This is a genomic window from Bacteroides muris (ex Afrizal et al. 2022), from assembly GCF_004793475.1.
Lineage (GTDB): Bacteria > Bacteroidota > Bacteroidia > Bacteroidales > Bacteroidaceae > Bacteroides > Bacteroides muris.
On record NZ_SRYZ01000003.1, the window covers coordinates 57,672 to 115,342 of the forward strand.

A 57,671-nucleotide genomic window follows, 5' to 3' on the forward strand; every position below is an offset into this window, starting at 1 on the left:
CAATCACGATACCCTGGCGCGACAGTTGGAACCCGCATACCCAATGGGAAGGACAAGGTGACTTCTCAGCCGGAAAGGGTACTTTCCTGCTGAACGGCAAACCGTTTGTCATCAAAGCCGCAGAACTGCACTATCCACGTATCCCCAAAGCCTATTGGGACCAACGCATCAAGCTATGCAAGGCACTGGGCATGAACACTATCTGCCTTTATGTATTCTGGAACTCCCACGAGTCTCAGCCGGGAGTGTTCGACTTCAGCGGACAAAATGACCTGGCAGAGTTCTGCCGCCTATGCCAGCAAAATAACATGTATGTCATCCTGCGTCCGGGACCGTACGTCTGCGCCGAATGGGAAATGGGAGGACTGCCCTGGTGGTTGCTCAAGAAGAAGGACATACGCCTGCGCGAATCCGACCCCTACTTCATGGAACGTGTAGATATCTTTGAAAAAGCCGTTGCCGGGCAGGTAGCCGGTATGACCATACAGAACGGAGGTCCCATCATCATGGTACAAGTAGAAAACGAATACGGCTCCTATGGGGAGGACAAAGGTTACGTATCGCAAATCCGCGACATTGTACGCGCCAATTACCCCGGCGTAGCACTGTTCCAATGCGACTGGGCGTCCAACTTCACCAAGAACGGACTCCACGACCTAGCATGGACCATGAACTTCGGTACGGGAGCCAACATCGACCAACAGTTTGCACCGCTGAAGAAGCTCCGTCCCGACAGCCCGCTGATGTGCTCCGAGTTCTGGAGCGGCTGGTTCGACAAGTGGGGAGCCAACCACGAAACCCGTCTGGCTGCCGACATGATTGCCGGTATTGACGAAATGTTATCCAAAGGCATCTCCTTCAGCCTCTACATGACCCACGGAGGAACCAACTGGGGACACTGGGCAGGAGCAAACTCGCCGGGATTCGCCCCCGACGTTACCTCTTATGACTACGATGCCCCTATCAGTGAATCTGGACAGACCACTCCCAAATACTGGGAATTACGGAAAACATTATCCAAATACATGGATGGTGAGAAGCAGACTAAAGTTCCAGCTTTAATCAAGCCCATACGCATTCCAGCTTTCCAATTTACTGAAATGGCTCCTTTGTTCGACAACCTTCCTGCTGCCAAGAAAGACCGCAACATCCGCACCATGGAGGAATATGACCAGGGATTCGGAAGCATCCTCTACCGTACCACATTGCCCGAAATGAAAATCCCGTCCTTGCTTACCGTAAACGATGTGCACGACTACGCCCAAGTTTTCCTGGACGGCAAATACATCGGCAAACTGGACCGACGCAACGGTGAAAAGCAACTGGAATTCCCCGCCTGCCCCAAAGGTGCACGCCTCGACATTCTGGTAGAAGCCATGGGCCGCATCAACTTTGGACGTGCCATCAAGGACTTCAAGGGTATCACCCAAAGCGTAGAACTTACCGTAAATATCGACGGCCGTCCTTTTACCTGTAACCTGAAAGATTGGGAAGTCTATAATCTCAAAGATACATACGATTTTTATAAGAACATGAAGTTCCAGCCCATTGGCTCACTGAAAGATGAATCAGGACAACGCATTCCGGGTTGCTACCGTGCCACCTTCAAGGTGAACAAGCCCAGCGACACATTCCTTAACTTCGAGACTTGGGGCAAAGGATTTGTCTATGTCAACGGACACGCCATGGGACGCATTTGGGAAATCGGCCCACAACAGACCCTCTACATCCCGGGATGCTGGTTGAAGCAAGGCGAGAATGAAGTGATTGTCTTCGACATCATCGGTCCCAAAGAAGCCAAGTCCGAAGGTCTGAGCGAACCATTGCTAGACCAATTACTTGTCACCAAATCGCTGACACACCGAAATGAGGGCGAAAACCTTGACTTGTCCGGTGAGCAGCCCGTTCTCTCCGGCAGCTTCAATCCCGGCAACGGCTGGCAGGAACGCAAATTTGCCCAGCCCGTCACCGGACGCTATATCTGCCTGGAAGCCTTGAACTCACAAGACGGAAAAGACTTGGCTTGTATCGCCGAAATGTATCTGCTGGATGAGAATGGAGAACGTTTGTCACGAGAGCCCTGGATTGTCAACTATGCCGACAGCGAAGACGTATCCCACGTCAACTGTTCTGCTGACAAGCTCTTCGACCTCCAGGAATCAACCTACTGGAGCACAACAAAAGGTACTCCATACTCACATGCAGTTGTGATTGATTTGGGCAGCACCCGTACACTGACCGGCATACAGTATCTTCCCAGAATGGAGAGCGAAGTACCGGGTGGAATCAAAGACTTCAAAGTCTACGTAAAGACACAAAGCTTCAAATATTGATTTCGATTATATTATAAAGCAGAACTCCTGCCATGAATCATATCTTGTAAAAAAGTAAGATGAGGTATCTCATATTCATCACATCTTCCCGGAATCCGGAAATATCCCGGGAAGATGTGAATATAGCGTCCCGAATGAGCAAATGAATGTATTCGAAAGGATATTGCAGAGACATGAAGTGCCGTCCCGCAAGTCACGGTTCGGCACACTATATCATGTGATGGAGTACGAGAATCAGCCCTGTTGATAATAAGTAAGTATCAGTTCATGCACAATCTTGAAGATTATATGCACACCGTCCCAACATGGGCAATCTTTTACTCAAAAACATTCTTTTCCACTTCTACTCCATCTTGCAGAAAGACCACTTCATATCCGGACTTTTCATCAAAAGAAGCTGATGCAGGCTTTAACGACAAATTTACGGTTTCATAAGGCTGTAATGCACCTGCTTGCACTCGCCCTAAACAGTTTCTGCCAGATCTCACCTCAACTTCAACAGCCTTAGACGCTGACAAACCAAAATTCTGTACCTCCAGTCGTAACTCTCCTTTTCCTTTGTCGTACACAGGACGCCGGGCAGAAAGTAAAGCTAGTTGGTAGTCTACATAAGGCAGACGTGCATAACCATAAAGCATATTACCTGCCTTATCTTTACCTATCATCTTCGGAGCAAACTCTTCAGCGGTAATTCCGCTTCCTTTGCCGGAGAAAACAACAATCAAATCTTTGCCTGAGACACATGTCTTCAAAGGTTTGCAGCCTCGCCCGAAGTTCACCTCCTTATAAGAGCCAAAACGCAGCGACTGTACATCCACTTCGGTTTGAGGATTAAATCCCTCTTCCTCAGCAATTCTCACTTTTATGGTACGCGTAGAGGAAGTCACCTCTTTCTCATTCAAGACAGAAAGTAACATACCTTTGTTCAGCGGAATACAGATATTCTTGGAACTGTGCCTATCACCGGGCAAATCTTCCCATTTTATTGTATCTATAACAGCAAAGTTCATCTGAGTCGCCCGTCCGTGTTCATCTTGGAAAACTTTAGGACGTTCGTACTTAAACCAAGATTCCACCTCACCGTCTTTGTGAAAAGAAATACCCGGCACATAAGCCTCGCCCGGTTCAATAATCCAATGAACCCCGTCTTTTGAACGCTGATAGAAAGCTATTCGTCCCAACCAATCGTTCACTATCAAATGATACTGAAGGTCATCCCGCCATACCACCGGGTCTTCAAACCGACCTTCCACAGGAGGATAAACCCTTTTATCCGTCAACTGGTAATAAGTAGAAAGACCATCTTTACTAATCCAAACGCCTCCTCCACGACACACCGCCAAGTAGGAACCATCCTGCCTGTGGGCAAAGGTAAGGTTTGAAAGCCCTTCTATAATCTTGCGGTCACGCGCATCAAAATCAAACTGTCCGTATGTCCAAACAGAACTGTCTTCTTTATCAGCTATATAGTAGCCGTCTATCACATAAACCACTACACGTCCGTCTTCCAGCCGGAAGGCTTCGGGATTGTGTCCCTTGCCCACCGAATTGCGTATTTTAAAGGGACCGGTAGAATTATCACTCACAGCATGATAAACCGTCGAGCTGGGCCAGAACATGTGTCCTCTGGGAGATTCCTCCGGCCAGCCGCATACATACAGATGATATTTGCCATCGGCACTCTGCAAGATATTCCCTCCCCAAAAGGATGTTCCGGGAAGTTCAATTCCATTATCCACGTAGCGGTTCAGCACACTGTCTGCTCCCCAGATGCCCTGAGCTGAAACACCTTCAGGCATAGGTTGAAACCGGTCCATAAAACGTCCGCCCTTTACCAATTGCTTCCATTCGGCAGGACGTTCACGTTCCGTTATCTGCGCACAAAGCGATACGGACAAAAGGCTTGCCCCAATCAATGTCAATAGTTTCTTCATTTTACACATTTATTTGAAGTTCAACAATTTAAATACAGATACAATAATTTATCATTTTCTATAACTCAAACAATATCCGAAATACCTTTCCCGGATTTGCCGCCAACTCCCTCATGACATCCAACACCTTTTCAGGCTCTACAAATCTGCCGGCAACTCATTCCGTGAGCCACGAGTATCCTGTTCTTTCTGTACAAATAGCTTTGTTTGAAACGTAACCTCACTCTTAACATATCCTATGCAGACCATACGTCCCGCAAATCCGACTTCATCCGCTGCCATCACATATGTTACAGAACTGCCTACAGCCTCAATCACAACATCAGCACCCGATTCCCGGATGAATTCCAACATCTGCTGATAATTGCTCCGGCAGGAATAATTTTGTTCCAAAGTGCGAACAGGCAAGCCATCCACCATCGTATCTTGCCGCAACAACAAATAGGCATGCGCATCTATGATTGTATAATCCATAGCCAGCCCTTTCTTATGAATTTGCCCAGCTCACACGTCGCTGGTCACCAACAATATCCTGCACCTCGTGTACCAACTGCCAATCAATCGGTTCCTCAATAAAAGCAACATTGCTTTTTACATTCTGAGGATTTGCCGTACTGAATAATGTAGTAGCTATACGCGGATTGCTCACGGAGAACTGCATAGCCAGTTTTTCTATCGGATAATTCTTCGCCCTGCAATGCAGCATCGCCTTGCGGCATGCTTCTACCAGCAGAGCCGGAGCAGGATGCCATGCCGGAACACCCCGTTCGGTCAGCAAACCCATAGAAAGCGGAGAGGCATTGATACCCCCTATCCCTTTGGACTCGAAATAATCAAGGAAATCCACCAACTTATCGTCGCATAAGCAGTAATGGCAGAAGTTCAGAACAGACTCCACCGTCCCCTCCGGTGTATGATCTATTACCCATTTCAGATTTTCCAGTTGCAGGTCTGTGATTCCGACATGACCCACCACTCCTTTCTCACGCAGTTCCACCAAGGCAGGCAGGGTTTCACTGACCACCTGATTTAAATCGGCAAATTCAATGTCATGTACATTGATTAAATCAATGAAATCAATATGCAATCTTTCCATACTTTCATAGACACTTTCTACAACACGTTTGGCAGAATAGTCCCACGTATTCATCCCATCCTTTCCATAACGTCTCACCTTGGTGGAAAGATAATAGCTGTTACGGAGAATATCCTTCAAAGCCTTTCCCAAAATGATTTCAGCTTTGTAATGACCATAATAAGGAGAGACATCTATAAAATTCATCCCTGACTCAATAGCAATAAACACCGACTCAATACCTTCTTTTTCTTTAATATCATGAAAAACCCCTCCCAAAGAAGAAGCTCCGAAACTGAGTGACGACACTTTCATTCCGGTTTTTCCAATTTCATGGTATTGCATATTTCTAAAATTTAAGTTGTTTTTCCGTATACCGCAAAAGTAAGACGAAAACAACCTTGCCGGAAGACATAATAATCAAAAAAAACACGCAACGGTTTACGTAAAAAAAACGGGCAGTGCGTTCTGTCGTTAAAAGGAAATATAGTTTCTTTGCAAGTGAATCATAGAAACGCCTGACTGACCATGATAAAACCAAAGCCTATCTCACTGAAGGATATTGCCGAAGTACTGGGAGTATCCGTACCTACTGTATCCAGAGCCTTAAAAAACAGTCCTGAAATCAGCCTTGAGCTTTGCGCAAAAGCCCAAAAACTAGCAAAAGAAATGAACTATCGTCCCAACCCGTTCGCACTAAGCTTGCGGAAAAACGCACCACGCACTATCGGCGTGATAGTACCAGACATCGTAACCCATTTCTTCGCCTCCATTCTGAACGGCATAGAGAACACAGCCATTGCAAACGGATACTTCATCATCATCACAACCTCGCATGAGTCATACGAATATGAGAAAAGGAACATCCAGAACCTAGTAAACATGCGGGTGGAAGGAATCATTGCCTGCCTATCCCAGGAGACAACAGACTATTCCCATTTTTCTGCCTTGAAAGACATCAACATGCCACTCATACTGTTCGACCGTGTCTGCCTCACGGAACAATTTTCTTCAGTAGTGGCAGATGGAGCCTACTCCGCACTCATGGCCACCCAACATTTGCTGGACAATGGCAGCAGACGGGTGGCATTCATAGGAGGAGCCAACCATCTGGATATTGTAAAAAAAAAGAAAGCATGGTTATCTGGAGACATTACGCAACAACCGCATTCCCATTGAAAAGGAACTTGTCGTATGCAGAAAAATAGATTTTGAAGAAGGAAAAATTGCCACGGAAACACTGCTTTCACTCCCCAATCCTCCCGATGCGATTTTGGCCATGAACGACACACTGGCTTTTGCAGCCATGGAAGTCATCAAGAGCCACGGGCTGCGTATTCCGGAAGACATCGCCATTATAGGATATACGGACGAACAACATGCCAACTATGTAGAACCGAAACTGTCTGCCATATCCCATCAAACATACAAAATGGGGGAAAGCGCCTGCCTACTTCTGATAGAACAGATAAAGGGCGAAAAGACAGTCAAGCAAGTGATTCTACCTACACACCTGCAGATAAGAGAAAGCAGTATTAAAACAACTTGTTCTTCTAAATGACTTTCTCTTTAAGCATTGCCCAATAACTCTTCGACAATCCTTTATGAAGTAAAAGAACAATTCCGCATCCTTACGTAATGGTTTACGTGAAAAAACAAATCAGCCATACATATATTTAGTAGAAAAGGCATTTTCTTTGTAGGTAACAATAAAAGAGATGTCATGATAAATTTTGAAAAAATCCTATTACTGTTGTGCATTTTCCTTTTCGGATACGCTGATGTACAAGGGAAAGCAACCGGATATACAGGCGGAAGCGCCTCCATCACTTATAAACCCAAGTTTTCCACTGCCGTTTTTTTTGAGTTGCCGAATTCCGGACGTGAGGTCTTCTCCATGAATCCTGCCTGGCGTTTCTATAAAGGAGACGTTGCAGAGGCTGAAACAGCGGACTTTGACGACAGCAGCTGGACAGTAGTTTCTTTGCCCAACGGCATTGAATATCTGCCCACGGAAGCCAGCGGCTGCGTTAATTATCAGGGAGAGGTATGGTATCGCAAGCATTTTACTCCGGCTGACACTTTAAAAGGGAAAAAGCTTTTCCTTCATTTTGAAGCTATTATGGGGAAAAGCAGGATATTTGTCAACGGGCAATTGATGACCGAACATTTCGGGGGATATTTGCCGATAGTGATTGACATGACTGAAGTCTTGAAATGGGGAGAAGATAATGTGATAGCCGTATGGGCAGATAACAGTAACAATCCGGCCTATCCTCTGGGAAAAGCGCAGGAAATGCTTGACTTTACTTATTTCGGGGCATCTATCGTGATTGCTGGCTGATAGCGCATAACCCAGTCTTCATTACCGACCCGAGCTTTGAGGATGAAATAGCCGGTGGAGGATTGTGCGTGGCTTATGATAAAGTATCGGAGGCTTCGGCCGAAGTATTGCTGAAAGCACAAGTACGGAATGATGGCCGTAAAGACTTTACGGGTATGGTGGAGTATGAACTGTTACGGCCGGACGGCAGGCAAGCAGTTTCGATGACGAATAAGATACAAGTACATGCAGGTAAGGCTGTTGTTTCGCATAATAAGATGTTTGTAGAAAATCCGTTGTTGTGGAGCCCGGAAAATCCGGTTTTATATAATCTGAACGTACGTATCAGTGACTGTGAAGGGAATGTAGTGGACGGATATTGCCGTCGTATCGGTATTCGTAGTGTGGAGTTTAAGGGCAAGGAAGGTTTTTGGTTGAATGGCAAGCCTTATGAAAGCCCGCTGATAGGTGCCAACCGCCATCAGGATTTTGCAGTGGTAGGTAATGCAGTTCCCAACAGTATCCATTGGCGTGATGCCAAGAAACTGCGTGATGCCGGAATGAAAGTAATTCGTAATGCTCATTGTCCTCAAGACCCGGCTTTCATGGATGCGTGCGACGAACTTGGCTTGTTTGTCATAGTCAATACTCCGGGCTGGCAGTTCTAGAATGATGCTCCCGAATTTGCACAACATGTATATCGTGACATTCGCAATTTGGTGCGTCGTGACCGTAATCATGCTTGTGTATGGTTATGGGAACCAGTCCTCAATGAGACTTGGTATCCGGAGGAGTTTGCCAAAAAGACCAGGGATATTGTAGCCCAAGAATACCCTTATCCATATTGTTATTCCGGTTGCGACCGTGAAGCACGCGGGCATGAACATTTTCCGGTATTATTTACCCACCCGTACTTCGACGGCAAGATGTGGCATGTTGAAAAAGCAGATTCTACCATCACTTATTTTACCCGCGAATGGGGCGACAATGTGGATGACTGGGGTTCTCATAACTCCCCCAGCCGTGTAGCGCGTAACTGGGGGGGAGCAACCTATGCTTGTACAGGCGCTGCATTATGCCAATCCCCATTATGTCTATACTTCTTACGACGCTCTGTGTCGTACTCCCCGTCAGCATATGGGAGGCTGCCTCTGGCATTCGTTCGACCATCAGCGTGGATATCATCCCGATCCGTTCTATGGTGGGCTGATGGACGTGTTCCGCCAACCTAAATATGCTTACTATATGTTCAAAGCACAACGCTCTCCAAAGAAGCAGGAACAGTTGTTCGAAACAGGGCCTATGGTATATATTGCTCATGAAATGACTCCATTTTCCGGTAAGGATGTAACTGTTTATTCTAACTGCGAGGAAGTGAGGCTTACTTTTCTGAGAAATGGAAAATCGTTTACTTATATCAAGCCTGCAATACCCCGAGGTATGCCTTCACCAATCATAACATTTCGTGATGTGTACGATTTTATGGAGGATAAGGCACTGGCCCGGGAACAGAAACAGTCCGAAGTTTGGTTGCGGGCCGAATGATTGATTGATGGAAAGGTCGTTGCTACACATGAAAGGTTTCCGGCGCGACGTCCGGAAAAGTTGTTGCTATGGGTAGATGACGAGAATGTGGCTTTGAAGGCTGACGCTTCTGACTTTGTAACTATAGTAGCTGCCGTAGCTGATGGGAATGGGACGATTAAAAGGCTGAATAATTATTATGTGAAATTTCATGTAGAAGGCGAGGGACGTATTTTGGGAAATGCGGGTGTGCTGGCTAATCCGGCTCCGATAAAGTGGGGAACTGCACCGGCACTGATACAGTCGACATTGAAGCCGGGTAAAATAAAAGTGTCGGCAAGTGTCTTGTTTGAAGGTTCGCAAATGCCGGTCAGTGCCGTATTGGAGCTGGAGAGTGTGGCGGCAGAACATCCGTTAGTATATTCAGAAAAAGAAGCGGCACTCATTCCAGCCTCTTCCACCACCGGATTGGAAGAAGGAACTGCCAAATCGGATGCAGAGTTGAAACAAGAACAATTACTGAAGAAGTTGAATGCAAAAAGGCTGAAAGAGGTAGAAAAGCAGCAAGAGGACTTCGGGGAAAAGAAATAACTTTCTTCTTGTTTAGAATAAAAAGCAGGAGTCTACTCTACAATCATGAACAATGCGTCAAAAGCACATGAGTACTTTCACAATGTTATAATATTAGATGCGGATTACGCATATTATGCGGATTTTACGGTATTGAATCCGCATAATATGCGTAATCCGCGCCTAAAAACAAGCGTTAAGAAGGGGTGACACAACCACTCCAGATTATCCAAATAAAAATCCTGATTTCACCTCGGTTTCCAATTGTTTTTCCACTCTATGACAGGTATTCCCGCTTTGTCAAATTCAACAGGTAGCCAAATATAGCGGGAATACATCAAGCTATCCGGTTTCCACACATCCGCCATGAAAATGAATTTGTCTTCTGATACAGGAAACACAAAAGTGCCTTGTCCGCCAAATGTCTTTTCAGCTCCCGGCCCGATAAACGGATGCGGATGTTGCGTCCACGGTCCCCAGATGGAAGGAGCCGAAAACATACGAGCTTCATTAGGATCCCAACCAGTACAGCCGGATGTTATCATCCAATAGATATTGTCGTGTTTAAAAATAGCCGGTGCTTCATTGTGACCGCCCGGAAAGAGACGGATATATTTTCCTGTGTAGCCTTGATAATCATCCGTCAGCTCGGCAATCTGCAAAGTAAGATTCTCTTCGGACGAATAGATATGATAAGCCTTTCCATCATCATCCGCAAACAAGGTCATATCGCGGGACATTTGTCCGTCCTTCAAGTCACGATGTACAAAAAGCCCTTTCTCGACTGCTTTTCTCCACTCCGGAGTCCACCATTCCTTATATTTATCCCAATCCCATTTCATATTTCTGTCCGACAGAGACATATTCATCGGAAATATTCCGGAATTAACACGCATGGAACGGACAAAGCGATAAGGCCCCGCAGGAGTATCGCTTACCGCCATACCAACACGGGCCGCTTCATACCCCCTACCCTTCAATTCAAGATGAAACCACAGAACAAATTTTCCGGTCTTCTTATTGTATATCACCTTAGGACGCTCCATAATACAACCTTTCCCTATCTCATTTTCCGCTTCGGGTGATACAGACAAGGCAACTCCCTCGTGCTTCCAGCTACATAAATCTGTGGATGAATAGCAATTCACCCCTACTTCGGTGATGAATCCTTTGGCCGGACGGTGCTCGCCAAACCAATAATATTTGCCACCGTAGGCCAATATCCCCCCACCGTGCGCATTGATATACTCGCCGTCAATGTCTTTCCAATTATTCTGAGCCTTGCCGACCGTTGCCAGCAAGACAAACAAACCCAATAAGATTAATACTCTTTTCATACTGATTCATATTATATAAATAGAGGACAGAACCGCTACTTATCCGTAGCAGATTCCATCCTCTTAAAAAGTCAAATACCTATTGAAAACGTTTTTCGCCTTATCTCTCTGCCGGCTGGTCTGCTGTAACAGGCCAGAACGGATTCTGATAAATCACTGAAGTTGAGGGATCGCCCGGCGTAGAGGCAGTAAGTTGCAACTGCTTCACCATGATGGGTTGCAAGTAGTGAGCCATCTTCCAGGTGCAGCCTTCATACCCTGGTTGAGCAGCATAGCGCTCGAACGGACGAAGGTATTCACTACGCTCCTTGGAGGAGACGTTCGAATTTTCAGAACCATCGCCAATCAAGGTTGACTTGCCGTCCTTTCCAATGTACCATTCCTCCATCGGCGTATTCCACAAGTGCATACCTTCGATATGGTATGGGTTCTCCATCAATTGGTCCATCGCACGCCAACGACGCAAGTCCATATAGCGGAGACCTTCGGCCATAAATTCGCAACGACGCTCGCGACGAATATTATAGAGGGTTTTGTCAACAAGCTTTCCGGCAGTATAAGCTCCCCAGTCGTTTTCTGCCTCCTTGCTCATATCTGTCAAGGCTATGGTCTTGTTGAAATCTTCGTCCACCCCTGCACGACGACGCAAAGCTTTCCAATAATTCTGTGCGGTAGCGTCCAAGTTTCCGTTCAACAGATAGCTCGCCTCCATATAGTTGAGTAAAGCCTCAGTAGCACGGAATACCACAGCTGCGGTATAACCACCACCATTGGCGTAATACTTACGATTGAACGAACCGCCTTTGCGAACCACATAACCGGTAACGTAACCACGTTCGCTATCACTGTTGGTAATGCCGGGATAAGGCTCTTCCATAAACACCTCCGTACCTTCGTTATTGTCAACCTCAAACAAGATGTTCTTCTGTCCGGGTTCTTTCAAAAATACACTGAGGCGGGGATCACGGTTCACACGGACATCACCTATCTCCTTGTCACCCATATAGTAGCCGTCTCCATCGGCATACGTTCCGTGCGTATAGACCGGTGTTCCATCCTGCATCAAGAAGTTCTGCACCAATCCACGAGTCAGGCCGATACGATAGTTACCACGGCAGGCAGCCGCATTGATGTTGTGTGTTTCAACACCACGGGCATATTGACGCCACATCAGTACTTCGGGTACATTGCTCAAATCCTCCTGCGCATACATATCGAGTATGGGGTTGGCAGGGTCGGTGGCCGATTGCGGCACAAGACCAGTGTTTTGGGTAAGTTGGTTCACATACTTGTCACCCACTTCCTTGGCAGCTTCGGCAGCCTTCTTCAAGAAGAACTCTATTTCCTTTTCTATGCTTCCCTCGGGATAAGCATATCCGCTGTGCAAGGCACTACCGGGCCATCCTTCACCACCGGGCACAAAAGCCGTACCTGCAAAGTTCTTCAGCCAAGATGCTTCAAACAGAGCCACACGACTCTTGATGAGCAGGGCCACATCACGGTTGATGCGGGTAGTCGCCTTATCCACGTCTTTCATAAATTCGGCAGCCCTTTCCAAATCTTCGATGATGAAGCGTGCCACTTCGTTTCGGGGCTGACGCTTGGAGGCTTCGACCAGTGATGCCGCCTCATCCACCAAAGGTTCGGTAATAATAGGAAAATCACCGAATAGTTGCAACTTCTTGAAATATTCATAAGCACGGAGGAAATACATTTCACCGATATAGTGTTTTACATCCGCCAGTGTACCGCCAATGGTATTCTGCGATCCGTCCATAGCCGTTCCGAACTTGGGCATCACCTGACTCAAAAAGAAGTTGGTACGATAGATGCGCTCAAACTTCCAATTGTTATCCTCCGAATGAAGCACTCTCCATTGGTCGGTGGTAAAACGGTCGTGTATGTAGTCGTCCGTCTGATTGTCCGTATCGTTGTCTGCGCCATAGATACCGTAGTCCCACTGACCGTAAGAGGGCAGGATATTGGGATATTCGTCATTCAAGTTGGCTTCCAGTTGAGCCGCCGATGTATAGTAAGTCTCAGGTGAAAGTTTTGACATAGGTTCGCGGTTCAGGAAATCCTCGCATGAGGTAGTTCCTCCAAGCAGTGCCATTGCCAAAGCGACTTGTGCAATATGCTGAATATATTTATGTCTCATAATTATGTCTATTATATATAAAAGGTTCTATTGTTGCAAAATATCATCTCGAATAATCTCCGTCAGAGAGTTACGCTCAGACCTACGGAAACGGTGCGCGACAAAGGATATACGTTACCGCCACGTCCACCGCTGATGGTTTCGGGGTCGAAAAGCTTAATCAGGCTGGTACCGGTCCAGAGGTTCTCGCCCGACACATATACACGCAGGTTCTGGAAACCGGCCTTGTTTACGATGCTACGCGGCAATGTGTAGCCCACTTGCAGGTTCTTCAAGCGAATGTACGAGGCATCTTGCAAGTAACGGCTCTGCGTTTCGTGGTTCTGTTTGCTGTCAAAACGGGGACGAGGATAGTAAGCATTAATATTGGCAGGAATCTGATGACCTTCCAGACCTACAGGCTCTTCACGGAAATAGTCTTGATGTTCCTTGAAGCCCATAGACCACCAGCTGCTATCTGTAGTACCCCAGAAGATGTCGGAGTTCTGGAAGTAGTCGCGCTTCATCACTCCCTGGAAGAGGGCGCGAATATCGAAACCTTTGTAAGCGGCATTCAAGTCGATACCGAACAAGAAACGAGGAGTATCATTGCCTATGACAGTCAAGTCGCCATGATCATCGAGTGTCTGTGCGCCGCGAGTAATACCGGGCTTTCCATCCAAGTCGGCATACATAATGTCACCCGCACCCCATTTTTTAGAACCAATCTGGTCTTGTCCGCCTACCTGTGCAATGTGTTTTTTCATCTCTTCTTCTGTCTTGGCAATGCCTACCGTCTGGAAGCCCCAGATTTCGCCAAGTTCGCGTCCGGCAATAAAGTTGCCATTACCGATGGCGTTGGTGGGGTTACCCGGATAACTTTCTACATACGTGCGGGCATCGGAAAGGTTGAACTTGACCCCATAATCCAAGCCAAAGTTCGTCTGGTCGCGCCAACCCAACGTAAGTTCCCAACCCACCGTCTTCAAGTCACAGTTGTTAGTCTTTGGAGTAGCGATACCCAATGTAGCCGGAAGCTCCGGTGCCGGACCTACCATATTGTCGGTAAAACGGGTATATACATCGAAAGTACCGGTAAGTCGGTTATTCAAAAATCCGAAGTCGATACCCACATTCCAAGTGCGTACGGTTTCCCAAGAGAGTGCCGTACTAATCAACTCGCCCACATAAGCTGCATTGGGGCGTACACCATTCTGCAACCATTTGCCACCGGCCATATTCAGTGTCATCAAACGATAAGTGGGATACCAGTCATTGGTGTTCATATTGCCCAGCTGACCATAGCTGGCACGAAGTTTCAACTGGTTGCATACATCTGCGAAATCTTCCCAGAAAGACTCTTGCGCAATGTTCCATCCCAAAGAGAAGGAGGGAGAAAACTGCCAGCGGTTTCCTTCGCGGAAACGTGAAGAACCGTCGTAGCGGAAGTTGGCTTCGGCCATATAGCGGCCTTGATAGTCGTAGTTCAAGCGACCGAAGAAACCGGCTGTAGCCCATTCGTTGCGGTAGCCTCCCAATTCATTGGCTTGTTCTTTTCCTCCACCGTCCAAACCGGAGATAAGGTCGAGTTCAGGCAAGTCTTCGGATTGCAAACCATATCCCTTGGCACTAAAGAAACGTTGGCGCATCTCTTCACTTTGGAAACCGACCATGACCTTGAAGTTGTGGTCATCATTCAGCGTAAGCGAATAATTTGAATAGATGTTCCAGTTGGCATAGTTCTCTTTCTTATAATCCTGATAGAGGCTGCTGGTGCCTTTTGTATCAATGATATTGCCGTTCACATCGTGATTGTAAACCGGAAGAGATATTTCGCGAGTGTCGCTATCAAGTGTACTATAGTTGAACTCCACGTGAGTCACCCAGTTCTTGATGGGCTCAAATATCAAAGCTGCCTGATGGTACAAACGGTCGCTTTGCCAATTACGGTCACCTCCCAAAGCCAACTGTCCGGGAATACCGCCACCATTGTTATCGAAGTAATAGCCGTTTTCATCATATACACTGAGGTTGGGCCATGTTTGGCGACCTATGTTCTCATACAAGCCCCCATCACCATTACTACCTGCGCTGAAAGCCGTCGGGCGAAGCATATCCTGACGGACAAAGCGCATACTGTAATTGAACTTCATCCAGGCGGTAAGTTCGGCGTTCACTTTGGCTGTGGCATTGAAACGCTTCATATTGTCAGTACCGTGACGGAGCAAACCACCCTGGTCCAAATAACCCAATGACGCATAATAACTTATTTTTTCGCTACCGCCGCTGATGCTTACATTATGTTCCTGCGAGAACACATTGTCTCGATAAATCTCAGAGAACCAGTCCGTATTGGCACAACTGGTGAGGTACGGGTCGCCTTCGGGCTTACCCCAAACCTTACCATCGGTTACGATACCACCCCTGTTTGTCTTGCCGGCAGCTTGCCAGTCAATCATCTTTTGCATCACATCCGGTGTAAAAATAGCTTGTGTATCAGCATTGCGAGCTGCCTCGTTGAAGAAGTTGGCAAACGTATAAGAGTCCATTTGTTCGGGCATATTGATAGGACTTCCCCAACGGAAACTGTTGTTGTAGTTTACGGTAGCCTTGCCGCTCTTGCCTTTTTTGGTGGTAATCAAAATGACACCGAAAGGCGCACGGCTACCATAGATAGAAGAAGCTGCGGCATCTTTCAATACGGAAACGCTCTCGATGTCCTGCGGATTCACCAAGTTCAAGTCGCCTTCCATACCGTCAATCAATACAAGCGGACTGCCACTTGATCCCTTACCGATGGTACCGTTACCACGGATGTTGATAGAAGCCGTCTTATCCAAAGCACCACTTGAGGAACTGATTTGCAAACCCGGCACCAAACCTTGCAAAGCTTGCGTGGCATTGGTCACCGGACGGGATTCAAGGTCTTTGGCAGTAGCCAACCCTACCGAACCGGTCAGGTTCACCTTCTTCTGCGTACCAAAACCTACTACCACCACTTCGTCCAGCACCTCGGTGTCTTCTTTCAAAGTAATGGCCATCGAAGTTTTCCCGGCCACAGGAATTTCCTGAGTGGCATAACCGATAAAACTGATAACCAATGTGGCATCCGAAGGAACATTCAGAGAGAAGTTACCGTCTATATCGGTAATAGTACCATTGGCAGTATTACCTTTCTCTACTACACTGGCACCGATGACCGGTCCCAGTACATCGTTAACCACACCTTTTACATGAACTGTTGAACTTTGGGCGTTCACGAACTGAACATTCAACAGGAGAATCATACAAACTGCCAAAGCGATAAACGCCTTCAGTCCGAATTCTTCAAAGAATCTCTGTCTTTTCATTGTATAAACTTTAAGATTAAACATTAAATTATTTGTCATTATCACACTATATCATGCTGTGAAAACCGCGACAAATATAAAAGTCTGTCCACCAACAGCACTCCAATCATAATTCTGTTTGGTCGAATTATAGTCTACAGAGCTATTTGAAACATAATTCTACCCTGAAAAACAGCACAACATATGCCTCGGGCACTAAACAGTACGGGGATGTTCCAAGTAACGGAATCCGACGGACAACAAGCGCGTTGACAATTCTCATTCAGTAAAACGTTCCAGATATTCGGTAGGCAACATGCCGAATTCTTTCTTAAAGCAGGAACTGAAATATTTAGGATCATTGAAGCCCACTGCATATGCCAAGTCTGAGATACGAACGACTCTGCCCTTCTCTTCCATAATGCGACAAGCAGCCTTCAAGCGGATATTGTTGATGAAAGCGGAAGTATTAAGCCCGGTAAGCGATTTAAGCTTCCTATATAAAGTAGACTTGCTGGTACCCATTTCATCCACAAACTGAAGCTGACCAAAATCGCAATCTTCCAGATGGCGGTTTACGCAATCAATGGCGCGCTGCATGAACTCCTCGTCCAGACTGGTATAGTTAAGGTCTTTTACCTCAAACGCCAACTGATTCTTGAAATCATGCGCCGCACGCTCCTTCGATTTCAGCAGATTACGGATGCGTGCATGCAGCACGGTCAGATTGAAAGGCTTGCTGATGAAGGCATCAGCCCCCACCTCGTAGGCTTCGGCGCGGTCTTCTTCCTTGTTTTTGGCCGTGAGCAACAGCACCGGTATGTGGCTGATTTCAAGTTTGTTCTTTACATACTTGCAAAGCTCTATGCCGTCCATCACAGGCATCATGACATCGGTCACAATCAAATCTACCTCTTCATTGTCGGCTATGGTAACGGCTTCCCGCCCATTTTCAGCAGTAATCACGTTGTAGTCGCGGCGAAGCAGGCGCACCATGAGCCGGAGCAACTCTTCATTATCCTCCACCACCAGAAGAGTGTGCTGCTTGGATTTTCCCGAAGCAGCGTCGGCATCTGCCTCCGCAGTAGCACCTTCCTCGTAGGTAATCATCTTTTGTACGGGAAGTACCGCCTCTTCGTCTATCTGTTCTTCTTTGAAATAGGAGCGGTCTATGGGCAACGTCACAATAAATTCGGAACCTCTGTTTTCTTCACTCTCCACACAGATGGTTCCACCGTGCAAATCGACCAAATCTTTTGTCAAAGAGAGACCGATTCCCGTCCCGATGGTGTTATGTTTGCGGTAATCCCCTTCATAGAATCGTCTGAACAAAGTTTTCTGTTTTTCCTTAGAAATACCGCATCCATCGTCTTTCACCCGCAACCGGACGAAGTCCTTGTCATCGGCATACGACAAGGTCACTTGTATATAGCCCCCTTCTTTATTGTACTTCGAGGCGTTGGAGAGCAGGTTGTACAGAATTTTGTCGAGCTTGTCCGTATCAAAGTAACCGGATATGGATTCCGGGTCGCAAAGCAGGGAGAAGTGTATCTTGCGCTTCTTGATAAGCGGTTTGAAGGATTCTGTCTCGTTCTTCACAAAAGCCGCCACATCGCCAGGCGATACACGCAGTTTCAAATTTCCAGTTTCGGCTTTGCGAAATTCCAGTATCTGCTGCAGCAAGCGAATCAACCGACGGATGTTGTTCGTCATCACCGTATAAAGTTCCTCTTGTCCCGGAACCTGCATTTTCAGCTCATCTACCGTGGCCGAAATGATGGTAAGCGGAGTGAGCAATTCGTGGGTGATATTGGTAAAGAACTGAAGTTTGGCATGATTCAGTTCATCGGATTTCGACTTTTCGAGCTGGCGCAACTGCAATTCGTTGCGCAGCATCATGCGGTTGTGGGCTGCCTGATAGATGAAGTAGGCAGTCACGCTTGCCAACAGCACGTAAATGACATAAGCCCACCACGTAGCCCAGAATGGCGGCAGCACCTCCACGCTCAGTTCCCGAATCTCGCCACTCCATACCCCGTTTTCACTGGTGGCTTTCAGGCGGAACCGGTAAGTGCCGCTTTTCAGATTATTATAATAGGCAAAGCGGCGACTCGCATCCACGTATTGCCAGTCATCGTCAAATCCTACAAGCTGATAGGCATATCGGTTCAGATTCGGGTTCTTATAGGTGAGCGAAGCAAACTCGATACTGAAATTATTGTATTCGTATGGCAATCTTATCTTCTCTGCAAACACGGGCAACGCAGAAGAAATGCACTTCCTTACATCAGGCTCCAAGGCAGCAAGCGAACGGTTGAATATTTTTATATCTGTAATAAGGTAGTGCACTCCTTCACCCGAATTTTTCAAGTTGGCGGGGGAAAAGCTGTTGCAGCCCTTATTCGTACCGAAAAACAATTCACCGTCTCGACGGCAAGCAGAGTGCGGCAGAAAGAAGTTGTCCAGCAATCCATCTGCCGTAGTATAAACACGCACTGCATACAAATCCTCATCAGCGGGAACATATAATTGCACCAATCCGGTGTTTGTCCCCATCCACAAATTGCCTTGTCCGTCCTCCTCGATAGAGGCAATCAGGTCGCCGGATATATTGTACCGGCGGTTCTTTTCGGCAAACAGCTTTTGTTTACGGTCATACAGATACAAGCCTCCTCCCTCGGATCCTGCCCACAGCCGTCCACTCTTGTCTACGTGCAGGCACAACACCGAGTTGACGGCCAAGCGTTTATTGTCGAAACTATAGTTGCTGAACTTCAGCGTTTCGGGTTGCTCCACATTGCCGGTAATGTGAATGATGCCACAGTTGGCAGTAGCTATCCAGATGCTGCCATCCGTATCTTCCACAATGTCCTTTATATGATACCAACCGACCGAACCGCCATTTTCAAAAGGCATTACTCCAAACTTATAATATCCGCCATCTGCAAGGCTCACGCCCATACCTCCACGGCATCCCACCCAGCAGTTCTTGCGGCTGTCTTCGTACAAAGCCGATACACAGAAAGAGAACAGGTATTCGGCATTGTCCTCGGTCAGTACTTTCACTTTTTCTCCTTTCTTATAGATAAGAAGTCCTCCATCATACGTGCCGAACCAAAGTTCTCCATTCGCACGCTGGATGACGGTGTTGACAGTAGGCACACTCTCCACTTCGGAGAATTCCGGAATACGGGTATAGAAGGTCAGTTTACCGGTTTCATAATCCTTGCGGGCCAGCCCATAGCTTCCCGTACCCAGCCACAGGTTCTTCTCCGCATCGGCAAAAACGGCACGGACTGCTGCCGTAGGAACACCCTCTCTAACCAAATCCAACAGATGGCTGTCAAACGGAGGAGTTTTCGTATCTACCATCAATATTCCCCCTCCGATGGATCCTAACCAGATATTATTGGAACGGTCGCGCAGCAATGAGTTTATTTCGTCGCAAGGCAGATGAAAGGATGAATTTCCGGGCTTATAATTAATGAAGCGCCCCGGCTTACTCCGTTCCATAATACTAAGACCGGAACGGGTGCCAATCCACAACGTACGGGTATGCACATCTTCCACGATGTCATACACGATATTGTCCGAAAGGCTTGTCTCATCTCCTGCCTTATAGCTATATTTCGTATAGGCAAGCTTTCTGAAGTCTTTGGGATTATTCAGCCGAAAGAGGCCGCAGTCCCATCCGCCTACCCAAATATCCTTCTTTGAATCTTGGTAAATAACATGAGCGGAGTTTCGTTCATTCAGCGCAGGATAAGCATAAAACCGGTTCTCCTCCGTGGAATAGCGAAAAAGCCCGTTCGACCAGGTTCCAATCCACAAGTCACCGTCCACATCCTCCATCAATGACTTGACGGACATTCTTTTGAGCACCCCACCCGTCAGTCGTTCATCATACAATATCAAGGAATCTTTATCCGAATCATAAAGGCACAATCCGCTATCCGTGCCCACCCACACTTCATTCTGTTTCGTAACCAGCAAGCAAGACACCAAGTTATTGGGAATGGAGGAGGCGACATATTGGCGTATCTCTCCCGTCTTCTTGTTGAGCTTGTTCAGTCCCTCCGGCGTTCCGGCCCACAAATTGCCGTCGTAATCATCGGCAAGACAATAAATATTATTATTGGTCAACAGTCCGGGTGCATACAGATTCGACTTATAGACAGTGACCTGGTAGCCGTCGTATTTGCAAAGCCCGTAACGGGTAGCCAGCCAGATAAATCCTTCCCTATCCTGATATATCTTCTGGACTTCATCGGTGGGCAGTCCGTCGAGTGTGGTCACTTGCTTGAACTTCAAGTCCAAGATTGCTTCCATGCCGGCAGCCGGCAATGCGCAAGGAAGCAACGCAAAGATAACAAGCAACAGATTTTTATTACGAAGCAAGAAAGATTTATATTGTTTTTTCATAATTATAAGATTTGTCTTTGTTGCAAAAATAGTCAGATTCTTTTAAAGCCACTGCCATGCAAAGGAAGAAATATAGTTCATTCTACTCCGCAAATAGTTCTGCACGCTATTCCAACGTCCGGAATTATTCAAATTCCACCCTTTTGCATCCAAATTCCCTTGGGAAACCGGCAGAAGTTTTTAACTTTGTCAAGAAACCAAACATCACAAGAAAATGCCCCCCGAAGAGATTTTCTCAAGAAGAGTCTGGCAGGGACCTTGCTTTTAGGAACAGCCGCCTTGCCACAACCCCTAGCCGCCATTGCCTCGGAAACGACAGCTGCCAAAGCCAAGCGTCCCCAAAGCAGACGAGTTGTCCTGATAAGCCCGGACGGGCGAAGCTCCGGACTGCCTGTCCAAATAAAACTTATAACTTGTTTATTCGCAATGAAAGCAATATCTTAGCACCTCATTACAAAAATAACGCTTATGCAAGACATAATAAACGGACGCTGCGGCTGGTGCGGAACCGACGAGCTGTATGTGAAATACCACGATGAAGAGTGGGGGAAACCGGTGACAGACGACAAGACGTTATTCGAATTTCTTGTACTGGAAAGTGCCCAGGCGGGACTGAGCTGGATAACCATCCTCAAAAAGCGGGAAGGCTACCGCAAAGCCTTTTGCAATTTCGATGCCGGGCAAGTGGCACAAATGACCGATGAAGACGTGGAACGACTGATGCAGTCTGACGGCATCGTGAGAAACCGCCTGAAAATCAAGTCGACCATTACCAATGCCCGGTTGTTTCTTGCCATACAGAAGGAATTCGGCAGCTTTTATAACTACACGTTATCCTTCTTTCCCGGCCGAAACCCCATTATCAACCATTTTCAGTCGTTGAGTGAGATTCCGGCATCGTCTCCCGAGTCCGACGCCATGAGCAAAGACATGAAAAAACGGGGATTCAAGTTCTTCGGCTCTACCATCTGCTATGCCCATCTACAAGCCTCGGGGTTTATTAACGACCATCTGACAGATTGCATTTGCCGGAAAAAATAAGCCGTATCCATGATATAAACAAAGAAACAGACAGAAACAAGCAAAGCTTCAATGCAAAGCGGTCGCCTTTCCGATGGGGAGGGCGACCGCTTCCGTATTATACAGTCTGTTTCTCAGTCTGCAATTTTATTCCATTCCGATGCTGTGGCATACGGGAGAAAGGATGAATGTAAACTCATAATCAGCGTATGGCACCAGGTATTCCGGACGTGCAATACGCCCCCAGCTGTCCTCACAACCCAGACCGGCTTGTATCTTGTCGATACAGAGATTAGTCAAATCAGCCTCTTCCACCTCTTGCGAGTGTCCCTGCCGCTTGTCCAAACCCTCGTCCAAAGACTCGATGGTATAGTGCAAGGCAGATGCGGAGAAGGGAGCGGCTGCCACAATCTTGATACCATTGCCGGACCGATCCAGCATCTTCCACCAGCGGATATCAGTCTTTGTTCCGTTTTCCTGCGGACGAATATAAGGATAGAACTGCTCTGCCACGCTCTGGCGATAGATGCCTAAATCAGCGCAGTGGTTACGGTCGCTATAGTTCTCAACCGGGCCGCGTCCGTAGTATTCGACTGTTTCGAAACTGCGGGGCATGGGCATCTGCAAACCGAAACGGAACATGTTCGATACTTTGGCGTTCTTATCAGCTGTCAGCTTCTGGGTAACCTTGATGGCACCGGCGTTGTTGATGACATACGTCAAAGCCAGCTTGGCGGAAACACCCGGCATGTCGTAAGCCGATTCCACGATGACTTGATTGTTCTCCGTACGCTGTTTGAAAGAGGTCAGCTTGATTTCCGGATTCTTCCAAGCGATGTACTTGCGTTGCAAGCCCGCACCGAAATCATTGTCGGTCGGGGCACGCCAGAAGTTGGGTGTCAGGGCCTCACCGTCCTTAATCATATCCTGTCCGTTCACTTCGTACTTGGTCAGATAACCGTTGTGCTTGTTGAATTCTACACGGAAAGCATCACCGGAGACGATGAGGTAGTTCCAATCGTTATCCTGCACCTGGGGAGCCGGCACTTCGATATTGCTCTGTTCGCAGTTCTTCAGTTCCATGGAAGGAGCCTTGTAAGGATTCAAAACAAGCTGGTCTTTTGCCACTACATGTCCGGCGGACAGCAGTCCTTCGCGGTTCTTCAGCTTATAAGAAACGTTCAGCAACCATTCGGTGCATTGGCAGGTCTTGCCCAAGTCCAGCTTAATCTTAGCAGTCTGTTGAGGAGCCACATTCAGATTATCTACGCGGCCGGTACGTATCACCTTACCGCCTTTCAGTACCTCCCACTCCATGTAATAGGCGGAAAGGTCGCGGAAGAAGTATTCATTGAACACATTGATTTCACCGTTCTTCAAGTCGGCCGGAGTAGTCCAGATGTTCTGATAGATATGCCCTACTTCATACATGTGAGGATTGGGAACACGGTCAGGGCTAATCAAACCATTATCACAGAAGTTACCGTCGCTGGCATCAAAACGGTTAAAGTCACCACCATAGGCATAAATCATCTTGCCGTTCTTTCCTGTCCAACGTACAGACTGATCGACAAAATCCCAGATGAAGCCACCTTGGTATTTGGGATACTTGCGAACCAAATCCCAATATTCTTTAAAACCTCCTTCCGAGTTTCCCATGGCATGAGCATATTCACACTGAATCAAGGGTTTTGTCATGGAATCATCCTCACAGTATTTCTTACATCTGTCATAGCCATAGTACATCGGGCAATAGATATCTGTCTTACCTGTTTTACCGGCTTGTTCATATTGTACGGCACGGCTCGGGTCTTCTGCCTTTATCCAATCGTAGGCGGCCTCGAAGTTAGGACCATAGCCGGCTTCGTTGCCAAGCGACCAGAAGATGATGCTGGGATGATTGAAACCGCGCTGCACATTGCGCTGGTTGCGCTCCATATGTGCTTTCTTATAGTCCGTACGCTTGGCAAGTGTCTTCTCGCCGTAGCCCATTCCGTGAGACTCGACATTCGCTTCTGCCACTACATAGATACCGTACTGGTCGCAAAGGTCATACCAAAGATTGTCGTCGGGATAATGGCAGGTGCGCACGGCGTTCAAGTTGAATTGCTTCATCACCTGAATGTCCTGCAACATGCGTTCGCGGGAGATGACGTAACCACCGTCGGGGTCCAGTTCATGACGGTCGGCACCCTTGAAGAGAACGGGCTGGCCGTTGACAAGAATCTGGCTTCCTTTCAGTTCTATCTTGCGGAAGCCTACCTTTACAGGAATCACTTCGCTGCTACCTTGCAGGGTGCTACGCAACGTATATAAATAAGGTGTCTCAGCCGTCCACTTATGCGGGTTCTCCACATTCAGCGTTGCAATGCCGCTGCCTTTGGCTGTAGCTGTAGCCACCTGCTTACCGGCAGCATCCAGCAGTTCGAGGCTGACGTTGCCGCCGCCCTTCACATCGAGCTGCACTTTCAGGGAGCCGTTGCGGTAGTCGGCATCCAAATCGGGAGTGACACGGATGTCCTGAATGCGCTTCTTGTCGCGGGCATAGAGATAGCAATCACGGCCTACACCGCTGTAGCGGAAGAAGTCCTGGTCTTCGAGGTAGGTACCGTCGCACCAGCGGAATACCTGAAAAGCTATCAGATTCTTCTGTCCGGGCTTCAGGTAAGGAGTCAAGTCGAATTCGGCTTCGAGCTTGCTGTCTTCACTATAACCCACATAGCGTCCGTTCACCCACAGATACATATTGGAGGTGACAGAGCCGAAATGGGCGATGATGTCCTTGTTCTTCCAGTCGGCGGGCACGGTAATCTCGCGACGGTAAGAACCTACATGATTGTTCTCGACGGGCACCTGCGGCGGGTTATTCTGGAACTGATTGCGCCAGGCGTAGCCGACATTCACATAGATAGGGTCGCCGAAACCGTTCAGTTCCCACACACCGGGGACGGGGATGTCGTTCCAGCCTTTGTCATTATAACCCACACGCCAGAAGTCGGTAGGGCGGGCATCCGCATCCTTCACCCAGAAAAACTTCCAGGTACCGTTCAGCGTCATGAAACGGGACGATTGTTCTTTCACCCCCCGGGTGGCAGCATCGGCCGACTCGTAAGCGAAGTAATTGGTGTGCATGGGGGCACGGTTCACAGCATTGACCTCAGGGTCGATCCATTCTTTGAAAGACTGTGCGCTGGCAGACAAGGCCAAGGCTGCAAACAGTCCGGTAATGAGATGTTTCTTCATGATGGTTAGTTTTAAAATAGTAATAACAGCATAGGGAATGTTCCGAATACTGCTACAAAGATAAGACGAATCGGGCTACTTCAAGAAGAGAATCGGCCCAAAAAGGATGAATATTTGCTCACGGAAGCAATTTTCCACGACTCACGCCTCTGAAAGGGGAGGGAAAACGGACTGTATACTATCTTCCCCCCACCTTTCGAAAGAGGTGTCAATGCAGACGATAGACGCTGAATGAACGGGGCTGCAACTCCAGGTCGAGAGAATGCTCGCCGACCTGCACGGGGCGGATACGGGGAACGAGGGCTTCTTGTTCCAAAGTATTCACCGTACGCCAGTCGCAGTTCTGCAGATAAGTGCACGAACCGCCAATGAGCCGCCGCTTCTTCAATCCGTCGAAGTCGACCTGTACTTTTGCCTGCCGGCTGCCCGCATTGACCAGTTTCAGGATAATTTCTCCCGTAGGAGCGTCCAGCACCGCCGAAGCATAAAGGCTGTCCTGACCCGTCACGGGTTTTCCGTCCATCTGCAGGCTCAGCACATCTGTTCCGGCATTCATGCCGTACATCTGCTGCACGTAATAGTTGGGTGTCCGCATCATGCGGAGATTGTCAAACCAAATCAAATCGGGATTCCATTGCCAGGCATCCACATGGGCGAAGAGCGGAGCGTAGGTGGCAAGGCGCACCACATCGGCATTGCGTTCCAGTCCCGTCATGAAAGCAGCTTCGGACAGCGCTGCCAGAAAGTTATTCGCCTTCCCGGTGGAGTGGTCGTGCGACGCATATTCACCGGCAAAGACTTTCGGTCCCTTACGGTCGTAACTGTCATAGCGGGCGGCATTGGCAAAGAACCAGTCGGGAGCCATATAATAATGCTCGTCCACCAAGTCCACTCCGATACGTTTCATTTCGGGCCAGAGATAATCGAACTTGTCACCATCGGCACTCGGGCCGGAAGAACCTACAATCTGAATATCGGGATGTTTTGCGCGGATGGCTTTGGTGAACACTTCCAGACGTTCGGTATATACCTTGTCCCACTGTTCATTGCCAATGCCAATCATTTTCATGCCGAACGGTTCAGGGTGTCCCATATCGGCACGGACCTTTCCCCACTTGGAGGTCACAGGACCGTTGGCAAACTCGATGAGGTCAAGGGCATCCTGCACGTAGGGGTCGAGCTCGTCGAGAGGCACTACCTCGTTACTCTCGTACTGGCAGGACAGTCCGCAGCTCAGTACCGGCAGCGGTTCGGCTCCGAGGTCTTCACTCAGCAGGAAGTATTCGTAGTAGCCCAGACCCAGGCTCTGGAAATAGTCGGGAAAGGCCTTGTGCTTGAAGGTGTAGTTCCAACGGTTCTCGTTCAGCGGACGGTTCTCTACCGGGCCTACGGAATTCTTCCATTGATAGCGGGTGGCAAGGCTGTTACCCTCGATGATGCAGCCGCCGGGGAAGCGGAAGACGCCGGGATTGAGGTCGTAGAGCGCTTGGGCGAGGTCGGCACGCAGACCGTTCTCGCGCTTCTTCCAGGTGTTGACGGGAAAGAGCGAGATATGATCCATGTCCACCGTACCCTCCGACAACAATACCACACGCAGACGCGAATGGGCATCGGTAAAGGGCGATTGGAGGACAACCGTCTGTTTTTGCCAGCTGTTGCCGCTGATTTCGATTTCTTTTTTCAGAAGATTCTCGCCATTGGAGTTCACCAACTCGACGGACAACTTCATGGGACGGGCATCGGGAGTGCGGGTGTAGGCTGTGAAGCGGTATTCCTCGCCTTGCTTGAGACCGATGCCGCGAAAGCCTTCGTTGTCGAGTCCGGCACGCAGCAGACGGCCGTCGTTGACGATGCGCACGTAGTGGGGATTGCGGTCGAAGCAGGGCTCGGCGTCCTGCACCGTGACGTTGCCGAAAGGCATCCATCCGACAAAGGGTTGCGGGAACTCGAAAGAGCGGTTCTTCACCAGTTCGGCGTAGAGTCCGCCGTCGGCACCGAAGTTGATGTCTTCGAAGAAGATGCCGTACATTGTAGGCTGTATCTTAGCTGTCGGGCGAGATACATCTACGGTCATCACATGTTGTGCCTGCGCACCTATGGCGCAAGACAACAGAAAGGTTGTAATCAGTTGCTTCATATAAATGTCAAATATTATAGTAATATAGAAACAGTTTGCAAAAATAATAAAATCTTTAGACGCGGATACATCGGCCATGCCGGAATACATGTAACCGGTGCGTACGGCATGTCCTACTGCCTCTTCCTGTTCCAGCACGGGTTTGTGCGACTGCAAATAGCTGTCCTTGCATGCTGTAGTGCCGCGCACGTCGAGGAAGAACTTGGCCTGGTCGAGATATTTCTTATCTCCCGTCGCGGCATAAAGACGCACCAATGCTCCGGCCCCGACCCGTTGTGCGGATGTTTCGGGTTCATCGTGCGAGCCGTATAGAGGTATCCGTATCATTTACATTTAGTTCGACCGTCACAATCAGCCGTATTCTGAATGCCATTCAGTCGTATAGTGAATAGGGTTCAGTCGTATAGTGAATGCCATTCAGTATACGACTGAATTAGGCCAATTACATCTCCTCTGATAATCAGATATTTACAAAAGGAGCAATCCGTTATGATATATCTTTACAAAACAAGGGGTGCTCCATGCCTTCTTTATTTCACGATTACCGCCCCTCCCTGCGGCCGGACCGTGAGTTGCAGAGAGCCATCAGTCTTTATCTTGTGTAGCTTCAATTGAGGCTGCATCTTCCTGTCATCACTATACAGAGACACCTCTTGTCCTGCCAGCATAGGAAGGTCAAGCTCCAGTTTCAGAGGTTCCGCCGTTGCATTGACAGCGGTTATGTACCACGTGTTGCCATGACGACGGGCAAGAACAATATATCTCCCCGGATAGCCGTCAATGAAACGGGTCTCGTCCCAAGTAGTGGGCACTTGTTTCATAAAGTCGAGGCAGATTTGCGGAACATCCGTCAGGTTATTGGGCGCCAAAGCAAAGTTCTGAATGGGATTTTGGAAAAGTACTGCCGTTGCCAACAGGAAGATGTCTGTAGTTCGACGAATAGTTCCGCCATCGTTGGCACGGTTCAGGCGCTTGTTCAGGAACACACCGCCAAACTCCATGCATCCCACAGCATTGCGGATGAAAGGATGCAGCGTGGCATTGAACGCCTCGTTATCACAGAAGTGCTGGTCGAGAACCAGATTCTCGGAAGCCAGCACCGCCTCGCTGCCTACGTAATTGGGATACATCCGTTCCCAGCCACGGGGCAAGGTGCAGCCGTGGAAGATAACCATCAGACCGTGGTCGTCGGCATCGCTCAGAATCTCTTCGTACAGACGCAGGGTCTCCTGCTTGTCACCACCGAAAAAGTCTACCTTGATACCCTTCACGCCCCGGCTTTGCAACCAGCGCATCTCTTGCTTGCGGGCAATGGAGTTATCCATCCGGTTGACGGGACTCTGCTCTATATCGTTCCAGTAACCACTGGAGCTATACCACAAGAATACCTCCACACCCTTGCTGCGGGCATACTTGATAAACTGTTCCATGCGGTCGCGACCGATGTTGTTGTCCCACCAATTGTCAATCAATACATATTCGTATCCCATGGCGGCCGCCAAGTCAACATAGCGCACCTGGTCGTCGTAGTTGATGCTGCCGTCCTGCCAGAGAATCCAGCTCCAAGTGCCACGGCCCGGCTTGTAATCATGGGTGGTGGTATAGCGTCGTTCAGCTCGGCACCTGCCATGTAGCCGTTGCCCCAGTAAAGATAGGATTTGCCCGAAACAGGGTCGGTAAACACATCCACATCAATCTGTTGCCCGCCACCGACGGGTGAGGCAGTAACGACAGGGCGTCCCAAATCAATGAAAGGGCCGGCAGGAGAATCGCTCGTAGCCACTCCTATCTGCTTGCCGCCGCCATTCTTGGGGTTTCCACTGTAATAGAAGAAGTATTTATACTTGCCGTCCACTTTTTTCTCTTCAATGCAAGGCGCCCAAGCATTGCCATCCGCCCAGGGTACTTGCTCCGACTTCAGGTCCAGCATGACACCTTCATCCTGCCAGGTCTTCAAATCCGTAGAGGAGAATACGGTGAAGTACCAGCCTCCCCAACCCGGCTGTCCGTCCGTAGTAGAATAGATGTAATACTTTTGGGTCTGATGGGAATAAAGGATTCCCGGGTCGGCATGGAAACCCGGCAATACGGGATTGTTGGGCAATGCGCCCAGTTCTGTCGGCTTGCCCCATTCATCGGTAATGCGCAACAGCTCATGGCGGGTAATGGGGACAATAGTTCCATGACGGGGATGAAAGTTCATCTTCACCTCGCTGTCTATCACCTTAAAACTCTTCAAGTCAGTGGTTTCCGTAAACTGATAGCTTCCTTTCATATAGACGTCGTACATCAGGATATACTTATCCTGCCCTATCAGCTTGAAAGTACCCGCACCCTCTACGGCTTCCTTGGTCTGTTGCTTGTAATCGGGCTCTTCCGTCCATTCTCCGGAAGTCAGGGAACGGGTGGTGGCCACCTTTATACCATTTCCATGTCCTTCCGTCTTATAGAAAAGGTGGAAAACACCATCCTTATAGACAATGTCTCCATCGATGCACGATTTCCCATTCTCCGGCAGAAACAGTGGCTTGGGCTCTCCCTCCAAATCTGTAAACTCTGCATTGGCATAACCCAGAAGTCTTTCTTACCATTCACACTTTTGTGTTTTGGATAAACATATTTGCCGTCGCGATAGTATAGGCCTTCCTCCGCACCGTACATGATGCTGTTGGCATAAGCCCAGTATTCATGCAGTTTCTCCAGATATAACGGATTGCCAGTCAGGAAGAACACCTCCATGTTTCCCGTATGATAGGCGGCATTGTCCCAAAAAGAGCGCCCATGTTGCGGATGGGTCTCCTGCCAATAGTTGTTCACCCGATTGATAACCTCAATCACTTCTTCCGGTTTCGGCTGCTGAGCGGTGCATGAAGACAGTCCCCAGCAGAAGGCCGAACCCAATAAAAACAAGAATGTCGTTTTCATATACCAATACTGCTCTTTTATCTTATCACTTCCAATACATAGACCGGTTGCGGCGCAAACTTTACAACCAGCTCTCCGCCATCCACTACGATGCGCGGACGGGCCATCGGAATCATCTTCGCGCCTCCACCTTTCAGGGAAAACGGAGTGGTACGCTCGAGAAATGAATCAGTCTTACTCATAATAAGCATGGTCTTTGGGAAACTCTTCACCACCCCACGCCTTTTTTGAAGTCCATGCCTGCGGAGCATCTGTCCAGAACGGATGATTGGCGGGCAAGCCCAGAGGCAAGAATGCCAGAGAGGCCATGTAGAGACTGCCGTTATTGGTATACCAGTCGGAGATATGAGGCTGGGAACCGTTGAATCCCAACGTCAGAAAACCTTTCCCGTTAAAGTTCCGGTTGTCACCGAACATACGGTTGATAACAGCCGTCATGGCAGCACGTACCTGTCCGTTCGACAATTCCTTGGGCAACCATCCACGCCATGCCAACAAAGCCAATGGTTGGAGGGTACCGGTGCGGTAGGTAATGGAACGCCCGAATACGGGGAAGGCCCCCTCGGGAGAGATGAAACGTTCCAGAATCATGCCGAAACGCTGCATGCGCTTCTGGGCACGCTGGAAATTGCAATCCGGCGCATTCCATATCTTATTTTTTCCACTGTTCGTAAAGACTTCCAGACACTCCACATACATGGGATGGAGCACGAAGCTGTTGTAATAGTCAAAGGCAAATCCCGGTCCGTCGCTATAAAAGCCGTCACCTACATACCACTCTTCCACCTTGCGCAGAGCAGAGACAATACGGTAAGCATCGCTCTTGGCGCCAGCCTTGCGCAGGAAACATTCTACCGTAGACGAGAACAGCAGCCAGTTGGTATAAGGAGGGTCTACACGGCGCAACCGGGTGAATTCTTCAATATAACGCCGTTTAGTCAAACTATCCAGAGGCACCCACAAAGCATCGTATCCCCGCAGAAAGCTTTCAGCAACATAAGCGGCATCTACCAGCGGCTGCCCTTCTTTCCGCCAAAGCAGGTAATCCCGGCTTTCCGGATCTACTGCCTGAGCATAACTTTTCAATGCCCACTCGCGAAGCTGCTTGCGCTGCTTGCCTTCGGCAGTGTCATCATCCGGCAAAGAGAGCCAAGGCGCCACCCCTGCCATCAGACGGCCGAAACATTCCATATAGGTCACCCGTTTGTCGCGTCCATCCCAAGTGGGGCTAAGCTCCACCTGCATATTTTCCTGGAGCTTCCCCTCACTCATATTACTCAGCACCGGAGCGGCCATTCGATACAACACCCCGGCCCAAAGTTCGCGGTCTGTCACTTCCTTCTCTTTTTTCTTCTTGGCAGCCATTTCCTGAGCGGGCAGCAATAAAACTGCCATCAACAGCAGCCATAAGCAGTTACTTTTTCTCATGATATTATTTAAGTTTGTTTTTCAACATTGCAAAATCATCCCATTCCCGATTGCAAAATTACCCCATTCCCGGTAATTTCGGGGGCACTATTGTTTCAAAAAGGGGTAAATATCGGTCATTAGTACCCCAAAAAGCTCAGAAATCACAAGAAAAAGCCTAAGATTAAACCGTGCTACGACGGAAGTGAATAAAGTATTTGCCGCTATATTTGTTTCTTCCTGAGCCGCGCCAGTACAAAAGCAATGCAATAAGCTATAATCTGTTCAAACCAAAAGTCAAGCCCTTCAAACATATTGCTCATTATTTTAATAGACACCTATTTCTTTTTCAGACAACAAAGAAAAGGAGTTTATTCGGAATAATGAATTTCCATACGACTCAAAAGATGTTCCATTTTTCCGGATTACAAACTGAGCCAGAAATATCCGCCAAGACTCTAATTATTCCTAATATTGCATTAAATGTCACGGAAATAAGAGTATTATTCTGGCCAAAAAGACTACTTTTGCAACAAATATCCACAAGCATACCATGGCAGGCATCTACATTCATATACCTTTTTGCAAGACACGCTGCATCTATTGCGATTTCTATTCCACCACCCGCAGCGAATTAAAGCAGCAGTACATCCGTGCCTTGTGCACTGAACTGAAAACCCGCAAGGGTTATCTGAAGGGAGAACCGATAGAGACCATCTACTTTGGCGGCGGCACTCCCTCTCAGCTCGCTCACGAAGATTTCGAGCGGATATTCCGGACTATCAAAGAGGTGTATGGAACAGAACATGCCGAAGAAATTACCCTCGAGGCCAATCCCGACGACCTGACGGAAGAATATGTGTCCATGCTGCGCACCCTCCCCTTCAACCGCATAAGCATGGGGATACAGACATTCGACGACCCCACCCTGAAACTGCTGAACCGCCGGCACAATGCCGCGCAAGCCATCGCAGCCGTACACAGCCTCCGCCAGGCAGGTTTCCGGAACATCAGCGTCGACCTTATCTATGGACTGCCGGATGAAACAGACCAACGCTGGGAACGCGACCTGCAACAAGCCGTCGGCCTTGATGTGGAGCATATCTCCGCCTATCACTTGACTTACGAAAAAGGTACCCGCATCTACGAGATGCTACAAAGCCACCGTATCAACGAAGTGGACGAAGAGAGCAGCGTGCGCTTCTTCTCGACGCTCATAGACACCCTAGGAGCCGCAGGATACGAGCATTATGAAATATCCAACTTCTGCAAGCCAGGCATGTACTCACGCCACAACACGGCTTACTGGAAAGGCATTCCGTATTTGGGCTGCGGCCCTTCAGCCCACTCCTTCAATGCGGAGACAAGGGAATGGAACACAGCTTCTCTGGAAGGATACATAAAGTCCATTGAAGAGGGACAGCATTCCTCCGAAACAGAAATTCTGGATAAAGTGACCCGTTACAATGAATACATCATGACTTCCCTGCGTACCATGTGGGGAGTCTCTCTGGCATATACGGAAGAAGCCTTCGGCACAGAATTGTGCCAATATTGCATGAAGATGGCAGCCCCCTACCTTCAAAGCCACAAACTGAAGATGCAGACAGACCGCCTGTGCCTGACCCGGGAAGGTATCTTTGTTTCGGACGGCATAATAAGCGACCTGATGTTCATTGAATAACAACAAAACCGGAAGACTGCATGACCGAACAAGAAGTCAGACGCTACTTGCGCCAAATGAAGGAGGAAGACTCGGAACGTGCTTTTCACAGTTTCTATAATCTGTGCTACGACCGTTTATTCCGTATTGCCTGCTATTTCGTGAAGCACGAAGAGTGGGCGCAAGAAATCGTGCTCGACGTCTTCATGAAGCTTTGGAAACAACGCACCCGGCTGCCGGAAGTAAACAACATAGAGGATTACTGCTTTATCCTCACCAAAAACGCCTCCCTCAACTACCTGGAGAAAGAGAACCGGCACCCTGCACTCTCGTCCGAACAGCTTCCCGAACCTTCCGGCCAAGCCGATTCCCCCGAAGACACTCTTATCAGCGAAGAACTGTTTGCCCGATATGTCAAGGCGCTCGACCGCCTGCCGGAGCGTTGCCGTGAAGTATTCATCCGCCTGCGCGAAGAGAAACAAAGCTATGCACAAGTGGCGGAGGAACTGAACATCAGCACAAAGACAGTAGACGCGCAACTGCAAAAAGCACTCACAAGACTCAAGGAAGCATTGCTGACGGAGTGAACTCTGCTTCATCTTCCTTGCAAGAAGCCGCGTATGCATGTATGAGATGTACATCTCGAGCTGCATGAGATACACATCTCGCACAACATGAGATGCACATCTCATGCAGACTTTCCCTATTGATTGAAACAGAGAAACAAGGAAGTCACACGTAAGCAGGACGGACTTTCACGGACAAAGAGCTTCAGATTAACATTATTTCAGGATATAGGCATAGGGAATTCCTGAAAAGCAGCTGTCTTTACATGCAGAAAAGGAGTCATAGGCTCTTAATAAATTACCGAAAATGAAAGTGAATAACGAGAATTTTGATAAGGTACTGAACAGACTGGTTGCTTCTACCCGTTCCCCACGAGGACGCTTTACGGCAGAAAACAGCTGGAAGCTACTGGAAAGCCGTTTGCTAAAGCGCCGCGACATGAAGCGGTTCTGGATGCGTACAGCCAGTGCCGCAGCCGTAGTCCTGCTCTGTGTAACGAGCTGGGCAGCCTATCAGTTCTTATACGTAGCACCGCAACGGGAACTCATTCCCACAGAAACCATACATACTACCGAGGAAACCCAAGTAATCCATAGCGTACTGACATTCGACCAGCAACCCTTGCAGGAAATCGTCCGTCAACTTTCCGAAACGTTCCGTACCGATATACGTATTGAAGGAGACAGTCTGAAGAATTATCACATGACAGCTACCTTCCGCGAAGGAGAGAGTCTTACAGAAATCCTAGACCTACTGAAGGACGCCGGCAACTTTACCTATAAAAAAGAAAACAACACCATTATCCTTACTACTAAACTTAACTGACAATGACTAGCTCTACTATCTGTTCGTACCACCACATCAGAACCGTACTTCTGATGTGTGTGGTTCTTTTAAGCGCCTCACTCCATGCACAGGCACAAAACAAGGAAACACGTATAAACCTGAATATCCGTAACGCAACTTTAGAGAGTTTCGTGAAGCAACTGGAAAATGCAACCGGATTCTCCTTCATCTATGGGGAAGAAGTAAAGCTCACGCACCGCATCACACTGGATATGAAACAAAAGAACATCAGTGAGATATTGCAACGTGCCTTTGAAAACGACCCCATAACGTTCGAAATATCCGGAAAGCACATTCTACTCCATAAGCGGCCCGTGCCGCAGAAACCCGTTAGCCGTAAGTTCACCATCAGCGGATACGTGACCGACGGAGCGTCTTCCGAGACGCTGATTGGTGCCAATATCCTTGAGAGTCGTCGTTCCACTGGTACTGCCACCAATCCTTTCGGTTTCTATTCCCTCACCCTGCCGGAAGGGGAAACGGAACTGGTTTTCTCCTACCTGGGCTACGAAAGCCGGCATAGCCGGTTCGAACTGACAAAAGACACCTTACTTAACGTCAGGCTGGACAGCAATAACCAGCTGGCAGAGGTCGTAGTGCTCTCGGACAAGCGGGAGGCCGGCATAGAAAGCACAGCCATGGGAGCGCATGAGATACCGATGGCACAAATCAGGCATACCCCGTCCATATTGGGAGAAGCCGACCTGCTGAAGACCATTCAGCTGATGCCGGGTGTGCAAGCCGGTATGGAAGGTTTTGCAGGCATGTATGTGCGAGGGGGAGGTCCCGACCAGAACCTGGTTATGCTGGACGGGATTCCAGTTTACAACGCAGACCACCTGCTGGGAATATTCTCCATCTTTACGCCCGAAGCGGTAAAGAACACCACACTCTTCAAAAGTTCTTTTCCTGCCCGCTACGGCGGACGTCTTTCGTCTATAGTGGATGTACGGACCAACGACGGAGACATGCATAAATACCACGGCGCATTCAGCATAGGCCTGCTGACGGACAAACTTCATATCGAAGGCCCTATCTGGAAAGAACGGACCTCCTTCAGTTTCAGTGCACGAGCCATCCCCACCCTATTCTTCAAAAATCTCATTGTAGAAAAAGACGACACCTATTCCGACAAATACAACTACTATTTTTACGATGTCAATGCAAAGGTCAACCATAAGCTCAGCGACCGTAGCCGCATCTTCCTCAGTTTCTACAAGGGGAAGGACCACTATCATTATGACAGTTACTACCACGGTGACAATTACGACAACAGCATTAAGAATTATTCCAAAGACAACAGCCATCTGAATTGGGGAAACACCATCGCCTACGGTCGCTGGAACTATGTATTCAACAGCAAGCTGTTTTGCAACACCACCATCTCATACAACAAATATGAGATGGGGCTGGACGAAAACATGGAAGATGCCTATACTGTCGCCAATAAAATACAGGACAGATACCATTACTCCTCCAAGTTCAACTCCGGTATCCGTGACTGGAGCGCTCGTATGGACTTTGACTACACCCCCATGCCGCAGCACCACATCAAGTTCGGTGCAGAGTACATCCACCATACGTTCCGTCCGGGAATAGCTACTTCGAAAATACAAGATATAGATAATGGCGCCCTTCAGGAAGATACGGTTTACAATACCAGCAACAGCCATGCCATGCGCGGACAAGAAATCTCCCTTTATGCCGAAGACAATTTCAATGTAAACGCCAGGCTCAGTCTGAATGCAGGTGTACGCACATCGCTGTTCCACACACAAGGGAAAAGCTACTATTCGCTGCAGCCCCGCCTTTCCGCCCGCTATGACCTCGGACAAGGATATTCTGCCAAAGCATCCTATACGTGCATGGCACAGTATGTGCATCTGCTGTCCTCTACTCCGCTGTCCATGCCTACCGACCTCTGGGTACCCATTACCAAAGATATCAGTCCGATGTATGCCAACCAGTACTCCATAGGAGGCTACTATTCCGGACTGCCGGGTTGGGAGTTCTCCGTCGAGGGATATTATAAACAGATGAAACACATACTTGAATATCAGGACGGTGTATCCTTCTTCGGCACCTCTACCAACTGGGAAGAAAAGGTAGAAATGGGCGAAGGCCGTTCCTTCGGTCTGGAACTGATGGCACAGAAAACATTGGGCAAGACCACCGGCTGGCTGGCATATACCCTATCCAAAACCGATCACCGCTTTAAGAACGGTACCATCAACCAAGGCCGATGGTTCCCCTACAAATATGACCGCCGCCACAGCATCAGCCTCAACTTCAGCCATAAGTTCAGTGACCGCATTGATGCAGGAGCTTCCTGGATATTCAATACCGGTGGATGTATCACTATCCCCGAGAGGGCTACTATTATCGTCAGCCCCGATGGAGTTATCGAAAAGACCGGCTACATCTCCGGACGCAACAACTATCGCCTGCCCGCCAGCCATCGTTTGAACCTAGGTGTCAACTTCAACAAGAAAACCAAACATGGCATACGTACCTGGAATATCAGTATCTACAATGCATACAATGCCATGAACCCGAACATCGTTTACAGCAAATACAAAAATAATGGATACAACGTATACTACAATGATTTCTACGAAAGTATTTATCATGGAAATACCGGGCAGAAGAAAGCTCAAACTGTCATCAAGAAAATAACAATACTGCCTTGTATTCCTTCTGTTACCTATACTTATAGATTTTAAAAACAAATCCGGCATATGAAAACAAAAATGAAATTACACCTTATTATATACATAACTATTGTAGGCTTCCTAACAGCCTGCGAAAACGAGATTCCTTACAATCCCGGACAACAAGATCCGCAAATCATCATGAACGCCTTGCTCGAAACCGGACAAGCTGAGAATGATGTCTATCTCCATTTAGGCGAGGGCTATAGTATTGAACATTTGAACGAAGCAACTCTTTCCCTCTACATCAATGGCAAAATAGCAGAAACTCCGAAAGCGGTTTCTCCGGAAGAAATGTATGGGCATCTGGAAGGAGAACTTGATAAGGACATTTATGAATCATTACTGAAAAGTATACGTTTCAAGAAATATCGTCTGACCAGCACACTGCATCCCGGCGACAACATACGTCTGGAAGCCACTGCCGAAAACGGGAAATACCATGCCAGTGCCGAAGTCACCGTGCCACAGCCGATAGAGAGCCTGCACGTGGACACTTGCCTGGCCTACCTGCGCGAGTACAGCGGACAAACTCTTTACCGCCAATACAAAATTACGTTGCAAGACCGCCCCAACGAGAAGAACTACTACCGGCTGGACATTTGGAATGACCGTAGTTACTATTGCAAATGGAAAGAATACCTGGAAGATGAAAACGGCAGCCTCATCAAAGTGGAAGACGAGGACGGCTCTTGGTATTGGGCCTCCATACCCAGAGACACTACCATCCTCGCTCCCCGGCAGAACGAGATCATTAACCGGGAAGATGTTATACTGACTGACGGCCACCCCGGCAACTATGATGATGAAGAAAATGAATTGTTTCCCACCATCAATAACAAATACAATATATTCAATGATAACACTTTCCGTAACTCTTATGCCACATTGAAAGTATACACCCCTCTCTATCACGATTATTATCCTATAGAGGGACACTACTACGACCATATATCCCGCAAACAAACCATCACCGTGCGGCTGCTTAGCATCACTGAAGCCGAATACCGCTATCTGAAAGCCTTAAACTGTCTGGATGATGGGGATTACGACAATATTTTAATGGAACCTGTCAGTCTGCCTTGCAACGTCATAGGCGGATTAGGTTTTGTGGGTGTCTGCTCTGAAAGCAGAGTAGTCATAGATTTGCCCGAAACTGTTTGCCACTAACATTTTGACTAACGAAAATCCTTTTACCCATTACAATAAACAAAAATTCAGTTATTACGCATTACATTCGTATTACAAAAAGCATCCAAACAAAGCATTTTCACACTATAAAATTGATTTAAGTCAAGAAATGAAGATATAAACTACACTTTTTCCCTTATTCATTTTTGTGTTATAAAACATACGCCTACATTTGCATAGGTAAAAAGAAAAACCTAAGCGCTTAGAGAGTTTTCAATAGGTATTAGATTAAGATTAGTTTTTAGGAATAACAATTAAAAAGTAGGTATTATGAAACGTTTAGGATTAACATTAGTGGCAGCAGTCTGCCTGACTGCCACAACATTTGCAGCAGGAAACCAACCTACAACTGCAAAATGGGAAGGCAACATCAACATAACAAAGTTGAGCAAGTATTTGAATCTGGATTCCAACCAACATGAAGAAGTGGCAAACATCTGCGAATATTTTACAGAACAGATGGAACACGCTACAAATTCCAAGAAGAATCAAGAGAAGCTACTCCGTAATGCAGTTTATGGTAATCTGAAGTTGATGAAAAAGACTTTGAATGAGAAGCAATATGCTGATTATGCCAGAGTATTAAACGTCACGCTGCTGAACAAAGGTATCGAAGTGAAATAAGCTTCGCTTCTGATAAATACGGAAACAGTATTTATTGATAAATAAAAAGGCATTGGACTTTAGAGGTTCAATGCCTTTTCTTTTGGTCAACGCTGCCAAAACCGGCAGCGCCAACTCCCTAACCAGATAATTCTTATCTCTTCAGCCCTACAAGCAGAATCTGTCTTGCAGTTCTTTCTTATACTTTCTGGAAACCAGCAGTTCCGTCACTTTGTCGAACGGTGGATAAAGCATACATTTACTGTCCTTTATAATCATCAGATAATCAATATTGATAATATACGATTGATGTATCTGCACGAAACTGGACGAATATTGAGTAATCTGCTCGGCAGTCATCCCGCGACGCAATACCAGCGGCGGCTCGTTGCTCAGTATCACTTCCCACTGTTTACGCTCGGAGCAATAGCGAAAAAAACCGATTTCGACCGGACGCAACGCACGCATATCATTGGTTGGCGTAAATACGATAAATGTCTGTCCGGTATGTAGCGGCACCCCAATGGGATATGGCATTCTCTGTCCTGCTTCTGCCTGCTCTACAAAACGTATAAGGATATCCCGCAATTCCCGCTCTTCAAAAGGTTTCAGCAGATAATCGAACGCAGCCTCTCGAACAGCCTGAATCATATACTTATCATAAGCTGTATAGAAAACAATCCGCATATTCCATGAAACACTGCCACGTATTTCCTGCAACAATTTCATTCCAGTCATGTCCGGCAGTTCCACATCCAAGAACAACAAATCCGGCTGTACCTTGGCAATGAGTTTTTTCCCTTGTTTACCATTACGGGCAGTTCCTTTCAAAAAGAAGCATGCATCCTTTCCCAATTCAAAACTCAGATTCTCAAGAGCCGCCTCATCGTCATCAACTATCACAACCTTATATTTATCCATGTTCTTTTTATGTTTTTCCTCTGGCGAATATAAACATAATCCTGCTCCCATACAAAGTAACAGAAAGCCATTTACGAACTATTTGTCTGAGAACATGACTATCCGTGCAAAAAACAAGATTAAACGGTTCTTTTAAATTCTATAATCATAGTTGTCAGGCAACCAGAAAGCCACCTCACATCCCATCTCACCACTCTGCAAAGAGACATTATACACTGAAACATCAATGGCTTCTTTGTTCTTATTGTTGAGAATCTGAATAGTCTGCATAATTACTTTCATTCCCGTGCCCGTACCCCGATACCGGCTGTCCGGACGATAACCGCCACCATTATCCGTTATCTTTATGCAAACACCGTTTCCTTGCCGACAAACCGCAACCCAAAGATTTCGTTCTCCTTCCTTCTCGCGCAGCGCATGCTTCACTGCATTTTCAACCGGAATTTGAATCATCATAGACAGAATCCTTATTTGTTCCGGATACACATCTTTTTCTATCTTCAGTTCTGAATGGAAATACGGACCTAAGGAACAACGCTCCAGGTCAATATATGTCTTCACAAAATCCACTTCCTCTGCCAAGGTTACGCACAGTTGTTCTGCCAATTCCAGATTCCGACGCATCAATTTTACCAAAGACGAAAGCCCCTGTCTTTCTTCCACACTTCGTCCTGTCATCTCCCGGTTCAAAACATTGAAGATGAAATGAGGGGACAAACGGTTACGAATATTCTCCAGACGAAGTGTAGAGACTGTGCGATGATTCCGTGCAAGCAACAAAGCACGTTTCTTTTTACTGTACAGATAAAGAAAAAAAGCTGTCAATATAGCTATAACGGCTATGGCAAATACAGCAACTTGTGTCCACCTTAGCACCAACATTTCGTTCTTCTGCTCCTGAAGCAAAACCCGATGTGCCATCAAGGTAGAATCTTGCTGATAACGCAAAGTCAGGTCTGCCGTATGCATCCGGACACGCTCGTTTCTGATAGAATCATCAAGTTGATTATTTCTTCGCAAATAGTAGTAAGCACTCTTATAATTGCCGGTTTCCTCGTAAAACTGCTGAAGGTATTTATTACGAATATGCACCATGTCAGGATCAATGCCCACAGGAACCATGCTCCGGGACAACAAACGACGCGCCTCTTGAAAGTCTTCTTGCATCAACGCCAGTTTTATACGTTGTGTATCAATATAATATAGCGCAGCCTTCACATCCATTTTTTCAAAAAAAGGTTGACATTCATTTATATATTTAACAGCAGAATCAGCTTCATGCAACTGAAGATAACAGTCGCCCAAATTCATCCGCCCCAGATTGAGCTCAAAGTTCATGTCAGAATATCCTTCGACCAGACCGACAACTTTCCGGAAATATTCTATCGCTGTCCGGTAATCTTCCCTATAATAGTAAGAAGTCCCTCTATTATTCAAATAAATATACTTTTCGTAAGGCAACATACTGTCATAGCTTTCTCCCGCAAGATTATAATAGTAATCACACAGGTCAAAATCACGCATGGTGACGTATACTTGCGCCAGACCATAATAAATGGGAGGCTTCTTGGAAGAAGACAAATGTAAAGAGTCGCACATCAACAAGGCCTTCCTATACCAGGCAGCCCCTACATTCAACTTCCCCAAACGGTTACTCGCATCGGCAAGATTCATCAAGATATCCGGTATTACTTCAACTTTAGTTCCCTTCATCCGCCGCTCATAAGACCTCCGGAAACAAAATTCGGCAGAATCCATCTTTCCCATACGTGCAAAGACATTTCCTTTCATATTGAAACATTCGGATTCCAAATCTGCCATCCCGGGAACCTCTTCCTGCCCTTCAATAAAACTGCTTAGCCGCCGAATCATTATCTGCGCCGAGTCAAGCTGTGTAGTGACCAGATAGGTCTTCATTACCATTGCCAGATAATTGTACTTGGCCAGACTGTCCTTTGCCTGTTCCATCCTTCGCAAGGCCTCTGTTCTAATCTTTCGAGGCACAATAGCCAAAGAATCTCCATTTATACGAGAAAATCTCTCAAAGGCTTTCATTTCAGTACATATCGTCTCTATATCCTCAGGCACACAAGCCCCTAAGACCATAAGCCCTATCACCAAGCAAATGTAAAACCGGATTTGCCTATTCAACCCCTTTCTCATGTTTCTCGTAATTAGATTATCTGTTCAATACTGCTGCAAACTTAAAATATTTTTGCGAAATACCGTCAAGCATAAGGCGTATTTATCAACCACAAAAGAGCATACGTTACCGCTTTATTAAAACAAAACAAAAAAAATCACATTATAGTACAATATTTAGCTACATAAGCCACTAAAACAAGATTTTAGTACATTTCAAGCTTTTTCTCATTTTCTTATTCATATATTTTATTAATCACTTTTTGGGGTAAAGAATTGCGAATATACTCAATCAAAGAAAGGCTGTTTCCAAAAGAAAACAGTTCTTTTACATAATTTACAAGTTCTATGTTAGACAGTAGACAAATCATAGCAGATAGATATGAGCTACTCAAACAACTGGGAAGAGGAGGATTTTCTGAAGAGCGCAAGTACGCTGCATGCCGTATAGAAGAAGACTACAGAGATTTTCTAAAAGAAATGATGCAGTCCAATCTTTCCACTCAAGAAATACACATAAGGAAAAATACAAGAGTCAATGTCAGACTATAAATAAAGAATAGGGTATTCCAATGTTTGAACTGCCCTATTCACTATTCAAATACTTGATTTTATTTAACCGTCACCATCGTCGCCCCGAATCCGTACTCCTGGAACGAAGCATCCTGATGGCGGCAGTCAGGATATTTACGTTTCAGCTCGTCCAGCAAGGCTTTACGCAGCACTCCATCTCCCTTGCCGTGAATAAAGACGATGCGTTGTTCGCGCTTTTTCTTGTATTGTTCCATCACTTCACGAAACTTATCCAGCTGGTAGTTCAATATTTCGCTGTTGCTCATGCCGCGGGTGTCATCCAGCAACTCGCCGATATGCAGGTCAATCTCGACAATCCCATTCTTGCCACCACGCTTGACGACCGTCTGCGGTCTGGACGGAGTATCTGCCGCTTTCTTCTGTATCAAAGCCTCCTTCAGCTCCTCTGCCGAAACATACACCTGCTTGGCAGGCTGGTCATTCCGGACAATATCATACATCAATGCCGGAGTTTCAAAGAAAACCGTCTGCTGGAATGTATGCAGTTTATAGAACTTTACCATATCTATGCGGACTTCCACACTGACAGCCGGTTTCATTGTGAACGCACGGTTATCTTTGAATGCCACCAGCTGTACCATCACACGTTCATGGTCGTTCAATTCGGATTTTTCGAACTCCTCCAGCAGAAGTTTCGTATTCGGCTCTATCAAACCATGCGAACGGGCTGTCCAGGACTTTCCTTCAGCGCTCAAATAGGTGTAATACATATAATAATTACTGTCGTTCACCAAATATGCCTCGAAAGGTGTAGTGCTGACAGCCTTGATATCCTCCGGAACAAAAGCCAGAAAAACATTCAGGATATCCCCGCCTTTCATCTCGGGCCGACGATAAACAGATATCTGCGGTTTCTCCAAACGGACCGATTGAGGCTCTGAAACCTGAGAATCCATAGCAGACGCCCTTGCCGTAGCGGCGGCCGTACGCAATTGCTGCTCTTCTTCCCGCTTCTTCCTAGCTGCCGGAGTGGGGATATTATAATCATCGGTCTCTATCACCACACATTCGTTTATGGGCATCGGTATGTCAAAACCGTCGGCATCTTCCACCAACACGATGTTTTTCCCTTGAAATCCTGTCACAACACCGCCCCCAACTTCGCTGAGGAAACGTACTTTATCTCCTATCTTCATAATAACTTATCTTTTAGTTTGTCTTTTCCTGTTTTTTTGCCATCATGGTGGCAAAGTTTTGCCAATGGGATGGCAAAGTCGTGCCACCACGATGGCAAAGTCGTGCCATCCCGTTGGCAAAACCACGAACATAAAAGTCCATCCCCATTTCTTCCTGCAAAGTTAGGAATTATTTCCCTTATTCTTCAAATCTTCCTAAATATCCGTACCTTTGCAACCGATAAAGAGAAAGCCATCATGAAAGAAAATCCCAAACATATCAGAATCAGTGAGTTCAACTACCCGTTGCCGGACGAACGCATAGCTAAGTTTCCGTTGCCCGTACGCGACCAGTCCAAATTGCTATTGTACCGCCACGGAGAAGTTTCGGAAGACAGATTCATTTCACTTCCGGAGTATCTGTCATCGGGAAGCCTGATGATATTCAACAATACCAAAGTCATCCAAGCACGTTTGCATTTCCGGAAAGAAACGGGGGCACTGATTGAAGTATTCTGCCTGGAACCCATACAGCCGAACGACTATGTCCTGAACTTCCAGCAAACCGAACATGTTGCCTGGCTCTGCATGGTCGGCAACCTGAAAAAGTGGAAGGAAGGCACGCTGAGACGTGAAATGACCGTGAAAGGCAAACCACTCACCCTGACCGCCGAACGGGGTGAATGTCACGGAACCAGCCATTGGGTAAACTTCCGCTGGAACAATCCGGAAGTGACTTTTGCCGACATTCTCGAAGTCTTCGGTGAATTGCCCATCCCTCCCTACTTGAACCGGGAGACCCAAGAAAGTGACAAAGAGACTTACCAGACTGTCTACTCCAAAATCAAAGGTTCGGTGGCTGCTCCTACAGCAGGACTGCATTTCACCCCACGCATATTGGACGCATTGCGCAATAAAGGGGTGGAACTGGAAGAATTGACACTCCATGTGGGAGCAGGCACCTTCAAACCGGTGAAAAGCGAAGAAATAGAAGGGCACGAAATGCATACGGAATACATCTCCGTCTCGCGCAACACATTGGAAAAACTCATAGCGCACGACGGCAAGGCAGTGGCTGTAGGGACAACTTCAGTGCGCACATTGGAAAGTCTTTATCACATTGGAGTCACTTTACTGAATAATCCCGAAGCCACAGAGGAAGACTTGCACGTCCGCCAATGGCAACCTTATGAAATGTCTGGCGAGACTGCCGCCACCTCTGCAGTGGAAAGCCTGCAAGCCATTGTCGCCTATCTGGACAGACATAGCATGGAGACTCTGCATACCAGTACTCAAATCATCATCGCTCCGGGATATGAATACAAAATCGTGAAGGCTATGGTAACTAATTTCCACCAACCGCAAAGCACCTTGCTGCTGCTCGTATCAGCTTTCGTACACGGTGACTGGCAAAAGATTTATAATTATGCACTGGCAAATGATTTCCGTTTCCTGAGCTATGGAGATTCATCTTTATTAATACCTTGAGCACAATGAACTACGATAACAACCAAGAAATGTTCCCCCTTGTCGACGAACAAGGCAACATCATAGGCGCTGCCACCCGTGGCGAATGCCATAACGGCAGCAAACTGCTGCATCCGGTAATCCATCTTCATGTATTCAATTCCAAAGGTGAGCTGTATCTGCAGAAACGTCCCGAATGGAAAGACATACAACCGGGAAAGTGGGATACCTCAGTAGGCGGACACGTCGATTTAGGTGAAAATGTAGAGATGGCGCTGAAACGCGAAGTACGCGAAGAGCTCGGCATTACCGACTTTGTTCCCGAAACTATCATACGTTACGTCTTCGAATCTGCCCGCGAAAAGGAACTGGTCTTCGTGTACAAAACGGTCTACGACGGTGAAATACAGCCCAGCAACGAACTGGACGGAGGACGTTTCTGGGGCATTGATCAAATAAAAGAAAGCATAGGAAAGGAAGTCTTTACTCCAAACTTTGAAGAAGAGATAGAGAAAGTTATCGAATTGTAGCAGCAATAAATACTCCTTCAAAAAAAAGTCCCACTCTCCAAAAGAAAAGTGGGACATATAGCAGCATTACAATCAGCCTTATTTTGCCAGTTCTTCAATCACCTTCATAATCTGCTGGCCGATTTCCTCGGCAGCTTCCGGTGTGGCTGCTTCACTATAGACACGGATAATCGGTTCCGTATTACTCTTGCGCAGATGAACCCATTTGTCGGGGAAGTCAATCTTCACACCGTCTATATCATTGATTTCTTCATTCTTATACAGCTCCTTCACCTTAGCAAGAATAGCATCTACATCTGTTTCAGGAGTCAAGTCTACACGATTCTTTGCCATGAAGTATGCAGGATAGGATGCACGGAGTTCACTCACCTTCTTACCTTCGTGTGCCAGATGGCTCAAGAACAAGGCAATACCTACCAAGGCATCACGCCCATAGTGGCTGGCCGGATAGATTACCCCACCGTTTCCTTCACCACCGATAACGGCACCTACCTCCTTCATCTTGGTAGTCACATTCACTTCACCTACGGCGGAAGCGTAATATTCCTGTCCATACTTGCGGGTTACATCGCGCAAGGCACGGGTCGAGCTCAAATTGGATACTGTATTGCCCGGAGTATGTTTCAATACGTAGTCGGCAACCGTAACCAGCGTATATTCTTCACCGTACATCTTGCCGTCTTCGCAAATCATTGCCAGGCGGTCTACGTCAGGGTCTACAACAAATGCAACGTCTGCCTTCCCCCCTTTCATCAGGTTCATAATGTCACCCAAGTTCTTTTCCAAAGGCTCGGGATTATGCTGGAAGTTACCGGTCGGTTCGCAATAGAGCTTCTCTACGTGCTGAACGCCAAGTTGTTCAAGTAGTTGCGGCAAAATAATACCACCTACAGAGTTTACACAATCAATGGCTACACGGAAGTTTGCCTTTCGGATAGCTTCCACATCTACGAGGTCAAGTGCCAATACGCTGTCGATGTGTTTCTGGTTGTAGCTTAAATCCTGACGGTACGAGCCAAGCTGGTCCACTTCGGCATAGTCGAATTCTTCGGCGGCGGCAATGCGGAGTACTTCCTGGCCTTCGGCAGCGTTCAGAAATTCGCCCTTTTCATTCAGCAGTTTCAACGCATTCCACTGCTTGGGATTGTGTGAGGCAGTCAGGATAATACCTCCACTGGCACCTTCCATGGTTACAGCCAGCTCGGTAGTCGGAGTAGAAGCCAAGTCAATGTCCACTACATCCCAGCCCATACCCATCAAGGTACCGACTACTACGTTCTTGACCATCTCACCGGAGATGCGGGCATCACGCCCTACTACAATTTTGTTACTTTTTACAGTACACGTCTTACGAATCAGGGTAGCATAAGCTGAAGTGAACTTCACAATGTCGAGCGGATTCAATCCCTCGCCGGCACCACCGCCAATTGTTCCGCGGATTCCAGAGATAGATTTGATTAGAGTCATAGGTTATAATGATTTTTAAATTTATAGGTTAGTTCCAAATTTGGAATTTAATGTCATAATAATAAGGATATACTTGTTGTATGGCAGTCTGATGCCCCATCTTGGATGGAACAATCAACCTCACATGTGCCCCATCACGTACGTAATTTAAAGCGACTAACCAACCGGCAGGCACAGCAGAAGATTGATAAGTCATCAGCATATATCCTTGTGTGAAAATTCCTGCAATGGATGAAGAAGTTACCGTATATCTGAATTCATCTACAATAGACGGAGAATTCAAATTGCTCAAGTAAGACTTGTTTCCATAAGCATCAGCTATCAGCCCTTGTTCCTCAAAGCGCACCAGAATCAAATCATTCGGTTTAACTGTATCTGCAGGATTCGTCGAACCTTTCTTCACAATCTGCATATACACCCCGCTTACCAGCTGCACATACTCATTCCTGCTTACATCCGTTGTCGAATCTTGCGCATAGAACTCACTTTGAGAAATAACGACAATGCTACTGTCTTTAATAAATGCTTTGATGGCATCTTTTTCTTCCTCAAGCATTTCAGCATAAGTCTTAGAATTATCGCATGCCTGAAAGGCTAAACAAACTGCAAGTAAGGCAAAAAAGAATAAAGTAAGTTTCTTCATTTCTGTTAGTTAGTAATTTCGTACAAAATAGAATGCGGCAAAGATAACAATTCTTTTTTATCCGATGGCATTTTTTATGAATTCTTCTTATTGTTTAAAACCGTCCTACAAGCTGTCCTGCAAGATACGACTTGGCTCCGGATTCTATCTTCACTATTTCCGGAGTACGGATACCCGGTTTCAGTTCTCCATTTATATTGAAAAACACATTACCATTTCCCACTAATGCGGCACCGGCACGGGCCGTCTGCGAAGAGCACACAACTTCTTTCCAGCAATCTTCTACCGTATTGTATATTAATATTTTGTCATTAAAACGATAAAATTCGGGCAACATAGTCATATAGGCTTTTGCCACAGATTTCAAGCTATCCACTGCCCGATTGTCCCCCTCGGCCAACGCCCGCTTCATCTTTTCTTCCCGTTTCAGGGCAGCTAGAAAAATATCTTTATTGACTCCGCCGGTACAGAGCACCAGACTGTCTCCACAGGCTATGCCGACACCACCGCCCAACGAAATTTCCACGGAATCTTTCCCCATAGGAACAGCCACCTGAGTCCATGTTCGTTCCCACGGATGATAAGAATAACCATCTAACGAAAGAGAGGCCGGACGTCCTTCGCCCGCACCGGCAAATCCACCCCATAAATACAAGCGATAATCCTTTCCCTTACGTTGCGCCACACACACCGACTGGGTACGGGGAGCACCCGGAAAGTCGGGCAATCGCGTCCATTCTGCATCCGGGTTGTCCAAATCCAAACAATACAATGCATTGGAAGGTGCTCCATTGACATTTCCTCCTACAATAAAAAGATAATGTTCCAATACTGCCCCTCCCATATTGTCTATCGTACAAGGCAAGGAAGGCAAGGTATCGACCATAGCCGTTGTAGCGTCCTTATCCAAGGAAATGCGAAACACGGAAGACAACGCACCGTTCTGATTCGTTCCACCCGCACAAATCACTCCCTGAGGGGTAGAGACAGACACACCATATGCAGCCTCCACCGGTAATTCTCCTACCTTTTTCCAAACAAGCAGCGAATCGGCCGACCCATCTGCCACATAAATTCCTTGATAGAACCTTTTCTTTCCACCTGCCGAGGCCGGTATTTCCGGAAAATTACAACCTCCTGCCATCAGCAGCCAACCATTATAGGTACCAGCATAACAGGCTGAAACGCCTAATTCAATCCCCATCTCCCCTGCAGGAGCACCTTGCATCTGCCTAACTGTCCAAACAAGTTCCTCTTTTACTTCGGGGGCAATGCATCCTGCCAATACAAGGCATAATATCCAAAACTTCTTCATCAATTTCTTTTTTTTACAAATAATAAAAATCTTTCCACTCTGATTAGGAAACCGGAGCAGAAAGATTTTTCCAACAACAAGAATAGGCAGGTTTACTTAACCAGTTCCTTCAGCTTCACTGTCTGGAAGGTCATATGTGCCACACTACTCTCATATAAGATTCCTACGGTTTCCTTATCCACCATACTCAGACAAGAATACCCCCATCCATGACCTTCATCCAGCAACACCTGATGTTCGGGCAACCATGTCTGTCCGCCATCAAGACTCACCTTAATAGTAATGTTGTTACGATTCTGAGTCGAATTAGGATTCGAGAATATAAGAATATCTTTTTTCAAGACATTATCCTTGGCTTTCACACTAATCAAGCTGGCCATACACACAGGCTCCTTCAAGGCCGTACGAGATGATTCATGCTCTTTCCATGTTTCTCCCAGGTCAGTTGTCGTATATACGGCACGACTCCCCCCCCTATTGTCACGCATATTCAGCATCAATACCCCCGGTTCTACTTCAGCCACCTGTGCTTCAGTGGTATTGGTACGTGCATGGTTATGTATTTTCCAAGTCTTTCCACCGTCTTTGCTATACATGATACCTGCATTGGGAATACGGTCTGCACCGATATACTGAATAGGAAATACCAATGTACCGTCGCTCATGGTAATGCCACGTCCCGGACCTTGCAGCAAGAAATACCAAGATGCATCTTTAACTTGCTCTGTCACATTAATGGGTTCAGACCAGGTCTTTCCGTCATCCGTACTTTTACTCATTACTAACTGTGCCGTGTGGTTCATATCCATTCCCGGATGCGAACTCCACCATGCACGTTGATTGCCCATGCCATGTGTCCAGGCAGCCACAATCCATATCGTATTGGTCTTGGTGTCTACCAGAATAGAGGGGTCTCCAACACCATTCTGTGCAGCAGGCAGTCCTCCTGTTTCACCAAAAGCCAAAGGCAGACGCATCTTTTCCCAAGTCTTTCCACCATCCGTACTGCGGCTGAGTCCTATATCTACATGCTCCTGCAAATCGACGCTGCTGTTATAACGCACATCATAGACACCCAGCAAAGTACCTTTATTAGTTGTCACCAGCCCCGGAATGCGAAATGCCGCCGAGTTGTCATCTCCAGCATGGCGCACTCCTACTCCCATACGGTGCTCGATACCATCAGGAGAAACCATCTTGATAGGAACCTCTTTCCCGTCCAATGTAACAGATGTCAGTTCGGCAGTCACTTTTGTATCCAACGGTGTACCAGGATTCATTTGCAAACTAACCCAGAAGAAATTCACGCCGGGGAAAAGTTTCTGACCGCTCTTCAACAACACTTCATTTTCCGGATTCTCCACTTGTGAATTCTTGATTGAATAAGAAGGATTGGCCGCCAATGTGCCTCCCGGTTTATGACTGGAGATATACTCTACAGGAGCAAAACGTTTCTTACCTCTGTCTTGCAACGCCTCCGTACCTCCATAATAAAGTTTCACTGCCTGAATATCCGAAAGCTTCACTTCCTTGCCGAAATTTAAAACCACATCGTCCAAAGTCTGATTTTCTCCGGCATTCAAGCGGATATAAAACAAAACATTATCTTGTCTTTCAATCAGAATCGGAATACGCGTTTCACGAACAAATATAGAATCGGTAGCATGAATCACCTGAGTGACAGCACCCCACAAAAAGAAAAGAAAAAACAAGTTCAATACTTTTTTCATGATATTAATAGTTTTAAATAATAAAATCCGTTGTCATAACTGCGGCAATATGGCCGGAAACAAATCATTGTCGGTATGTTCACGCAAAACAATATTCACCATTTGTTGCAGAATCTCAGGATGCTGCGCTGCAACATCAGTGTCTTCATAAATATCCTCCGCCAGATTATACAAATATTTTTTCCCTTTTTTATTATCAGCTTCCAGTTACCCATACTAATCTGGTCGGTTTCATGAAATTCCCGATGCAGAAATTCATGTTTTTGCTGACGGGCATCATCTCCCAACAAAGTGGACGCTAAAGATATGCCATCAAAGCAATCCCCTTTTATCTTCTTATTCAAGTATTTTTTGGGAGACCTTCTCTCACCAATCAATTCACAGAAAGTAGGCATCACATCATACAAAGCCAGCACTTACCGGACTACCGGCATAAGCTTGAGTAAAACGCATACCTTCTTGTGCCATTCGATTAAAATGGGGAGTCTGTATATATTTTTGGCCATAACATCCCAAATCCCCATATCCCATGTCATCACACAAAATAAAAACAATATTAGGCTTCAACGATTTATCAGCCGAATATACCCTCAACGTAGCGGAAAGGAAAATAGCACCTATCAGCAAAAAACGGGATTGTTTCATAATATGTTGATTCTATCAAAGGGTCTCTAATAACCAATCCATAATTTAAGAAAATCATTAAAATTCGCGCTTGCAAATATAAGCAATATTTAAATTTACAACAATGCATTAATAAAAATATTTATTTAAAATCCCCGTATTAGACAAACTGTGATATTTATCTAAATACGGGGATAATAATACAGATTACTTACTTTCCAGCTTCAATACCGCTTTTTTCAGTCCTTTGGCAGTGGCCTCAAGCAAGATGCTTCCCGGTTTATCGGTAACAGCCACGATGGCAGTCATCATACCGTTGAATACTTTCATTTTCGGAGTCTGGAAACTTTCCAATGAAGCGGGATTTCCGTTGGCACCTGCACGATAAAAACCGGCTCCTTTTACATTGAAGCGAATCTCATTCTCAGCAAGAGGACAAAGATTACCATCTTTATCTACCACTTTTACGGTGACAAATGACAAATCCTCACCATCTGCACTGAGAACTGTACGATCTGCAACCAGTTCAATATGGTGGGGAGCGCCGGCTGTGTGCATTTCTCTCTCAGCGACCGCTTTTCCATCTTTATCGTAGGCAACAACTTTTACACTGCCCGGTTCATATCTGGTATCCATCCACATCAGACGATAGCGCTGCTGCCGCTTGAAGTTGGCTGTGGAAGTAGAATCTTTACTGTTTTCCACCGTCACAGACAAATCCTTACTGCGCTTACCTTGGCTCTTGCCATTGATAAAGAGCTCTGCCGACGGATAGTTGGTATAGACAAACACCGGAGTCACCTCTCCTTCACGGCCTTCCCAATTCCAATGAGGAAGTATATGCAAGGTTTCCTCGTCGGGATTCCAATGGCTGCGATAGAGGTAGAAACGGTCTTTGGGTAACCCGGCAAGGTCTATGATACCAAAAAGCGAGGAATGGCTGGGCCAGTCGGTATAGTAAGGAGTAGGCTCGCCTAGATAATCGAATCCAGTCCATACAAATTCTCCTATGCACCAGTTATTATCCTCATGCCAAATCCAATCATCTTCCGGTAAATTACTCCAACCGCAATGTTCAACATCGTAGGAAGAAGACTGGTGGTCGGAATATTTCTGCATGGAACGGCGTTCCACAGGAAACTTATACACTCCACGGGAACTAACCGTAGAAGCGGTTTCACTGCCCAAAACAATACATTGGGGAAGTTTTTTGTAATTCTCCAAATACTTATGCGGGCGATAATTAAACCCGGCTACATCCATCGTTGCCGCCATATTATTGTTGACTACGGCATCCGGAGCATCCATACCTTGAGTGACAAGACGTGTGGGGTCTTCACGATGACAAATGTCCTGCAGCATACGCGAAAGTTTCGGACCACGGTTTCCGTTCCACTGGTCGGGAACCTCATTGCCGATACACCACATCATGACACTGGGATTATTACGATAGTGGTGAACCAGATTTACCAAGTCCTTCTCCACCCATTCATCAAATATCTTATGATACCCGTTCTGCACTTTGGCACCTTTCCATTCATCGAAAGACTCTGCCATCACCATCATACCCATCTCGTCACAGGCACGAATCAATTCGGGGGCAGGCATGTTATGGGAAGTACGGATGGCGTTGCAACCCATATCCTTCAATATACGAATCTGACGACGAATACCCGCTTCGTTGGCTATTCCTCCCAGAGGTCCTAAGTCATGGTGGTTACATACCCCTTTGAATTTCGTCACCTTTCCGTTCAGGAAGAAGCCTTTATCAGGAATAAGTTCTATCGTACGGATACCAAAACGGGTCGCATACTCATCTTTCAGAACCTCACCCTCATAAATCTTGGTCTCAGCCGTGTAGAGTACAGGAGCGTCGGGCGACCATAAAGAAGGATTGTAGACCACAAAATTCTGGTTGAAGAAAGTACCATCCAGTTTATCACCCGGTCTGTCGTCCGAAGAGAGCATTTTGCCTTCCGCATTTTTAATTTGGGTTACAATGCGGTAATCAGACACATTTTTACCGACAGGCATCGTCAATTCTGTCTTCACATTGATTCTGGCAAATCCTTCTTCCACTACCGGAGTAGTAACTACAGTGCCCCATACCGGAATATGCGCCTCTTCATTGATGACAAGATGCACATTGCGGTACAATCCCGCTCCCGGATACCAACGGGAAGACTCCGGTTCGTTCTCCAAACGCACGGCAAGCGTGTTCACTTCGTTCTCTTTCAAATAAGGTGTAACATCCATAAAGAAAGAATTATAACCGTAAGGCCAATATCCGGCCTTTTGTCCATTTACATAAACATGCGCATGACTCATGGCACCGTCAAACACCAGAGTCGCCTTTTTGCCTTTTGCAAAAGCAGGAGCCTCAAAATTCAAGCGATACCATCCCACCCCAACAAAAGGTAATCCTCCTGTACGTCCGGCATGTTCCATCGCTTCTTTCTGACCATCCTGGGCAATAGCTACATTTTGCTTGTCATTGTTGATGCTGAAAGGACCATAAATAGCCCAATCGTGCGGCACCGTCACAGACTGCCATTTGATATCATTGTAAGTGCGACTACTGAAATCCTTGCTGTCTTCACGAGTGAACTTCCATCCTTTCTTGAAAGTCTGCACAGTACGTACTTGTGCCTGAAGCAGCAGAGGAACAGCCAACATAAAAATAGCTGCAAGTTTAAAAATTCGGTTCATATCATTTTCATTTATTGTTTTCATTCATTTTATTGTTTTCGCTCATTTCAAACACCAACTCCCCAGCATGCACCAATTCATCGTGAGTGATACGGAAACCATTGTGTTTTACTCCATCCAACTTCACCTCCTTAATGTAATCCGAATTGGAAGACTTGCGAATCACCAGTTTGTCCTCCTTATAATAACGTGAATCCAAACGGAGAGTTACTTTATCGAAAGCCGGTGTCGTAAGGGTATAATCCGGAGTACCGGGACAATCCGGATAGAAACCTATCATGCTAAAAATAGCCCATGCAGACATCGTACCTGTATCATCATTACCCGGGATACCATTTGGCTTATCCGTAAAATAGCGTGCCAACAATTCTTTTACTAGTTTTTGAGTACGCCATTCTTCTCCAGGGAAATAGCTGAAAAGATAAGGATAAGCAATGTCCGGTTCATTAGCAGGATCATACAGTCCTTCATCAAACACTTTCTGAAGTTTGTCCACGAAGTTTTTCCTGCCCCCCATCAGTTTGGCAAGCCCCAACACATCATGAGGCACATAAAATGTATAGTTCCAGGAATTTCCTTCGTGAAAACCCGGACTGGGTGCGAAATTTGCTCCTTCCATGGGATCGAAAGGCGAATAGAACTTTCCATCCGGCAGGATGGGACGAAGCGTACCGAACTCGCGACAATAATAATGCTTATAACCCATAGAGCGTTTGTAAAAAAGCTCCGCATCCTCCTTTTTACCTAATGCCTTTGCTAAACGAGAAAGAGCATAGTCTGCAATATAGTATTCCAACGCATGCGAAACCGAATTGTCATACTGCTCACGCAAAGGAACATAACCCAGTGAATAATAATCATCAGCATCCGGACGCATCAGATTCTCTTTACCGGGTAAAGTAGCCGACTTGTACATCGCCTCATACGCTGTTGCGACATCAAAATCGCGCAAGCCTTTCATCCAAGTATCCACAATTACGGGAATGGAAGGATCGCCTTCCATCGTAAGCGTTTCACGACCATAAAGTTCCCATTTTGGCAACCAACCATGTTCACGATACATATCTATCATGGTACGTACCATATCAAGCTGACGATCGGGGAAGAGCAAAGTCATCAATTGATGAACGTTCCGATAAGTATCCCATAAAGAGAATACGGTATAGCGGTTTCCTCTCACCGTGCGGATTTCGTCACCTTCCATGACCGGATACTGCCCGTTGACGTCTTGCAAAGTATTCGGATGAATCAGAAAATGATACAACGCGGTATAGAACACACGACGTTGCTCCTCCGTTCCACCCTCTACCAGCACCCGGCTGAGGTCATCGTTCCAAGCTTGACGTGCGGCAGTGTGCAGTTCTTCGAAACTTTTTCCCGACTGTTCTGCCTCCAAGTTCTGCCGTGCATTGTCAATGCTCACAAAAGAGACTCCCATACTTACTTCTACCTGTTCGTTACTCTCAGCGTCGAAAGTAAACCATACACCAATGTCATCCCCGCTCATTTCTTTGGTATAATGCGGATAAAGTTTACGAGTCCCCGATGTATTGTCCCATTGAGCCTCCACACCCATCTTACGCATCTGCTTCCAATAGCCCTTCGTTTTTGGAGTTTTATTTATCTTCATTACGAAATAGACCGGAAATACTGCATTGGGATTATAACAGAAAGTTCCCAGTAACTTGCTTCCCTCAATTTCCGTATCACTCACAAAACGGACGGTAGCACCACTTTCATTGGTCAGTCCCTCGCCCAAATTCAGCAAAACATTTCCTTGTCCGGCCGGGAAGGTGAAACGGGTACGACCTGTACGGGAAGTAGCAGTAACCTCAGTCTTTATACCATATTTGGTCAAGTAGTTGGTATAGTAACCGGGAGTAGCCTGTTCGTCTCTATAAGAACTGCCATATTGCAGATAATCCACATTCAACTCACCCGCAGTAGGCATCAACAGCAACGAACCCAATTCGGGGCATCCTACACCACTGAGGTTGACATGCGCATAGCCGGTAAAATAGGTATTCTTATACTCGTATGGGGTAGACCACCAACGACTGTCTTTGTCAATGTTACCGTTCACAGCTCCCATCACATTGAAAGGAACTACCGACATCATTCCTTGCGGACACACTGCGCCCGGGTTAGTAGTGCCATAATTGGTAGTACCCACAAAAGGATTCACATAATCCACCGGTTGTCTGGCACCACCATCCACCACTATCTCGTCAGTAAATATCCACCCGCCAATCTTCTTGTCGGAACGTGCCTGATAGCGGATATAACGGGCGCGTGTCTCTCCTTTCCAGCCGTAATTTTTGAAACAAACGACCGAATCTTTAGACACAATGTTCTTCAGATGCGTCAGTTCCGTAAAATTCACGTTATCAAGCGAAACAGAAATAATAACCTCAGCAGGAAGGAAAATCTCCGGCCCTACCACCTGCATAAAATCTGCACAGACTGACCTGATTTCATCTTCTTCTTCCAAATCAATAGTCACGTCCAGCCGATTGTGCGAAATAAAACCCTGCCATGCACCATCTACGTTAGTCCATCCACCACGAATACCGTCAGTCAACGTTTTTTCTCCCTGCGCTTTATAATACTCACTATAAGGTGCATTATACTTCACCGGTTTGCCAAACGCCAGATGCCGAATCGGATGGAGAGATTCCGGACGGTTGCCAATCTCGTCTTTCAGTTGGAAAGGATGATAACCAGCAGCTTCCAATCGTTCTACCTCGCGCAAGGCACTACGATGAAAATCCAAGTACGATTTACGTTCCGGCATACTCCAAGCAACTTCGGAAAGTGCCAGAATACGGGGATATATCATACTCTCATAATGTTCATCAGTAGGTATATACTCCGCCCACAAATTGGCCTGCACACCATATAGAAGTTTAACATCTTCCTGAGTAAACGAAGCGGGAACAGGATTATACGAATAGACCTTAGACAATGGCAGATAACCGCCTATTGCCTCTGGTTGCGAGTAAGGCGCGTCCTGATAACTGTCAAAATAGCAATATGCCCCCGGAGTCATCACAGCACGATGACCGGATTTTACGGCTTTTAGCCCTCCTTCTTCACCACGCCAAGACATTACGGTGG

The 57,671-nt window shown here is 46.9% G+C and carries 32 protein-coding genes and 8 pseudogenes (2 of these 40 cut by a window edge); 13 read left to right on the forward strand and 27 right to left on the reverse strand.

Annotated elements, in window-relative coordinates; all coding sequences use genetic code 11:
- A protein-coding gene (locus E5355_RS02350) for a beta-galactosidase (RefSeq protein WP_136009024.1) crosses the window boundary here: on the forward strand, window positions 1-2,333 show its 3' portion. Its footprint begins 988 nt before the window's first position; 2,333 of the gene's 3,321 nt are visible here — the last part of the coding sequence; its start codon lies off the left edge, out of view; the stop codon is at window positions 2,331-2,333.
- Window positions 2,334-2,650: 317 nt separating this feature from the next.
- On the opposite strand, the gene E5355_RS02355 is transcribed toward E5355_RS02350, so the two are convergent.
- The 3 genes and pseudogenes from E5355_RS02355 to E5355_RS02365 all read right to left on the reverse strand — a co-directional run bounded on the left by E5355_RS02355 (window position 2,651) and on the right by E5355_RS02365 (window position 5,687).
- Window positions 2,651-4,267: a glycoside hydrolase family protein gene (locus E5355_RS02355; protein WP_136009025.1), complete on the reverse strand. Its 1,617-nt coding sequence runs from the start codon at window positions 4,265-4,267 to the stop codon at window positions 2,651-2,653.
- A gap of 58 nt (window positions 4,268-4,325) precedes the next feature.
- Window positions 4,326-4,651: pseudogene (locus tag E5355_RS02360) on the reverse strand (zinc-binding dehydrogenase); the annotation flags it as partial.
- A 103-nt stretch (window positions 4,652-4,754) separates the two neighbouring features.
- On the reverse strand, window positions 4,755-5,687 hold the full coding sequence (locus tag E5355_RS02365) for an aldo/keto reductase (protein WP_136009026.1): 933 nt from the start codon (window positions 5,685-5,687) through the stop codon (window positions 4,755-4,757).
- A 183-nt stretch (window positions 5,688-5,870) separates the two neighbouring features.
- Here E5355_RS02365 and E5355_RS02370 point away from each other — a divergent pair.
- Together E5355_RS02370 and E5355_RS02375 are read left to right on the forward strand one after the other, a co-directional pair.
- A pseudogene (locus E5355_RS02370) lies at window positions 5,871-6,903 on the forward strand (LacI family DNA-binding transcriptional regulator).
- Window positions 6,904-7,065: 162 nt separating this feature from the next.
- A pseudogene (locus E5355_RS02375) lies at window positions 7,066-9,780 on the forward strand (glycoside hydrolase family 2 TIM barrel-domain containing protein).
- 227 nt (window positions 9,781-10,007) lie between these two features.
- Here the strand turns inward: E5355_RS02375 and E5355_RS02380 are convergent.
- The 4 genes from E5355_RS02380 to E5355_RS02395 all read right to left on the reverse strand — a co-directional run bounded on the left by E5355_RS02380 (window position 10,008) and on the right by E5355_RS02395 (window position 20,984).
- Window positions 10,008-11,096, reverse strand: a complete 1,089-nt coding sequence (locus E5355_RS02380) for a glycoside hydrolase family 43 protein (protein WP_210434510.1) — start codon at window positions 11,094-11,096, stop codon at window positions 10,008-10,010.
- Window positions 11,097-11,196: 100 nt separating this feature from the next.
- Window positions 11,197-13,254, reverse strand: coding sequence for a RagB/SusD family nutrient uptake outer membrane protein (locus E5355_RS02385; protein WP_136009028.1), 2,058 nt, complete (start codon window positions 13,252-13,254; stop codon window positions 11,197-11,199).
- A gap of 62 nt (window positions 13,255-13,316) precedes the next feature.
- Window positions 13,317-16,583: a SusC/RagA family TonB-linked outer membrane protein gene (locus tag E5355_RS02390; protein ID WP_176467709.1), complete on the reverse strand. Its 3,267-nt coding sequence runs from the start codon at window positions 16,581-16,583 to the stop codon at window positions 13,317-13,319.
- 258 nt (window positions 16,584-16,841) lie between these two features.
- A complete protein-coding gene (locus E5355_RS02395) occupies window positions 16,842-20,984 on the reverse strand; it encodes a hybrid sensor histidine kinase/response regulator transcription factor (RefSeq protein WP_136009030.1) in 4,143 nt (1,380 codons plus the stop codon).
- A 186-nt stretch (window positions 20,985-21,170) separates the two neighbouring features.
- Between E5355_RS02395 and E5355_RS02400 the strand changes: the two genes are divergently transcribed.
- Window positions 21,171-21,428 (forward strand): twin-arginine translocation signal domain-containing protein, encoded by a 258-nt coding sequence (locus E5355_RS02400; protein ID WP_136009031.1) that lies wholly within the window; start codon window positions 21,171-21,173, stop codon window positions 21,426-21,428.
- 24 nt (window positions 21,429-21,452) lie between these two features.
- The gene (locus tag E5355_RS02405) at window positions 21,453-22,025 is read left to right on the forward strand and encodes a DNA-3-methyladenine glycosylase I (RefSeq protein WP_136009032.1); all 573 of its coding nucleotides are present in this window, start codon (window positions 21,453-21,455) and stop codon (window positions 22,023-22,025) included.
- Window positions 22,026-22,151: 126 nt separating this feature from the next.
- Here the strand turns inward: E5355_RS02405 and E5355_RS02410 are convergent, their stop codons facing one another.
- The 7 genes and pseudogenes from E5355_RS02410 to E5355_RS02440 form a co-directional block, all read right to left on the reverse strand.
- Window positions 22,152-25,247: a glycoside hydrolase family 2 TIM barrel-domain containing protein gene (locus E5355_RS02410; RefSeq protein ID WP_136009033.1), complete on the reverse strand. Its 3,096-nt coding sequence runs from the start codon at window positions 25,245-25,247 to the stop codon at window positions 22,152-22,154.
- 208 nt (window positions 25,248-25,455) lie between these two features.
- Window positions 25,456-27,711 carry an alpha-L-arabinofuranosidase C-terminal domain-containing protein gene (locus E5355_RS02415; RefSeq protein ID WP_246866870.1) on the reverse strand — a complete coding sequence of 752 codons (2,256 nt, stop codon included), beginning with the start codon at window positions 27,709-27,711 and terminating at the stop codon, window positions 25,456-25,458.
- Window positions 27,712-27,914: 203 nt separating this feature from the next.
- Window positions 27,915-28,997: pseudogene (locus E5355_RS02425) on the reverse strand (glycoside hydrolase family 97 catalytic domain-containing protein); the annotation flags it as partial.
- Window positions 28,991-29,953: pseudogene (locus E5355_RS02430) on the reverse strand (family 43 glycosylhydrolase); the annotation flags it as partial. The pseudogenes E5355_RS02425 and E5355_RS02430, both read right to left, overlap by 7 nt.
- Before the next feature lie 2 nt (window positions 29,954-29,955).
- A pseudogene (locus E5355_RS02435) lies at window positions 29,956-30,309 on the reverse strand (glycoside hydrolase family 88 protein); the annotation flags it as partial.
- 17 nt (window positions 30,310-30,326) lie between these two features.
- Window positions 30,327-30,491, reverse strand: a complete 165-nt coding sequence (locus E5355_RS19310; RefSeq protein WP_168354256.1) for a hypothetical protein — start codon at window positions 30,489-30,491, stop codon at window positions 30,327-30,329.
- The gene (locus tag E5355_RS02440; protein ID WP_136009034.1) at window positions 30,484-31,737 is read right to left on the reverse strand and encodes a DUF2264 domain-containing protein; all 1,254 of its coding nucleotides are present in this window, start codon (window positions 31,735-31,737) and stop codon (window positions 30,484-30,486) included. Before E5355_RS02440 ends, E5355_RS19310 begins: the two co-directional genes overlap by 8 nt.
- A gap of 532 nt (window positions 31,738-32,269) precedes the next feature.
- Here E5355_RS02440 and hemW point away from each other — a divergent pair.
- The 6 genes from hemW to E5355_RS02470 all read left to right on the forward strand — a co-directional run bounded on the left by hemW (window position 32,270) and on the right by E5355_RS02470 (window position 39,318).
- A complete protein-coding gene (gene hemW / locus E5355_RS02445) occupies window positions 32,270-33,400 on the forward strand; it encodes a radical SAM family heme chaperone HemW (RefSeq protein WP_136009035.1) in 1,131 nt (376 codons plus the stop codon).
- Window positions 33,401-33,420: 20 nt separating this feature from the next.
- Window positions 33,421-33,966, forward strand: a complete 546-nt coding sequence (locus E5355_RS02450) for an RNA polymerase sigma-70 factor (protein ID WP_136009036.1) — start codon at window positions 33,421-33,423, stop codon at window positions 33,964-33,966.
- A 286-nt stretch (window positions 33,967-34,252) separates the two neighbouring features.
- Window positions 34,253-34,771 (forward strand): DUF4974 domain-containing protein, encoded by a 519-nt coding sequence (locus E5355_RS02455; protein WP_136009037.1) that lies wholly within the window; start codon window positions 34,253-34,255, stop codon window positions 34,769-34,771.
- A 2-nt stretch (window positions 34,772-34,773) separates the two neighbouring features.
- Entirely contained in the window at window positions 34,774-37,515 is a 2,742-nt protein-coding gene (locus E5355_RS02460; protein ID WP_246866871.1) for a TonB-dependent receptor domain-containing protein, read from the forward strand.
- A gap of 15 nt (window positions 37,516-37,530) precedes the next feature.
- Window positions 37,531-38,673 carry a DUF4249 domain-containing protein gene (locus E5355_RS02465; RefSeq protein ID WP_136009038.1) on the forward strand — a complete coding sequence of 381 codons (1,143 nt, stop codon included), beginning with the start codon at window positions 37,531-37,533 and terminating at the stop codon, window positions 38,671-38,673.
- Between the two features lie 291 nt (window positions 38,674-38,964).
- On the forward strand, window positions 38,965-39,318 hold the full coding sequence (locus E5355_RS02470) for a hypothetical protein (protein ID WP_136009039.1): 354 nt from the start codon (window positions 38,965-38,967) through the stop codon (window positions 39,316-39,318).
- A 147-nt stretch (window positions 39,319-39,465) separates the two neighbouring features.
- Here E5355_RS02470 and E5355_RS02475 read toward each other — a convergent pair whose 3' ends face one another.
- The 4 genes from E5355_RS02475 to E5355_RS20105 form a co-directional block, all read right to left on the reverse strand.
- Window positions 39,466-40,218: a LytR/AlgR family response regulator transcription factor gene (locus tag E5355_RS02475; RefSeq protein WP_136009040.1), complete on the reverse strand. Its 753-nt coding sequence runs from the start codon at window positions 40,216-40,218 to the stop codon at window positions 39,466-39,468.
- Window positions 40,219-40,350: 132 nt separating this feature from the next.
- Window positions 40,351-42,381: a tetratricopeptide repeat-containing sensor histidine kinase gene (locus E5355_RS02480; protein WP_136009041.1), complete on the reverse strand. Its 2,031-nt coding sequence runs from the start codon at window positions 42,379-42,381 to the stop codon at window positions 40,351-40,353.
- A 590-nt stretch (window positions 42,382-42,971) separates the two neighbouring features.
- Complete coding sequence (locus E5355_RS02490) at window positions 42,972-44,090, reverse strand: DUF2027 domain-containing protein (protein WP_136009043.1); 1,119 nt, start codon at window positions 44,088-44,090, stop codon at window positions 42,972-42,974.
- A gap of 13 nt (window positions 44,091-44,103) precedes the next feature.
- The gene (locus E5355_RS20105) at window positions 44,104-44,232 is read right to left on the reverse strand and encodes a hypothetical protein (protein WP_255260427.1); all 129 of its coding nucleotides are present in this window, start codon (window positions 44,230-44,232) and stop codon (window positions 44,104-44,106) included.
- A 95-nt stretch (window positions 44,233-44,327) separates the two neighbouring features.
- Between E5355_RS20105 and E5355_RS02495 the strand changes: the two genes are divergently transcribed.
- Window positions 44,328-45,557 (forward strand): S-adenosylmethionine:tRNA ribosyltransferase-isomerase, encoded by a 1,230-nt coding sequence (locus E5355_RS02495; protein ID WP_136009044.1) that lies wholly within the window; start codon window positions 44,328-44,330, stop codon window positions 45,555-45,557.
- A 5-nt stretch (window positions 45,558-45,562) separates the two neighbouring features.
- Complete coding sequence (locus tag E5355_RS02500; RefSeq protein ID WP_136009045.1) at window positions 45,563-46,066, forward strand: NUDIX hydrolase; 504 nt, start codon at window positions 45,563-45,565, stop codon at window positions 46,064-46,066.
- A gap of 78 nt (window positions 46,067-46,144) precedes the next feature.
- On the opposite strand, the gene glmM is transcribed toward E5355_RS02500, so the two are convergent.
- The 9 genes and pseudogenes from glmM to E5355_RS19775 form a co-directional block, all read right to left on the reverse strand.
- The gene (gene glmM / locus E5355_RS02505) at window positions 46,145-47,533 is read right to left on the reverse strand and encodes a phosphoglucosamine mutase (protein ID WP_136009046.1); all 1,389 of its coding nucleotides are present in this window, start codon (window positions 47,531-47,533) and stop codon (window positions 46,145-46,147) included.
- Between the two features lie 28 nt (window positions 47,534-47,561).
- Complete coding sequence (locus E5355_RS02510) at window positions 47,562-48,176, reverse strand: DUF4827 domain-containing protein (protein ID WP_136009047.1); 615 nt, start codon at window positions 48,174-48,176, stop codon at window positions 47,562-47,564.
- A 94-nt stretch (window positions 48,177-48,270) separates the two neighbouring features.
- Window positions 48,271-49,491, reverse strand: coding sequence for a cyclically-permuted mutarotase family protein (locus E5355_RS02515; RefSeq protein WP_136009048.1), 1,221 nt, complete (start codon window positions 49,489-49,491; stop codon window positions 48,271-48,273).
- A 92-nt stretch (window positions 49,492-49,583) separates the two neighbouring features.
- Entirely contained in the window at window positions 49,584-51,221 is a 1,638-nt protein-coding gene (locus E5355_RS02520) for a sialidase family protein (RefSeq protein WP_136009049.1), read from the reverse strand.
- A gap of 33 nt (window positions 51,222-51,254) precedes the next feature.
- Entirely contained in the window at window positions 51,255-51,395 is a 141-nt protein-coding gene (locus E5355_RS19760; RefSeq protein WP_176467724.1) for a hypothetical protein, read from the reverse strand.
- A gap of 237 nt (window positions 51,396-51,632) precedes the next feature.
- Window positions 51,633-51,866, reverse strand: a pseudogene (locus E5355_RS19765) (sulfatase-like hydrolase/transferase); the annotation flags it as partial.
- 186 nt (window positions 51,867-52,052) lie between these two features.
- The gene (locus E5355_RS02530) at window positions 52,053-54,554 is read right to left on the reverse strand and encodes a DUF4982 domain-containing protein (protein ID WP_136009050.1); all 2,502 of its coding nucleotides are present in this window, start codon (window positions 54,552-54,554) and stop codon (window positions 52,053-52,055) included.
- Window positions 54,555-54,561: 7 nt separating this feature from the next.
- On the reverse strand, window positions 54,562-56,805 hold the full coding sequence (locus E5355_RS19770) for a GH92 family glycosyl hydrolase (protein ID WP_168354262.1): 2,244 nt from the start codon (window positions 56,803-56,805) through the stop codon (window positions 54,562-54,564).
- A gap of 555 nt (window positions 56,806-57,360) precedes the next feature.
- Window positions 57,361-57,671 (reverse strand): annotated as a pseudogene (locus tag E5355_RS19775) (beta-N-acetylhexosaminidase) (its annotated part continues 1,177 nt past the right edge of the window); the annotation flags it as partial.

What these genes read in the sequence shown, in the direction of transcription:
- E5355_RS02380 (WP_210434510.1), bottom strand. Translation starts at nt 11,096, where the DNA reads ATGAAAAGAGTATTAATCTTATTGGGTTTGTTTGTCTTGCTGGCAACG.
- E5355_RS02395 (WP_136009030.1), bottom strand. Translation starts at nt 20,984, where the DNA reads ATGAAAAAACAATATAAATCTTTCTTGCTTCGTAATAAAAATCTGTTG.
- E5355_RS02410 (WP_136009033.1), bottom strand. Translation starts at nt 25,247, where the DNA reads ATGAAGAAACATCTCATTACCGGACTGTTTGCAGCCTTGGCCTTGTCT.
- E5355_RS02520 (WP_136009049.1), bottom strand. Translation starts at nt 51,221, where the DNA reads ATGAAAAAAGTATTGAACTTGTTTTTTCTTTTCTTTTTGTGGGGTGCT.
- E5355_RS02415 (WP_246866870.1), bottom strand. Translation starts at nt 27,711, where the DNA reads ATGATACGGATACCTCTATACGGCTCGCACGATGAACCCGAAACATCC.
- E5355_RS02455 (WP_136009037.1), top strand. Translation starts at nt 34,253, where the DNA reads ATGAAAGTGAATAACGAGAATTTTGATAAGGTACTGAACAGACTGGTT.
- E5355_RS02490 (WP_136009043.1), bottom strand. Translation starts at nt 44,090, where the DNA reads ATGAAGATAGGAGATAAAGTACGTTTCCTCAGCGAAGTTGGGGGCGGT.
- E5355_RS02405 (WP_136009032.1), top strand. Translation starts at nt 21,453, where the DNA reads ATGCAAGACATAATAAACGGACGCTGCGGCTGGTGCGGAACCGACGAG.
- E5355_RS02365 (WP_136009026.1), bottom strand. Translation starts at nt 5,687, where the DNA reads ATGCAATACCATGAAATTGGAAAAACCGGAATGAAAGTGTCGTCACTC.
- E5355_RS02500 (WP_136009045.1), top strand. Translation starts at nt 45,563, where the DNA reads ATGAACTACGATAACAACCAAGAAATGTTCCCCCTTGTCGACGAACAA.
- E5355_RS02450 (WP_136009036.1), top strand. Translation starts at nt 33,421, where the DNA reads ATGACCGAACAAGAAGTCAGACGCTACTTGCGCCAAATGAAGGAGGAA.
- E5355_RS02390 (WP_176467709.1), bottom strand. Translation starts at nt 16,583, where the DNA reads ATGAAAAGACAGAGATTCTTTGAAGAATTCGGACTGAAGGCGTTTATC.
- E5355_RS20105 (WP_255260427.1), bottom strand. Translation starts at nt 44,232, where the DNA reads ATGGACTTTTATGTTCGTGGTTTTGCCAACGGGATGGCACGACTTTGC.
- E5355_RS02530 (WP_136009050.1), bottom strand. Translation starts at nt 54,554, where the DNA reads ATGAACCGAATTTTTAAACTTGCAGCTATTTTTATGTTGGCTGTTCCT.
- E5355_RS02440 (WP_136009034.1), bottom strand. Translation starts at nt 31,737, where the DNA reads ATGAGAAAAAGTAACTGCTTATGGCTGCTGTTGATGGCAGTTTTATTG.
- E5355_RS02510 (WP_136009047.1), bottom strand. Translation starts at nt 48,176, where the DNA reads ATGAAGAAACTTACTTTATTCTTTTTTGCCTTACTTGCAGTTTGTTTA.
- E5355_RS02460 (WP_246866871.1), top strand. Translation starts at nt 34,774, where the DNA reads ATGACTAGCTCTACTATCTGTTCGTACCACCACATCAGAACCGTACTT.
- E5355_RS02475 (WP_136009040.1), bottom strand. Translation starts at nt 40,218, where the DNA reads ATGGATAAATATAAGGTTGTGATAGTTGATGACGATGAGGCGGCTCTT.
- hemW (WP_136009035.1), top strand. Translation starts at nt 32,270, where the DNA reads ATGGCAGGCATCTACATTCATATACCTTTTTGCAAGACACGCTGCATC.
- E5355_RS19310 (WP_168354256.1), bottom strand. Translation starts at nt 30,491, where the DNA reads ATGAGTAAGACTGATTCATTTCTCGAGCGTACCACTCCGTTTTCCCTG.
- E5355_RS02355 (WP_136009025.1), bottom strand. Translation starts at nt 4,267, where the DNA reads ATGAAGAAACTATTGACATTGATTGGGGCAAGCCTTTTGTCCGTATCG.
- E5355_RS02515 (WP_136009048.1), bottom strand. Translation starts at nt 49,491, where the DNA reads ATGAAGAAGTTTTGGATATTATGCCTTGTATTGGCAGGATGCATTGCC.
- E5355_RS02465 (WP_136009038.1), top strand. Translation starts at nt 37,531, where the DNA reads ATGAAAACAAAAATGAAATTACACCTTATTATATACATAACTATTGTA.
- E5355_RS02480 (WP_136009041.1), bottom strand. Translation starts at nt 42,381, where the DNA reads ATGAGAAAGGGGTTGAATAGGCAAATCCGGTTTTACATTTGCTTGGTG.
- E5355_RS02385 (WP_136009028.1), bottom strand. Translation starts at nt 13,254, where the DNA reads ATGAGACATAAATATATTCAGCATATTGCACAAGTCGCTTTGGCAATG.
- E5355_RS02495 (WP_136009044.1), top strand. Translation starts at nt 44,328, where the DNA reads ATGAAAGAAAATCCCAAACATATCAGAATCAGTGAGTTCAACTACCCG.
- E5355_RS02470 (WP_136009039.1), top strand. Translation starts at nt 38,965, where the DNA reads ATGAAACGTTTAGGATTAACATTAGTGGCAGCAGTCTGCCTGACTGCC.
- glmM (WP_136009046.1), bottom strand. Translation starts at nt 47,533, where the DNA reads ATGACTCTAATCAAATCTATCTCTGGAATCCGCGGAACAATTGGCGGT.